Genomic DNA, 56,900 nt, shown 5'->3' with positions numbered 1-56,900 from the left:
CCAACTGCAGGCGCTGATTCCGCTCCACCAGCCCCTTAAGATCCCAATCCGGCTCCTCATGGTTTCGCTTGGCGAAGTATTGCTGCAACAGGTAATGGGACACGCTGCGCGTGATGAACTCGTCGGTATTGGCGAACGGGAGGTGATGCATCGCCATAGGCTTCAGTTCCGCAAGTACAGGGCAACCGCTGGTGGCCATCTTGAGCCCCAACAACGATCTGAGCGCCTCCTCAAGAGCGGTCTGCTTCACGTAGGCACGACGCTCATCGGTCACGGTTACATCGACTTTCTGATAGGCGTCATCGGCCTGGAACGCCTCCACAACGGGCAATATTTCCGTTGCGGCCGGGCAATACTCGGTATCGCTGGATCGCAGCGGGCAGTTGGAGCACTGGCAATGCTCCAACTTGACCCAGGACGGCTGCTTCGGCGCCGGCACTGCCGGCTGATCGGTTACCTTGAATTCAACCGTACGCCCGTCCTGAAACCTGAAACTGTAATTTACATTCATTGATTCGCCTGTTCCTCCAGCTCCATCCACCGCTCAATCACCTGTTCAAGACGGGTTTCCTTGTCCGTCAACTCATCAAGCGTGGCTGAGACATCGTTCGGTGGACCAGAGTAAAAGTCTGAGTCTGCAACTGTAGTCTGCAGCCGAGCAATATCCTGCTCTAAGGCCTCGATTTTCCCCGGTAATTCCTCAAGTTCAAGTTTAAGCTTGTAACTCAGCTTAGCGGGTTTCGATTGTGTGGACTGGCCCACAGGTTTGGACGGTGACGGAGCCACTTTCTCGTCAGCCCCGCTCTTGGAGCGCTTATCCTGCTTGTCTGGCCGATTGCCGCCAGCCTCAGATGGAAAGCATCCGCCCTGCCGACGCCAGTCACTGTAGCCACCAACATACTCGCGCACCCGCCCGGAGCCATCCAGGAACACGGTTTCAGTTACGACGTTATCAAGGAATTCCCGGTCGTGACTGATGACGATGACGGTGCCTTTGAACTCTGCCAGTTGCTCTTCCAGCAACTCCAGCGTTTCGACGTCCAGATCGTTGGTAGGTTCGTCCAGCACCAGAATGTTGGCTGGCTTGCTGAACAGTTTTGCCAGCAGAAGGCGAGCCCGTTCACCACCGGAGAAAACCCGTACCGGAGACCGGGCACGCTCAGGCGTGAACAGGAATTCCTGCAGGTAGCCCAACACATGCTTGCTCTGACCATTGATATCGATGAACTCACGCCCTTCCGACAGGTTGTCCAGTGCGTTCTTGCTCAGATCCAGTTCGCCACGCAGCTGATCGAAGTAAGCAACCTGAAGATTGGTACCCAGGCGGATCGATCCCTCAGTGGCTTCCAGGTCTCCGAGCAACAGCCGCACCAGCGTGGTTTTGCCAGTGCCGTTTTCACCAACCAGGCCGATTTTGTCGCCGCGCAGGACGGTCAGGTTCATATCCCGGATAATGTCGGCGCTGGCCTGATACCCGAATCCGGCATCCCGGGTTTCCACCACCAGCTTGCCAGAACGCGCCGCGTCTTCGACCGCAAAGGTTGCCGTGCCGCCACGAGTCCGGCGTTGCCGATGCTCCTCACGCATCGCCTTCAGGGCGCGCACCCGCCCCATATTACGGGTGCGGCGGGCCTTGATACCCTGGCGAATCCAGGCTTCTTCCTGCTTCAAGCGTTTGTCGAAGAGCGCATTCTGGCGCTCCTCTTCCTCGAGTGCCTTTTCTTTCAACTCTAGGTATTTGTCATAAGTCGCTGAAAAGCTGACGAGTTTGCCGCGATCCAATTCCACAATCCGGGTCGCCATGCGGCGAATGAATGCCCGGTCGTGACTGACAAACAGCATCGCGCCACGGAACTGGCCCAGCGCCTCTTCCAGCCAGGCAATGGCCGGCACATCCAGATGGTTGGTGGGCTCATCCAGCAGCAGAATATCCGGCTCGGCAACCAAGGCCCGTGCCAGCAACACGCGTCGCTGCCAGCCTCCCGACAGGGTGTCCAGCTGCCGGTCAGGGTCGATGCCGTATTGTCCCAGAATGGTGGTCACCTTCTGATCCAGGAGCCAACCGTCCAGAGCCTCAAGGCGCTCCTGCACCTTCATCATTTGGTCGAGACTGCTCTCGTCGGCCTGCTGGGAAAGCCGGTGGAATTCGGTCAGCAGTTCACCGGTCTCTGGAAAGGCACCGGCGACAACGTCGTAGGCGGTGCGGGTGTCGTGTGTGGGCAGATTCTGAGGCAGAACCGCCAGCACGGCACCATCGTCCAATCGAACCAGGCCGCCGTCGGGAACCACTTGCCCACTGACAATTTTCAACAGCGTTGATTTACCTTCGCCGTTGCGGCCTAGCAGACACACCCGCTCACCGGCCTCCACGATCAGTGACGCCTGGTCAAGCAGTGGGTGCATTCCATAAGCCAGAGACAGGGCATCCAGTGTTAACAATGGCACGTTGCGTATTACTCCGTTTTGATCGTGGTGATTGGATCGCCAACTTGAATCCGACCCGCCGAGTCGTGAATGGCGTTCATTCCAAAGATGACCCCGTCTGCAGTTCGCCGGTAGCCAGACAGGGTTTTGAGCGGTTGTGTTGCCGGGTCTTTTACCCCGAGATCAGGATCGACCGTGGTCATGACACAACGAGAGCACGGCTTGACCAGGCTGAGCCTGCTGGCGCCAACATCCAGCTCACGCCAGTGGTCCTCAGCCCAGGGAGCCACGCCCTGGACAACAACATTGGGCCGGAACCGGCGCATTTCCACGGGCACGTGCAATCGGCTGTTCAGCTCTTCCAGGGACGCAAGATTGGTGACCAAAAGCGGAAAGCCATCGGCAAAACTGACTCGGCGCCGATCCGACACCCGCTCCGGATCCACGCGCCGAAAAGAATCGTCGGGCATGTAGACAAATCGGACCGACTTGGAGCAGAAGCGGCTCAGTGCTTCACTGGCATCGGTCTGCCCCAGCAGCGCTGAGGCCCAGTCCCGCCAGACCAGAGTTTTTATGCGCTCATCAGTTGGCTGCAGTGTAAAACTACCCTGCCCGGGAATGCCCAACTGTACCTGCCCATCTGCCAGCGAAACCCGAATATTGGCAAGCTCTGGATGGGAACGCTGGGTTACGAAGTGACCTTCTTCATCAACAATCATCCACCGACGATCGCCGGCGGGACCAAAATCGTCCAGCTCAAGCTCATCAACACAGATACCGGCCAGGGATTTCACCGGATACACCCAGAGAGAATGGACTTTCATGCGCTGGCGCTCCCATCCTGTTTATTAACCGCCTTTAAGGCTGGCGATTATAACTGACCAGGGAGGGTAACGCCGAACTTGCTGCGGCCTGAAACGAAAAAACCCGGTTTCTTCCGAAACCGGGTTTTTTGAAATCTGGAGCGGGAAACGAGATTCGAACTCGCGACCCCAACCTTGGCAAGGTTGTGCTCTACCAACTGAGCTATTCCCGCAATGCTGTTCGGTTCATGCCGACAACGGAGGCGTATTCTACGGATCGGAGCTTGTCCGTCAACCTCTTTTTCACAAGTTTTTCGATGTTTTTCCTCTTCTGCGCAAACTCAGTTTAAAGAGCGAACAATCTGACCAAATGCTGATCGATCAGCCCTGCTCGCCATGACCACCAGCGTTACCGGCCACTGCACCACCTCCACAATTCAGGTATTCCGAACTATGGAGCCATTCCTGATCCGGGTAGAACTTGAAGACCAGTTGGCCGCCCTTGAGATTATCCACCACCCGCTCGATCACCTGGTTATCAACCGCGGGGCAACCATGACTGCGACCGATCCTGCCATACTTGTTCACCCACGACTCATTCACGTAGTCCGCACCATGAATAACAATGGCGCGACGCCGGGCCTGATCGTTGTAGCCCGGCTCCAATCCGTCCAGGCGCAGGGAATATCCATGTTTGCCATAATAGGATTCACTGCCCCGGAATAGGCCAATGCTGGACTGATAACTCCCCTCGACATTGGAAAAGGCTGTGGATTCGAAATTCCCGGAATTCTTGCCATGGGCGACAAGGTCCCGAAGCACCAGCCCCCCCTGTTCCAGGCTGAAGATCCACAAACGTTCGCGACTGGACGGCAGTGAAAAATCGATCACCGCCAGGCGTTGCGGCATCTCAACACCGGAGAACACCGCACACCGGGTTGCATTGAACGCGGTTTCGAGTACGACGGGATCGAGCTCCGGCGCCGCCTTCGACATCCGACGTAGCAAATCGTCATTCAAAGAAGCGCCCTGTGAGAGCGGCGAAATCACGATTGAAACAGCCAAAAGAAGCCCGGAACGCAAAAAACGCCCTGCATTAAACATCCGAATTTTCCCCAAATCATTCCGGGCACACGATGCGCGCACCCACATCAAAACAGTCGCGCATTCTATCAAGCTATTCCGGCGAAGGGGGAATCATGTACATTTTTTATACAAACTGGAAAGAAATCGGACATCACTGACCAAATGTCCTGCCACCGGCCAAGTATTCTTTTTCGGCGTCGCTTGAGGTACGCCCCAGCGCTTTATTACGATGAGGGAATCGCGAGAACCGCTCAATAATTGCCATATGATCCCGGGAAGACTGTGCAAAACTCTGCAGGAAGTCTCCCAACAGGCCAGGCGTTGAGGCCGCCAGTTGCTCGTAACAATCCACGGAGGTTCGCTGGTCCTCAATGCGCTCCGAATGTTGCAGGGGCATGTAGAGAAATGCCCGCTGAAGCGGCGGCAGCGCCATGTCCTGACCTTTCGCCATCGCCTGCCGGCAGAGCTTGCGTGCCTGGGCGTCCTGATCAAAAGCCATGCCAGCGCCACGGAAGATATTTCGTGAGAACTGATCGAGCAGAAGGATCTCGGCCAGCAGCCCTCCCGGCTCACTCCGCCAATGCTCCAGCCCCTGCTCCGAGGCGAACAGCACCATCGACATAAAGCGCCGACGGATTTCCTGATCGAACTTGCGGTCGGCCCGGAACCAACGGTTTCTGTGTGCCCGATCGGACAGGCCATCGGCATCCAGTTCGCCAAACCAGAAATCCAGAATCTCTTTCCAATCGAACATAGACTGACACCCTGCTATTTTTAAAGTTTATGAACCTGCCATTTAAACGGTTGTGCAGGTTGACGACAGACACCCGATAACTGATGACTCAGGAGCACTGATGAGCAATCGCATTATTCTGTTAGCACACGGCAGTAGTGACAAGCGCTGGTGCGAGACTTTCGAAAACCTCGCGACCCCTACCCTTACCGCCGTCGCCGACTCGCGCATTGCCTACATGGAGCTAGCCGAGCCCTCACTGGATGACATCGTTGCAGAGGGCGTTCAGGACGGAGTGCATAGGTTTACGATTGTCCCACTATTCCTGGCAGCGGGCCGACATTTGCGTAAAGACGTGCCGGCCATGATCAAAGAGCTCGAGGAGACACACAGCGTTACCATTGAGCTAGCCCCGCCCATCGGCGAAAACCCGCAACTCGGCGAAGCCATTAAAGAAGTGGTTGTGCATCAACTGGGCGGCATTAACAGCTGAGCTTCAGAGCACCGACCACCCCTATTCAGCGGGCGCTCCTGATTACCGGACGCCCCTCGAAGGATGATGAGCGAGGAGGACAAAGGCCATGACCAAAAACATTCTTGTTACCGGCGGCACCGGCTTTATTGGCAAGGTCCTGTGCCCCGAGTTACTGGGTAGGGGATATGAATTGACGGTACTCAGCCGACAGAGCCCTGATGATGTGAGAGCGGTTTGCGGACGGGTAGAAACCATACAAGACCTTAATCAGCTCCGCTCCCACCCAGGCTACGATGCAGTCATTAACCTCGCGGGAGAAGGGATTGCTGACAAACGCTGGTCGGAAAAGCGAAAACAAGAGCTTAGAGACAGCCGGATTGGAGTTACGGAAACTCTGGTCGATGTGATTCGAAGCTGGGGAGAGCCTCCTCGGGTGATGGTTTCGGGATCGGCGGTCGGCTTCTATGGCAACCAAGGGGACGCGGAGGTAACTGAGCAGACTGAACCCCGCGATGAGTTTACCCATCAGCTCTGCCGGGACTGGGAAAATGCCGCCCTGGCCCTGGAACAGGACAAAGTCCGGGTTTGTCTGTCCAGAACCGGGGTCGTCGCGGGGCCTGGCGGAGGATTTCTGGCGCGGATGGTGACACCCTTCAAGCTGGGACTGGGTGGCAGGCTTGGAGACGGCCGCCAGTACATGCCCTGGGTGCACCGGGAAGACGTTGTCGGTGCACTTATCTGGATGCTCGAAAGCGATGACGCCTACGGGCCCTATAACGTGGTCAGCCCCAACCCGGTCACTAATGCCGAATTCACTCGATGTCTGGGAAAAGTGGTCCGTCGACCAACACTATTCCCGGCACCGGCTCCGGTGCTCAAGATTGCCCTGGGTGAGATGGCGGGGCTATTACTGACGGGGCAAAAAGCCAAACCCGCGCGGCTAACTGACCAAGGCTACAGTTTCCGCTTTCCAGAGCTTCGGGCAGCCCTTGAGGATTCTGTGCGTTAGTGAGATCGGCCGAAGGGAACGGCTAATTTAATTCAATTTTTTTAGAAAAATCGTTGACACACCCCTGAGCCTTACTTAATATACGCGCCACCTCGACGAGGCAAGCTTTTGAAAACGTTGCGTCCCCTTCGTCTAGTGGCCTAGGACTCCGCCCTTTCACGGCGGCAACAGGGGTTCGAACCCCCTAGGGGACGCCATTTCTATTCAGCATGCTCTGCCTACATGGGCGGTTTGTCTGAGGAATTATTTTCAGCACTGTTATGGCCATGTAATTTCTGGTCCCTCACCACAAACAGTGCGACCCCGACGAAAAACCCCAATATCAGCAATACCGTTACCAATCCTGCGATTACAACTGCATCCAAGTACATTTGAATTCTCCGCATACCGTTAGTGAATCTGACTCCAGAATAAGTTACCAAGTGGATGGGGACATTGACTCAGGTCAACCGAGCCTTTTGAACGATGTTCATAGCTCCTGAACCGTCACACATTTCCCTCTATTTTTCCTATGTTTGCGGGACAGTTGAAACAAACTACTGCTATAGTCGGTCAGGTAGCGGCTTTGACGTACCTATAAACCAGACCGGATGGCAGAAGTTCACGGCATGCCAAAATTGTCGACGCGTCTCCAACGTTTCCGAAAGGGCTCTCCCCTGTCCTTCAGGCTGCTGGCCTGGATACTTCTATTCAGCTCAGTATTCACCTTGATTGCCTCCGGTATTCAGATTTACTCGGACTACAGAAAGGACCTTTCGCAGATCGACAACCGAATGGAGGTTGTCGAAGCCGGCTATTCCTCCAGCCTTGCCAGAAGCCTCTGGGCACTGGACCAGAAACTGCTTCAGACTCAGATGGAAGGCATCTTGAGCCTGCCCGACATCGTTCATCTCAGATTACGCATTGAGCCGGATTCCGAGTTGGTCATGGGCGATATCCCGCGCGATACTCAAACCCGATCCCACAGCTTTAGCCTCGTTCATATGGGGGACGAGATGTTTGAGCTGGGAGAACTTACCGTCACGGCCGATCTCAAGCGCGTCTACGAGGAAATGGAACGTAAGGTTGGCATCATTCTGGCCACCCAGTTCCTGAAAACTTTTTTTGTCTCAATCCTGATCATCTGGATCTTTCAACACTTCGTTACCCGCCATCTTTCAACCATGGCCGACTACGCCCGGGATTTCTCCCTGTCGAATCTTTCCCGACCACTCGAGCTGGACCGGCCCATAACTCCGTCTAATGAGAGTGATGAGCTGGGGCGCGTAACCGACGCCATCAACCAGATGCGGGAGCGCCTAAATGATGACGTGATCCGCCAGGAGCGGGATGCCGCCGAGATCCGCAAATTCTCCAAGGCCATTGAGCAAAGCCCCTCCTCTGTCCTTATCTGTGATCGAAAGTGGCGGGTCGAATTTGCCAACCAGAAGTTCACCCAACTGACTGGCTATAACGCCTCGTCAATCCTTGGAAAGCACCCGGGCGCACTCAGTGAAAATGATCTGGAAAACCGGGAGAGCCGACACCTTTGGCAATCCATCCGGCTTCAGGTTCAGCGGGTCGGAGTTTGGCAGGGTGAAGTCAACAGCATTCGTAAGAATGGAGAGCGTTTCTGGGAGCAACTGATCGTCACTCCCATCAAAGATAGCTGCGGCGCCACCACCGGCTACCTGATTCTTGGCGAAGACATCAGCATACGAAAACGTTACGAGCAGCAACTGCTGCGTCAGGCCAACTACGACATCCTGACGGGGCTACCCAATCGCATGCTGGCGCTAGACCGCCTAAAGCTGGCGCTTGCCCAGGCCCGTCGTGAAAACACTCAGGTCGGAGTGATGTTTCTGGATCTCGATAATTTCAAACACATCAATGACACTCTGGGCCATGATGCCGGCGACAACTTGCTGATTGAGGCCGCCCGTCGAATTTCCAGCTGCCTGCGCGGCACCAGCACCGTAGCCAGGCTCGGCGGTGACGAGTTCCTGGTAATCCTGCCCGGACTGACTGGCCCCGAAGCTTCCTCACAGGTTGCCGATCGCATTCTGAAGACCTTTTCGCCACCGTATATCCTGAACGGCCAGGAAGTGTTCATCACCACCAGTATCGGTATCGCCGTGTTCCCGGTTGACTCCGACAACAGCGGCACCCTGCTCCAGCACGCCGACGCCGCCATGTACCAGGCCAAACACAAGGGCAAGAGTGCCTACGCCCATTTCACCCCGGAAATGACCGAGGTTTCCCATGAGCGCCTGCAAATGGAGTCGCGCCTGCGCCGGGCAATTGAGCTCAAGGAGCTTGAACTCTACTACCAGCCCATTGTTCATACCGATTCCGGCAATCTGGTTGCGGTCGAGGCGCTGCTGCGCTGGAACAATCCCGCCATGGGCATGGTCATGCCGGACCGCTTTATTCCCCTGGCTGAAGAAACCGGCCTGATTATCCCCATCGGTGAATGGGTGCTGGAGGAGGCCTGCAAAACCGCCGTCGAATGGAAAGACATCACCGGACGCAACATCGGCGTTTCGGTGAACGTGTCGCCTCGCCAATTCCGGGACCCGCACTTTACCGATGCGGTAATGCAGGCGCTTGGAAACAGTGGCCTGGCTGCTGAACAGCTGGAACTGGAAATCACCGAGCGGCTGATCCTGGACAACTCCATCGAAACCGCCGAAATCCTTCGTCTGCTGGACCGGGAAGGGATTCGACTGTCAGTTGACGACTTTGGCACCGGGTATTCAGCGCTTAGCTACCTGAAGAGCTACCCCTTCGACACCCTGAAAATCGATAAATCCTTTGTGCAGGACGTCATGAAAGAGCCGGAGGACGCGTCACTGGTTCGGGCCATTATCAACATGGCGCATAGCCTGGGACTGCGCGTGATTGCCGAAGGCGTTGAAGATGAGTCCCAGACCCACTTCCTGAAAGCCGAAGGGTGTGATTTCTCCCAAGGCTATTTCTACAGCCGTCCGCTTCCGGCCACCGAATTTGAAGAATGGCTTAAGACCAACCAGCGCGTACAGATCTGATCGATCAGGACCCATCGAACCATGGATGCCAACCTACTCGTTATCAATTGCGGCAGCTCTTCGCTGAAGCTGGCTGTTTTTGACAGTCGACACCGCAAGCAGGCTTCCGCCCTTGCCGAACGACTGAACAGTAACGATGCTTTTGCTCGAATCAGCGCGAGCGAACAGCCGGTGCAACTGCCCTCCGGCGCTTCCCATGAAACTGCCCTCAGCACCTTGATTAACGCCCTAAAGGATCAAGCCATCATGGCAAACGATCCAATCGCTATTGGCCACCGGGTCGTCCACGGCGGGGAAACGTTTCGTGAGGCAGCCTTACTCAATGACGAGAGCATCGCCGCCATTGAGGACTGCGCCAGCCTGGCGCCCTTGCACAACCCGGTGAACCTCGCCGGAATCGCAGCAACCCGAAGCCTGTACCCGAGCGTGCCACAGGTTGCGGTCTTTGATACCGCGTTTCACCAAACACTGCCGGCCAGAGCGTTTCTTTATGCCCTGCCCGAGGCTTACTATCGAGACTGGGCCGTCAGGCGTTACGGATTTCACGGCACCAGTCATTTTTTCATGGCCCAGGAGGCAGCCCGGAGACTGGGACGAACGCCCGCAACCACATCCATTATCTCAGCCCATCTTGGCAATGGCTGCAGCATTACAGCGATCCGGGATGGCATCAGTGTCGATACCAGTATGGGATTAACCCCGCTGGAAGGCCTGGTAATGGGCACTCGCAGCGGTGACGTGGATCCCGGCCTGTTCGACTTTCTGGCTGACAAGGGTATTTCCGCGGAAGAAATCACCGAGGTTCTGAACACGAAGAGCGGATTGCTGGGGCTGTCTGGCCAGACCAACGACATGCGCTCCCTCTGCGATCTCGCCGACCATGGCCACGAGCCCTCGGCCCTGGCCATCGACATCTTTTGCTTCCGCCTGGCCAAGTATGTTGGCGCAATGATGGCCTCACTGACCTCGCTCGACGCCCTGGTCTTCACCGGCGGGATTGGAGAAAACAGTGCCCGAGTCCGACAACAGGCTCTCAGCCATCTCCGATTAATGGGTTTCCAAATCGACAGTGAACTGAATGAAGCCCACGGGGCGTACAGCCAGGGTCGGGTTGAGAGCAGCGATTCCCGTTTCCCCGTCCTGGTCATTCCCACCGATGAAGAGTTGGTGATCGCGAGGGAGGCGTCCCGGCTTGCCACCAGCAGCCCGGTGTAATCCTTTCAATTCCAGGAATCTCTATATGGCAAAAAGTCTGTTTATCGCCCCGACGTCCTTGGACTCCGGTCTGACCTCCGTCTGTTTGGGTCTGTTACGAGCGTTGGAGCGGGTTGGCGTCAGTGTCGGCTTCTACAAGCCGTTCCTGCAGTCTGCTCATCGGAGCGAGACGCTGCACAACAACGGCAAAGACACTTCCGTCGAGTTTATTCGCGCCCGCAGCCACCTCCAGCCACCTGACCCCGTAACACTTAAAGAGGCCCAGCACCTTCTGAATCGCGGCAAGTCCGATCTGTTGATGGAAACCATCGTTGGCGAATATCAGAAAGTTGCACAGGATGTGGACGTGGTCATCATTGAGGGTCTGGTTCCAGATCTGACCGAAGCCTACATCGCCCGATTGAATGTCGAAGTCGCTCGAAATCTGGGCTCTGACGTCATCCTCGTCAGCTCACCGAAGAGCAGTGACCCGGCGGCTCTAGATGAAGAACTCGACTTCTCTGCGCGGCTGTTTGCCGATCCCTCAGACCCGGACGTAATCGGCGTGATCCTGAACAAGGTTGGCGAACCGGAACGGGACGGGCTCTCAGGGCTCTCACTCCAACGACGCACTGACGAAGAGACATCCCCCGCCCATTACCGCAGCGAATGCAAGGTATTCAGCGACAACCGATTCCAGTTGCTCGCGGAAATCCCCTGGCAGCCGGAGTTGCTGGCGCCCCGTGTCTCAGACCTTGCGCGAGAGCTGGACATACAAATTCTGAACGAGGGCCAGATGCACAGTCGCCGGGTGCAATCGGTTTCCGTCGTCGCCAGGTCGATCAGGAACATGGCCGACACCCTCAAGCCCGGTACACTACTGGTCACTCCCGGGGATCGAGAGGATATTGTGGTCACCACGGCTGTGGCGGCTCAGAACGGAGTGCCCCTGGCCGGCTTGTTGCTGACCGGCGGGCTGTTGCCCGATTCTCGTATTATTGATTTGTGTCGCCGCGCCCTGGACACCGGGCTGCCGGTGCTGGCCTCAGACACCAACACCTATGAAACCGCGCACATGCTGGCAAATCTATCCTCTGCGATTCCGGTGGACGATCCCGATCGCATCGAGAGAGCCATGGAATCCGTCGCCACGCAGATCGATACCGACTGGCTTCAGAATCACCTGAAAGTCCAGCGCCAGCGCCGGCTCTCGCCGCCCGCCTTCCGCTACCAGTTGTCGGAACGTTCCAGACGCGCCAACAAACGGATCGTGCTGCCGGAAGGTAACGAACCCCGGACCGTGCAGGCAGCCATTATCTGCCACCAGCGCGGCCTGGCTCGTTGTGTGCTCCTTGGCAACCCGGGCGAAATCAGAAACGTGGCCAGCTCACAGGGATTAACATTGCCCGACGACATCGAAGTAATCGACCCGGCCAGCGTGCGGGCCGATTACATCGCACCCATGGTGGAATTGCGCAAACACAAGGGCTTGGCACCGGATATGGCCGAAGCCATGTTGGAAGATCATGTGGTCCTGGGCACCATGATGGTAGCCCAGGACCAAGCGGATGGCCTCGTTTCAGGGGCGGTTCATACCACGGCCAACACGGTCAGGCCAGCCCTGCAACTGATCAAGACCCACGACCACGCCCGAGTGGTGTCGTCGGTGTTCTTCATGTTGTTGCCCGAGCAGGTCGTGGTGTACGGCGATTGCGCCATTAATCCAGACCCAAATGCTGAGGAATTGGCAGACATTGCTATTCAGAGCGCGGAGTCAGCCGAGGCCTTTGGCATCGAGCCGGTGGTCGCGATGATCAGCTACAGTACCGGGGAATCCGGAACCGGACAGGACGTGGAGAAAGTACGTGAGGCTACGAGGATAGCTCGGCAGAGACGACCAGATCTGCTCATCGACGGCCCCCTGCAATACGACGCAGCGGCGATTGAGAGCGTGGCAAAAAACAAGGCACCAGACAGCAAGGTGGCAGGCAAGGCAACGGTGTTTGTATTCCCTGACCTTAACACCGGCAACACCACCTATAAGGCGGTTCAGCGCAGTGCCAATGTTGTCAGTATCGGGCCAATGCTCCAGGGCCTGAGGAAGCCCGTCAATGACCTTTCCCGGGGTGCGCTGGTGGAAGACATTGTCTTCACCATTGCCCTGACCGCGGTCCAGGCCAAACAGGTTGAGGACGCTAAGGGGGGCTGATCCCAGCCCCCAGCCACTCAGCGTTTGAGACTTTTCTGGCGGGTTTTCTTGATCCGCCGACCCTTCTTCAGATCGTTGTCCTGCTTTACCTTTTGGCGCGGCGTGAGGCGATCTACCTTACCGGCAAACGGGTTTTCGCCCGACTTGAATTCGAAGCGAATGGGCGAGCCCGTCACCTTCAGGACTTTGCGGAAGGTATTTTCAAGATAGCGCTTGTAGGAGCCCGGCAACGCATCCACCTGGTTGCCATGGACTACGATAACAGGCGGGTTGGACCCACCCTGGTGGGCGAAACGAAGCTTGATCCGCCGCCCATGAACCATCGGTGGCTGGTGCTGCGCAATAGCGTCCTGAAGGATCGCGGTCAGACGGTTGGTGGGCCACTTGGCCATGGCGGATTCATAGCAGTCCTGAACCGAATCGTACATAACCCCGACACCGGAGCCGTGCAGCGCCGAAATGTAATGCTTGTCGGCGTAGTCCAGGAAGTCGAGTCGGCGCCGAACCTGTTCCTTAACCTTGGCCCGGTCGTCAGGGTCCATGCCGTCCCACTTGTTTACGGCAACCACCAGCGATCGGCCAGCATCGAGAACAAAGCCAATCAGGTGCAAATCCTGATCAACCAGCCCTTCCCTCGCGTCAATCACCAGAATAACCACGTGGGCGTCATCAATGGCCTGCAGGGTCTTGATGATGGAGAACTTCTCGACGGTTTCCCGAACGTTCTTCCGGCGACGAACGCCGGCGGTATCGATCAGGGTGTATTCATGCCCCTGACGCTCGTAAGGGATGTAGACACTGTCGCGGGTAGTCCCCGGCATGTCGTAGACCACGACCCGGTCCTCACCCAGCATGCGGTTGACCAGCGTCGATTTGCCCACGTTCGGGCGCCCGACCACGCCAATCCGGATACCCGGGTACTTGTCCGCGCGATCGGCAGCTTCACGCTCTTCCTCTGATGGCAGCAATAATTCCAGCATCGACCGGATACCCCGGTTATGGGAGGCCGCAATCAGGAAAGTGGATTCGTAACCCAGGCTGTAGAAATCCACAGCGGCAATATCAGGGTCTTGGCCATCGGTTTTGTTGACGACCAGGTGCGCCTGCTTACCGGAGCGGCGCAGGTGGTTGGCAATGGTCTCATCACCGCCGGTCAAACCGGCACGGCCATCTACCAGGAACAGAACGATGTCGGCTTCTTCCACAGCCTGCATCGACTGTCGGGCCATTTCCGCATCGAGTCCTTCTTCGTCACCAGTCAGGCCGCCGGTATCGATGACGATAAAACGCTGACCCTCATAGTTACCCTCACCATACTTGCGATCGCGGGTAAGGCCGGGAAAATCCGCGACCAGTGCATCCCGGGATCGGGTCATCTGGTTGAAAAGCGTCGACTTGCCTACGTTTGGGCGGCCGACAAGGGCAATTACTGGGGTCATAATAGATCGCTACAAAAAAAGGAAAACAGCCCGGCGTCGTCGCCAGGCTGGAGAATTTCACTCAACGGCACGGAGTTCAAACACCGCCATATCACCGCTGTTGCCAAAGACCAGCAGATTACCATTGCGCAAGCGTTGTGCAGGTACGCGTATACCCTCATCATCGAATTCAAGCTGGCCCTGCAGACTGCCGTCCTTGCTGTCCAGAATGTGCAGATAACCCTCGAAATCACCGGTCACCAGGTACTCATCCACCACCATGGGCTGTGTCAGCTGACGCCAGGCCAGACGATCCTGCAGCCAAAGCTCACGGCGATCAGATCCACGAAGGGCTACGATTTCGCCATTGGCGGAGGCCAGATAGATATTGCCGTCGCCAATCATCGGCGAATACAGACTGGAGGCTTTACGACTCCAGATTTCCTGGCCTGTGCGGATGTCCACCAGGGCCAGTTTGCCCTGATAACCCACCACCAGAATGGCTGAATCAATCACCAGCGGCTGGCCTGCGATGTCTACCAGGCGCTCCAGTTCGGTACGGCCCTGGGGTTCACCCACTTCGTATTGCCATAACGGCTGTCCGGCCTCAGCACTGAGTGCCACCAGCTTGCCGTTGGCAAACGAGGCAATCACTACATCGCCTCCGACCAGCGGAGCCGCAGCGGCCCGCATGGAAAGCACAGGCACAACGCCGTCGTATTGCCAGACCTTCTCACCGTTAGTCGCATCAAAGGCCAGTACCCGACCGTCGGTGGTTTGAGCGACCACCAGACGTCCATTGGACTGCGGGGTGGCCAGCACTTCTGTCGGCAATGAAGCCCGCCAAAGCTCGGATCCGTCTTCACGGGACAGCGCCAGCAGATCGGCTTCTCGAGTGGTCAGGTACAGACGGTCGTTGTCGCCGCCAACACCGGCGAAGATCCGATCCTCCAACTCTGATTGCCAAAGCACCTTACCGTTCTCGGCCTGCACCGCGTACACTTCACCGTCAGCCGAGGCTGCATACAGAGTCTCGCCCGTATTCAGGGGCGTGAGGTAAAGAAATTCACCGTCATGACCGTCACCAACGGACATGCTCCAAACCTGATCGAACTCAACGGAGCTTTCAATTTCCGGGACCGGCGCCGGCTGCTCGAAGGTATCCGTGGTGCTACACCCGGCCAACCCGATGACGGTCAGCATCCCAGTGGCGAGAAGCCCGCGAACACACCCGGTGCGAGACATCCGCATCAGGCATCCTCCCCTACACCAAGATCAGACAGTTTCAGCTCAAGGATGCCACTGCGGCCCTGCTGACTCTGCTCTCGTGCGGCCAGATAGGCGTCACGGGCACCGTCCCGATCACCCTGTGCCAGCAGGATATCACCCCGAAGTTCCGAGAAAATGGCATTGAAGCTGTCTGCCTCGGCCGCCTCATCGATGGTAACCAGTGCTTCGTCGTACTGACCGGCATCAAACTGGGCGCGGGCCAGGCGGCTGCGCACAACCAGGGTCAGTGCCTGCTGCTCGCCACTCTTCTCAAGCGCCCATTTTAGCGCTTCAATAGCGGCTTCAGACTCCCCAGCCATCAGCTGCTGACGGGCCAGGATCAGGTTGCCGTAGACCGCGTAGGCGCTATCGGTGTAGTCCTCACGAAGGGTCTGGGCAACGAAGGCTACGGTTTCACCGCTGGTTTCGTCAGACTGGTCGCTGAAAGCATTCAAGAGGTTGGCGAACTGGTTCGCGGCTTCGGTGCGCTGTTGGGCTTCGTGGTTCTGCCAGGCCTGCCAGCCGAACACGATCGCCAGTGCGGCGCCGATACCGATCAGCAGTGAACTACCATTCTTTTTCCACCAGTCTTTGATCGCCTGGACCTGTTCCTCTTCGGTGCGCAGTTCAGCCATGATGACTCCTGTAGTCGAATTCGTTGCTATTTTTAGTAAACGTCAGTGTTTGAGAGCGGCAGTCAGTGACGAGGCCAGCTCATCCCGCGCCAGATCCTGCTGGAGTTCATCCGAACGCAGGGGTTTCAACCCCACGCGGCCGTTGGCCACTTCGTTCTCGCCGAGGATGATGGCATAGCGAGCGCCGCTTTTGTCAGCCTTTTTCATTTGGCTCTTGAAGCTGCCGCCGCCGCAGTGGGAAATAATCACCGCATTCGGCAGTTCAGCCCGCAGCTCCTCAGCCAATGCCAGCGCCGACGCCAGGGCGCCGTCTCCCATAGCCGTGACGTAGACGTCGGCGTTGTTGTTCACATGCTCGGGAATCAGGTCGAGCGTCTCGAGCAGCAGAATAAGGCGCTCAAGTCCCATGGCAAAGCCAACGGCACGGGTAGGTTTTCCACCGAGCTGCTCCACCAGACCGTCGTAACGGCCACCGGCACAGACCGTGCCCTGGGCACCAAGGCTGTCGGTGATCCACTCAAAGACAGTCTTGCCGTAATAGTCCAGACCGCGAACCAGTGCAGGATTAATGGTGTATTCGATCCCAGCTGCGTCCAGCAGCTCGCGCAAACGGTCAAAGTGGGCGCGGGAATCGTCATCCAGGTACTGGTCAAGATTCGGGGCGTTTTCCAGAATGCTGCGTGTTGCCGGGTCCTTGCTGTCGAGGATCCGCAACGGATTTGTCTCCAGGCGACGCTGACTGTCTGCATCCAGGTCGGTTTTGTACTGGCTAAGGTACTCCACCAGGGCCTGTCGGTAGACCTTGCGGGCCTCTGACGTGCCAATGGAGTTGATTTCCAGGCGGGTATGCTCCGCCAATCCCAGCTCACGCCACAGGCGGGCTGTCAGTATCAGCAGCTCGGCGTCGATATCCGGTCCGGCCATGCCGAAACACTCGACACCAATCTGGTGAAATTGACGATAGCGCCCCTTCTGCGGACGTTCGTGCCGGAACATGGGGCCGGTGTACCAGAGTCGGCGCGTCTGGTTGAACAGAAGCCCGTGTTCTTCGGCTGCTCGCACACAGCCGGCCGTGCCCTCAGGGCGCAGGGTCAGGCTGTCCCCGTTGCGATCGTCGAAGGTGTACATTTCCTTTTCGACGATGTCGGTTACTTCTCCGATGGAGCGTTTGAACAGATCGGTCTGCTCGACAATGGGCATACGAATTTCCTGGTACCCATACTGGGCAAGAACCTTTCGTACTTTGCCCTCAACAAACTGCCAAACGGGCGTCTGCTCCGGCAGGATATCGTTCATCCCGCGAATTGCCTGAATCTTAGCCAAGTTAAACCCTTAAACGTGTGTCTGGATGATGGTGCCGGAAAACCGTGTGCTATCAGTTTCCTGAGCGGGCAATGATAGCGTCTTCCTCTTCCTTGCGCCGCGCCACTTCCTCTCGGATCAGGCGCTCAAGGTCGTCGGTAAGGTTCGCATTGTCGAGCTTCTGATTCGGTTTACCCGCCATGTAAAACAGGTTTTTCGGGCTGCCGCCGGTCAGGCCGATGTCAGCTACCTTGGCCTCGCCCGGACCATTCACGATGCAGCCAATGATGGCAACATCCATGGCCGTATTCACGTCTTCCAGACGCGCCTCCAGATCGTTCATGGTCTGGATAACATCAAAGTTCTGACGGGAGCAGCTCGGGCAAGCGATGAAGTTGATGCCGCGGCTACGGAGACGAAGGCTCTTGAGAATGTCATATCCGACTTTCACTTCCTGAACCGGATCAGCAGCCAGGGAAACCCGGATGGTGTCGCCGATGCCATCCATCAACAACATGCCCAGCCCAATCGAGGATTTCACCGTTCCTGAGCGGAAGCCACCGGCCTCGGTGATCCCCAGGTGCAGCGGCTGTTCAATCTGCGCCGCGAGATTACGGTAGGCCGCCACGGTCATGAATACCTCGGAAGCCTTGAGGCTCACCTTGAAGTCCTGAAAATCGTGACGGTCGAGAATGTCGATATGTCTCATGGCCGACTCAACCAGAGCATCTGCGGTTGGCTCGCCATACTTACGCTGCAGTTCCTTTTCCAGGGACCCGGCGTTAACACCAATACGAATGGGAATGTTGCGGTCGCGGGCAGCGCTGATCACGGCACTGACACGGTCTTCCCGACCAATGTTGCCGGGATTAATGCGAAGGCAGTCGACACCCAGTTCTGCCACCCGAAGTGCAATCTTGTGGTCAAAATGGATGTCCGCAACCAACGGAACTGACACCTGCTCGCGAATCTTGCCGAAGGCTTCAGCAGCATCCATTGACGGTACCGACACACGCACGATATCAGCACCGGCCTCTTCCAGCGCCCGGACCTGGCCAACGGTGGCGTTCACATCGAGGGTGTTGGTGTTGGTCATGCTCTGAACCGCAATCGGCGCATCACCACCAACAGGTACATTGCCCACCATGATCTGGCGGGATTTGCGTCTAACGATCGGGGATTCGTGCTTCATGGAGTGCTGACCGATATCAATAAGTTCATCAAGTTTCAATTCGCCAGGGTGAATTCTGAGCGATTGTTGACCACGCGAAAATCGCCCATATCCACAGGCTCGTTCTGAAAACGGATAGAATCGACCGCGCTTACCGCACCGATCACTACCCTGAACGGAGTATCACCGGACACATCGATCCGGTCACCGTCCCTTTGCAGAGAGTTTACCAGTCGTTCGCCGTCGGCATCACTAACCTGAACCCAGCAATCAGCGCGAAAACTGATCTGCAGCCGACCGGTTTCTGTCACCGCCACCGGCTCCGAAGGCTCCTGGATTACCGATTCCGTGGCCGGTGCGGCTACCGAACCAGTCTCGATCGGCGCAACCGGCACGCTATCGTCCGCGGCGCTGTCCATCACCGGATCAGTTGCCGGTTCTTCGACGATCTCCGCCTCAGGCTGGGGAGTTTCCGGTTCTTCAACCACTGGCATTGCAGGCACTTGCGACGCCAGAGTGGAAGGTTCTTCACTTGCAACCGCCTGTTCGGAGTCGACCTCCGGCGATTCTTCCGTTACCGGCGCCTCTGTTGATTCCGCCGGTGCTGTCATGTCTGACTCCGGCAGGACGAATGCAAACACCAGGTAACCGGCCAGCGCTGCCACACTCAGCAGCAACACCACCCTGGCAAGGCGGCGCTTTCTCCGGCGCCGACGTTCAATGTCGACCAGAGGATTGGCTTCAACTTCCTGCTCCCGTTTCTGTCGCAGTGGCTCCAGCTCGCGGTCCAGATCGGCAATAATCTTGTTATCGTCCAGCCCCACCTGGCGGGCATAAGCTCTGACATACCCTTTCAGAAACAGTTCGCTGTCAACCTGGCCGTATTCTCCGGCCTCAATCGCCTGAATCACGGCGGGCCGCAAGTGCTGGGCCTGGGCGACCTCGCTGTCACTCAATCCTTTCTGCTCACGTGCCCGCTTCAACTGCAGGCCCACTGGATCGCTTGTCATTACATCTAGGTTTTCTTCAATCGCCATTGGACATCAGTGCCTTATATTGCTGATACTCGACTGACTCCGGGAAATTATTCTTCAGCTGCAGGGCCAGGCTGGCTTCCTGATTTCGGTTATTCAAATGATGGGCGATGCGAATACCGGTCAGCAGGCTTTCCGGAGAATGCCGCAGGCGGTCGTTTTTCTGCATCATCATGGAGAGGCGGGCGTAATAACGGGAGGCAGCATTGAACTCCCCCTGCTCTGCCAGCACCCGTGAGAGCGCAAGCAGCGATCGGGCGTCGCCCCGGGTCAGTTCAACGGCTCTGCGGTAGGAAGATGTGGCGGCGTCCAGTTCCTGCAGACGCTCTTGAGTCATGCCCAGATTGAAGAACACCGAGCCGCGATCTTTATATTCAGTATCTCGTGAGGCCAAACGGAACTGACTAACGGCCTCATCCATGCGGCCCTGGCCATAGAGGAATGCACCGTAATAGACCCGTGCGCGGGTGTAGTCTGAGTCCGATGAGATCGCCCGCTTAAAGCTCTTCTCGGCCAGCGCAGCTTCGCCTTCAGCGTTGTAGATCAGTCCCATTGCAGCCAGGGCCCCGGCGCTGTCGGAATCGAGATCCAGAGCGCGCTCAAGGTGATGACGGGCTCGCTCAAGGTTGCCCTGCCCGATGTAGGCCGTGGCCAGCTGGACGTAATCAGCTATGGCTTCCTGCCGGTCCGCCTCGCGGGAGAACCGGCTATCGGTAGTGGTGACACAACCTGTAACCAATGAGGCGACCAACGTCAGGGCCGCTATCACAGACAAACGCCAGCTCGTTGATCTATAGGTCACAGTTTTGCATTCCTCGTTACTGTTTATTTTTTGTCAGTTCCGTTTCAGGGATTTACCTGACGCACTTCGATGTATCGCTGACTCCGTCGAGTTCTGTCTTCAACCTTACCCACCAACTGACCGCACGCGGCGTCAATGTCATCGCCACGAGTCGTTCTGATGGTTGCAATGTGCCCGGCCTCGTTCAGCACCTTCTGGAACCGGCGAGTGGCGTTCATGCTCGGCCGACGGAAATCGCTTTCCGGGAACGGGTTAAACGGAATCAGGTTGATCTTGCATGGCAGATCTTTCAGCAGCACCGCCAGTTCATGGGCGTGCTCCGGCTGGTCGTTCATGCCTTCAATAACCGTGTATTCAATAGTCGCCTTACGCTTGTCGGGCAGCCTGGCAAAGTAGCGCTTGGTCGCGGCCAACAGCTCAGCTATCGGGTACTTCTTGTTGAGCGGGACCAGCTTGTTACGCAACTCATCATTGGGCGCGTGCAGTGAAATCGCCAATGAAACATCAGTAACCTCAGCCAGGCGATCAAGTGCAGGGACAACGCCAGAGGTACTCAGCGTCACGCGACGTTTGGAGATGCCGTACGCCAGATCTTCCATCATGAGGTTCATGGCATCGACAACGTTGTCAAAATTCAGCAGCGGCTCGCCCATGCCCATCATCACCACGTTGGTAATCGGGCGGTCCGGACCGGGCTCGAACGGCATAAACGCCTTTCTTGCCACCCACACCTGACCGATCACTTCTGCTGCGGTCAGGTTTCGGTTGAAGCCGCGTTTACCGGTGGAGCAGAAAGTGCAGTCAAGGCTGCAGCCAATCTGTGACGACACGCACAGCGTTCCACGCTCGCCATCCGGAATCAGGACGGTCTCAACATTGTTGCCGTTGTCCATGCGCATCACCCACTTACGGGTGCCGTCTTTGGACGTCTCATCGTAGACAACTTCGGGTCCACGAATCTCTGCCACTTCCTTCAGTTTCTCGCGCAGGGATTTGCTCATATTGGTCATTTGATCGAAGTCATCGGCACCACGCTGATGAATCCATTGCAAAACTTGGGTGGCACGAAAACGTTTCTCGCCCAGGGACTCAAAGAAAGCCTCAAGTTTTGCTTTCGGCATCCCCAGAAGATTCGTTTTTTCAGCGGCCGCTGTCATCTTATAACCTCGATCAAATAACCAATTCGGGGGTGGCACCGCCACCCCCGATCAACAAAATCAGCCGCGCGGGCAGATCTCGTTGTCATTGAAAAAATACGCGATTTCACGCTCTGCAGACGCTGCAGAGTCGGAGCCGTGAACGGCATTGGCATCGATGGACGATGCGAAATCGGCGCGGATAGTACCGGCTTCGGCTTCCTTCGGGTTAGTTGCACCCATCAGGTCACGGTTCTTGAGGATGGCACCTTCGCCTTCCAGAGCCTGAACAACAACCGGTCCAGAGGTCATGAACGCAACCAGATCGTTAAAGAACGGACGCTCTTTGTGCTCAGCGTAGAAGCCCTCGGCTTGCTCCTGGGTCAGGTGCATCATCTTGGCGGCAACAATGTTCAGGCCGGCCTTTTCAAAGCGGCTGTAGATTTCGCCGATTACGTTCTTTGCAACCGCGTCGGGCTTGATAATAGAGAGCGTGCGCTCATTTGCCATGATCTTTCTCCAGTAAGGTTCGGGTTAAAATTCAGGCCTGCGATTATACGCAGTCCGGGGCCAACTGCCTACCGCACTGCACGCAGGCGGCTAACAACATCAACAATTTGGGACGCTGCAAAGGTGGCTTCTTCGGCGGTACTGAATCGGCCGAAGGAGAAACGCAGTGCCCGATGGGCCAACTCATCACTCAAGCCGATACCACGCAGGACAAAGGAAGGCTCAATAGTCGCCGATGCGCAGGCTGATCCTGACGATACCGCGAGATCACGCAGCCCCACCATCAGGGATTCCGCCTCAACCCCTTCGAACGACAGATTGACGATACCGGGCACCCGATACTCCTTACTGCCGTTCAGAGTGACACCATCAAGGTCCGCAAGTCCTTGCAGAAACGAAGCCCGAAGCTGCTCCAGGTGCGCCGTTTCCGATTCCAGGCCGTCTTTGGCGATGGCAAACGCCTTGCCCATGCCGACAATCTGATGAGTCGGCAAGGTTCCCGAGCGCATGCCCCGTTCGTGCCCACCGCCATGAATCTGGGCTTCAATACGTACATCTGGCGAGCGCCTGACATAAAGCGCACCGACGCCCTTGGGGCCATACACCTTGTGGCCGGACAGTGACATCAAGTCCACGGACAGCGCACTGACATCCACTGGCATTTTCCCGGCTGCTTGCGCCGCATCCACATGAAACAGAACGCCGCGCTCGCGCAGGATGCGGCCAATACCGGCAACATCGGTAATGCAGCCAAGTTCGTTGTTTACCAACATCAGGCTGACCAGCACCGTGTTGCCCCGGAGCGCTTCGGTTACCTGCTCGGGCCGGATTCGGCCGTCCGGCCCCGGCGTCAGCCAGGTCACTTCAACCCCATGCTGTTCAAGCCACTTACAGGTATCCAGTACTGCCTTGTGCTCGATGATAGAGGTAACGATGTGCGGGTTATCACGACCGGCAACCGCCCCTTTGATGGCTAGGTTGTCTGACTCGGTGGCGCCCGACGTCCAGACAATTTCCCGGGGATCCGCGTTGATCAATTCGGCAACCTGCCGACGCGCGGACTCAACCGCAGCCTCTGCTTGCCAACCGTAAGCGTGAGAGCGGGAAGCCGGGTTACCAAACACCCCATCCAGGGTAAGATACTTCACCATTTCTTCAGCGACAGACGGCGCAACGGGCGTCGTCGCCGCATAATCCAGATATACGGGCTTATTCATGGGCGTAAGGAGTATAGTTTCAGGCCGGCGCCTGATCGGACAGGCGTTCGGTATTGATCGTTTCAGAGCCGTTGTCTGACTGACGCTGGTTCTGCCGGTCCGCAACCTTGCGGATTTCCTGTTTTGCCATCAGGTCACCGAGGCTGATTTCGCTCAGGAACTGATGGATCTGATCACTCAGATCGGACCACAGGTGGTGAGTCAGGCATTTCTCGCCCTTCTGACAGTCACCCTTGTTACCACATCGGGTGGTATCCAAGGATTCGCTCACCGCGTCCACAACTTCCGCAATGAACACCGCGCCAGCTTCCCGGCTAAGGCGATAACCGCCCCCAGGGCCACGAACGCTGATCACGAGATTCTGTCTACGTAGACGAGAAAAGAGCTGCTCAAGATAGGACAGCGAAATTTCTTGACGGGCTGAAATATCGGCCAGACTCACCGGCCCCTGGTCTCCATGCAGAGCCAAGTCCAACATTGCCGTTACGGCGTAGCGGCCTTTGGTGGTCAACTTCATAACATCAGCCCCATGATGGGATTGAATCGCGATTCACAGCAGCGAGTATGAATTGACCCACTAAAACAGTCAAGTATTCAGCCCCGGGTGCCATCACTGTCATCGCGCACGCAGTCAAAGTCCTCTTCCTGCAACGGCGGCAACGCGCCATTCTGATATTCGCTATTAACCTTGCGCAATGCCTTGCACATATTCTCGATCCGATCGTCCACCGCGTGCATGTGATCCAACAGCGACCGCACTGCACGGGCAACCGGATCCGGCATTTCCTCAGTCACGCCGTAGGCATCGAAGCCCATCCGCTCTTCCATCTCTTTGCGGCGCTGGTCGTCCTCCTCGCCCTTGGGCTTGACGATGATGCGACCGGGAATCCCAACCACGGTTGCACCTTCAGGAACCGCCTTGGTGACAACTGAATTTGAGCCAACTTTTGCCCCTGCCCCGACCTCAAAGGGCCCGAGGATCTTGGCGCCAGCACCGACCACCACACCATTACCAATGGTGGGATGCCGCTTACCCTTGTTCCAGCTGGTGCCGCCCAGGGTCACACCCTGATACAACGTGACATCGTCACCGATGATGGTGGTTTCGCCAATGACTACACCCATGCCGTGGTCAATAAAGAACCGGCGGCCAATGGTTGCGCCCGGATGGATCTCGATACCAGTCAACCAGCGAGCAATGGTGGAGATCGTGCGAGCAATCCACTTCAACCCCAGCCCCCATAGCCAGTGGGCAAACCGATGAAACAGCAGCGCGTGCAGTCCCGGATAGTTGGTCAGGACCTCAAACGTGTTCCTGGCGGCCGGATCCCGGTGGAACACACTGTTGATGTCTTCCCTTAAACGTTCAAACATGGCCATCTTCCTGTCCCGCAGCCTTCGCTTCGGCCTCGGTTGATTTACGGTTATCTTCGGCACCCACGGCCTTTTGCACCGACGTCAGTATGCCCCTGAGGATATTGATTTCCATCTGATCCATCCTTGCGCGCTGAAAAAGCCGGCGCAGACGCGTCATCAGCTGACGCGGGTTATCCCGACGATGAAACTCGACATCTACCAGAACTTGCTCAAGGTGCCCGAAAAAGCCTTCGACGTCGTTGACAGGTGCCGGCGGCACATCCCAGCCAGGATCGCCCGGCGCGGTCATCGGCTTTAAATAGGGGCTTCCTTCGCCACCTTCAAGACCACGCAGGTGGTGCATGCGCAATTCATAACACATGACCTGAACCGCCATGGCCAGATTCAGCGAACTGTAGTCCGGATTTGACGGGATATGGATGTGGTAATGACACCGCTGCAGCTCATCGTTGCTGAGCCCGTGATTCTCCCGACCAAAAACCAGGGCCACCGGCCCGTTTACCGCATTCTCTGCGGCTGCGACGGCGGCTTCCGGCGGCGCGATCACCGGCCAGGGCACTTTGCGTCCACGAGCACTAGTGCCCATCACCAGGGAACAGTCCCCAAGCGCCTGCTCCAATGATGACACCACTTGCGCGCGATCCAGAATGTCAGAGGCTCCGGCGGAGCGGGCATAGGACGTCTCGTCGGGGAATGAACTCGGGTTCACCAGCCACAGATTGCCAAGCCCCATGTTTTTCATGGCGCGGGCCACCGCGCCAATATTGCCGGAGTGTGACGTCTCGACCAGAACAATTCTGATCTGATCTTCAAATGTATCGGTGCCTTCGATGGGAAGTGCCGGTTTGTGCATTGCGAACAGGCCCAAGCTGAGTGGATAGTAGTAGAAATGATACCAGAAACAGGACACCTATCGCCCCTCCCAAGATGCCCTAATCCATTGCTATCCGTGGTATTGCTAAGCCAAAAAACATACAAGAGGGGTGATCTTTTGCTATGATACCCGCCCTTCACACACCCGGATAACGAACACTCAGATGCAACCAGCTATAAAAATGGCCCTGCGCGTAGCGCGTCAGGGGTCCGATTATTTGAAAGCCCATTTTGAGCGCCAGGAACCCACCGGCAAGGACGACGCTGAGCGTCGGCAACAGCTGGAACGGGTCGAGCAGTCGATTTACGACAATTTTGCGGAGCAACTCGAAAAGGCCTACAAGGACCACAGCATCGCGCCTCTGAATGAAGCGAATGCGGGTGACAGCGAAAAAAGCTGGCACGTCTTTACGGTTCTGGGTCGCGAAAACTTCCTTCGAGGCATCCCGGAATTCGCCCTGGCCCTGGCGCAAAAGCGCAACAACCGTACCGAAAACCTCTTGGTGATCAACCCCGTTACCGGCGAGGAATACTCGGCCAGCCGTGGACACGGTGCAGCGCTGAACAGCCGTCGGGTTCGCGCCTCTGAAATCAAACACAGCAAGCAAGCGGCTATTGCCACCAACTTGCTGGATCAGGCCCGGAAGAATGAAGACGCCCAATTGTGGGGTGAAATGGCTTCCGTAGTGGCCAGCGAGTCAGCCATGTTCCGGACGTCAGGCTGTGTGGTTCTGGACATTGCACGCGTGTCTGCCGGCAGCCTCGATGCCGCGATCATCTTCCGCCCCGAAACCGTGGACCTTGACCTGGGCGTGACCCTGGCCATGGAATCCGGCGCGTTGACCGGCGACTTCTCAGGCAACCCCTCTACCGGTGGTGCCCGTCAGCTCGTCGTAGCTAACCCCAAGCTGTTCCGGGAAGTACTGAAAGTCCTGCACCCGTTCCGGGGGCGCCTGCCGCGCTAAGCGCGTTTCAGGCAGCCACAAAAAAACCGCCACCCCTGAGGGATGGCGGTTTTTTTACGCCTGTAAAACAGGTTACATGCGATTCAACCACTCCGGCGGCTCTTCCTCTTGCTCATCGGTAGCGGCGCCTTCTTTCGAAGGCAGCGCGAGATCTTCCCGCGACACACCGAACGCCAGCAGCAGGTTTGCCGACACGTAGATGGAGGAATAGGTACCCACCACAACACCGATGATCAGCGCCAGGGCAAAGTTATTGATTGCCTCACCACCAAGCAGGTATAACGAAAACAACACCACGAGAGTGGTTCCGGATGTGTTGATGGTCCGGCTGATGGTCTGATGAATCGAGGTATTGATGATGTGCCAGGAATCACCCACCCGCATCTTGCGGAAGTTCTCGCGGATGCGATCAGCCACCACGATGGTGTCGTTCAGCGAGTAACCGATGACCGCCAGCAGTGCCGCCAGAACGGTCAAATCAAAGGTCCACTGGAACAGCGAGAATACACCCAACACGATGATGACATCGTGAGCCAACGGCAGTACCGAGGCGATACCGAACTTGAACTGGAAGCGCATGCCAACGTAGATCAATACCACCGCCAGGGCGAGCAGCAGACCAAGACCACTGTCTTCCCGCAATTCCTCACCTACCTGGGAGCCGATAAACTCCGAGCTTACCAACTCAAGACTTGCACCGTCAGCCTTCAGGGCTTTTGTGACCTCAACCGCCAGCTCATCGTTGCCTGCCTCGGCCAACCGTACCAACACAGTGGTGTCGGCACCGAAGTTCTGCACCACAAACTGATCGTATCCTGCAGCGCCCAGAGTGTTCCGGATGTCTTCCAGGGCCGGAGCCTCAGCATATTCAATCTCCACCGACGTACCGCCGGTAAAGTCCATGCCGAGATCGAGCCCCCGAACCGCCAGAAGAACCACGGAGGCAACCAGCAACGCGATGGAGAGCACGGAAGCGATCTTCCGGAACCCCATGAAATCAAATGGTTTTTTCTCGTGCTCAGACATTTGCGAGCTTCCCTCCGATCGACAACTTCTCGATCTTGCGACCGCCGTATACAAAATTCACGATGCTGCGACTAACCATGAGGCCGGAGAACATCGACGTCAGAATGCCCAGGCACAGGGTCACGGCAAAGCCTTTCACCGGGCCAGAGCCCATGGCAAAAAGAATGACGGCGACCAGCAAGGTGGTGATGTTGGCATCGAAAATGGAAACGAATGCCCGTGAATAACCTGAATTAATGGCCGACTGCGGTGGTAGCCCTGCCTTCAATTCTTCCCGTATCCGCTCAAATATCAGGACGTTGGCGTCAACCGCCATACCGACCGTGAGCACGATACCGGCAATGCCTGGCAGTGTCAGCGTTGCCGACAGGATCGACATGCAGGCGATCAACAGCATCAGGTTAAGTGACAATGCCACGTTGGCGATGAGGCCAAACCCGCGGTAGTAGACCAGCATGTACAGCAGAACCAGACCAAAACCAAGCGCCACCGACATAACACCGGCATCGATGTTTTTCTGCCCAAGGCTTGGCCCGATGGTGCGCTCCTGCACGAAGTACATGGGCGCAGCCAGCGCACCGGCACGCAGCAGCAGCGCCAGCTCGGCCGCTTCTGGAATGGAGTCCAGACCGGTAATACGGAAACTGCTGCCCAGCGCCGACTGAACCGTGGCCAGGCTGATGATGCCCTTTTCTACGACGCGCTTGTCGACGGAAGTCAGCTCGCCATCAACCATGCGGTTTTCGGTTTCTGTGCGGAACTCGATAAAGAGTACCGCCATCCGGCGACCGATGGCGTTGCGGGTGGCGCGATTCATCTGGTCGCCGCCCACGGAATCCATAGTGATATTGACCTGAGGCTGACCGTTCTCATCGAACGCCTGCTGGGCATTAGCGACGTTGTTGCCAGTCGTGATTATGTCACGCTCAAGGCGGGCCGAACGCTGGGGATTGTCACGAAAGCTGAATTCTTCGACTTCACCCGCCGAGGCATCCTGACGGGCCTCCATGCGGAATTCCAGGTTCGCGGTTGCACCAAGTACCCGCTTGGCCTGAGCCGTATCCTGAACGCCGGGCAATTCAACGATGATCCGGTCGGCACCCTGACGCTGAACCAGTGGCTCGGCAACACCCAACTCATTAACCCGGTTACGGATGGTGGTCAGATTTTGCTCCAGGGCATATTCCTGAATGGAACGTACCTCTGCTTCAGACAGCGACAGCACGATCTGACGCTCGCCATCAACAGTGCGCTCGTCCATCAGGAACTGGTTGTACTGGGCACGAATCAGGTCAAAGGCTTCACTACGCCCGGCCGCGTCCCGGAAACTGAGTACGATCTGTCGATCACCTTCGACATCGCCGCCGCGGTAGCGAATGCGTTCTTCACGCAGCTCACCCTTGATCTGGCTGGACAAGGCCTCCAGGCGCTGATTAACCGCCGTGACCATGTCGACCTCAAGCAGGAAGTGAACACCACCGCGCAAATCAAGACCAAGCTTCATCGGGCCAGCACCAAGACTCTTCAGCCAATCAGGCGTGGACGCCGCCATATTCAAGGCCACCAGATAGTCATTGCTTAGGGCGGCCTGGACGATTGGACGGGCCTGAAGCTGGTCATCGCCATTGGTGAGGCGAATCAGGGCATCCCGATCCTGAAGCGTACTGCTTTTTACCTCGATCCCCTCGGACTCAAGCGCTTTAACAGCACGATCCAGAACGGTTGAGTTAACTTCGGTACTGCTGCGGGCGCCAGTAATCTGAATGGCGTGATCGTCGGGGAAAAGGTTGGGCAAGGCGTAAATAAACCCGATCACAAGGGCGACCAGGATAACCAGGTTTTTCCAAAGCGGATACTTATTCAGCATGGGATCCCTTTTAGCCGGCCCCTGGGGCCGGCCTTGGTGTTTCAGCCAGAAAGAATCAGTCCGTCCGGTGCCGGACTCCGGCTCAGATGTCCTTCAGTGTGCCCTTCGGCAGTGCCGCCGCAACAGCCACTTTCTGCACCTTGACCTCAACATTGTCGGCAATTTCAACAACGATGAAATCGTCGGTGACTTTGGTGATCTTGCCAGCAACGCCGCCAGAGGTCACAACCTCATCACCTTTATTCAGGCCAGACATCAGGGCCTTGTGCTCTTTAGCGCGCTTGGACTGCGGACGCCAGATCAGGAAGTAGAAAATAAGGATAAAGCCGGCAAAAAAGATAACCTGACCCATCACACCCATACCTTGGGCAGCGGGATCCTGTGCCAGAGCCAGTGCGGGCATCATTGCCAAAAGGCCGGCTACGAGCAACTTGATAGATTTCATTGAATATCTCCGTTGGTTTTACAAAAAAGTGTTTGGCGAACAATCAGGAACCGCCCAGCGGCGGCACTGTCTCCCCGCGCAGAGCATAGAAGTCGGTTACAAAGTCGGACAATGTACCTGCTTCAATGGCGCCACGCAATCCAGCCATCAGGTTCTGGTAGAACCGCAGGTTGTGGATTGTGTTGAGCTGGGAGCCTAGCATTTCTCCACATTTATCGAGATGATACAGGTAACTCCTCGAAAAGTTCTGACACGTGTAACAGTCACAACGCTCATCCAGCGGAGCGGTATCGTGACGGTGTCGTGCATTCCGGATTTTCACAATACCGGTTGAGGTAAAAAGGTACCCATTACGAGCATTCCGGGTTGGCATGACACAGTCGAACATATCCACACCCCGGCGAACCGCTTCAACGATGTCTTCCGGACGCCCTACCCCCATCAGGTAACGCGGCTTGTCTTCCGGCATCTTGGGCGGCAAGTGGTCGAGAATCCGGATCATATCCTCTTTGGGCTCACCCACGGACAACCCGCCAATGGCGTAACCATCGAAGCCGATGTCGGTCAGACCCTCGAGTGAGACGTCCCGCAGACCTTCGTACATGCCGCCCTGAACGATCCCGAACAGAGCGGCCGGATTGCCTTCGTGCGCCTTTTTGCTGCGCTCTGCCCAGCGCAGCGAAAGTTCCATGGAATCTTTGGCTTCGCGCTCGGTGGCAGGGTACGGCGTGCATTCGTCGAAAATCATGACAATGTCGGAACCGAGATCGCGCTGTACCTGAATGGCGATTTCCGGATTCAGCTTTACCGGCGAGCCATCGACCGGAGAGCGGAATGTTACGCCCTCTTCGGTGATCTTTCGCATCTCGCCCAGGCTGAAGACCTGAAAGCCACCGGAGTCGGTAAGAATCGGACCTTCCCACTGAGTGAAATCATGCAGATCGCCGTGGGCTTTGATCACTTCGGTGCCTGGACGCAGCATCAGGTGGAAGGTATTGCCGAGAATGATTTCGGCCCCGATGCCGTGAATGTCTCGGGGCAGCATCGCTTTGACAGTGCCGTAGGTACCGACTGGCATGAACGCCGGGGTTTCGACATTGCCCCGGGGAAAGCTCAGCCGCCCGCGACGGGCGCGGCCGTCTTCCCCGAGTTTTTCAAATGACATAAAACAGGACTGGCTCAAAGTGATTCCCCGCTGGTATCAGAGCTTGAATCGGTTGTGGTACTGGTTGGACCGAGCAACATCCCGCGACTCGGCTCCTGGCAAGTGATGAACATGGCATCGCCGTAACTGAAGAAGCGGTATCGTTCCGCCACCGCCTCTTCGTAGGCATCCATAACATTCTTGTAGCCAGCGAACGCACTGACCAACATGATTAACGTGGATTCCGGCAAATGAAAATTGGTGATCAAGGCATCGACCGTCTCAAATCGGTAACCCGGACTGATAAAGATGTCGGTCTCACCCCGGAAGGCTTTCAGTCGGCCTCCCCTGCTCGCGGATTCCAGTGAGCGAACGGACGTGGTGCCGACAGCAATGACACGACCGCCGCGCGCACGGGCACGCTCGACAGCGTCAACCGCCGCCTGCGGAACCTGCACTACTTCGCTGTGCATCACATGGTCTTCGATACGATCAACGCGCACCGGCTGGAACGTGCCAGCGCCCACATGCAGGGTAACAAAGGTCGTCTCAACCCCAAGGTCCTGAATCGTTTGCAGCAGGGCCTCATCGAAATGCAGGCCAGCGGTGGGCGCGGCAACGGCGCCCGCCTCTCGGGCGTAAACTGTCTGGTATCGCTCCCGATCCGTGCTCTCGTCCGGGCGATCCACGTACGGCGGCAGTGGCATATGGCCAATGCGCTCCAGCACCTCAAGCACAGGCTCGGCAGACTCACAAACCAAGGTGAACAGCGCCTCATTCCGGCCGGACATACACAGGTTGGTACCGTCCTCAAGAACAACCCTCTGGCCTTCTTTTAACGCTTTGGAGGCACGCACGTGCGCAATGATTTCATGCTCACCGGTCACCCGCTCTACCAGGATTTCCACCTGGCCACCGGTTTCCTTCTTACCAAACAGGCGCGCCGGGATTACCCGGGTATCGTTGAACACCAGCAGGTCACCGGGCTGTAGCAGGTCAGGAAGATCCGCAAAGTGCCGATGAACGGTTTTGCCTGACATCCCATCCAGACACAAAAGGCGGGAGGCCGTGCGCTCAGCAAGCGGATATCGGGCGATCAGCTCGTCCGGCAATTCAAAGTCAAAATCAGAGACGTTCATAGGAAAGGACTGTCAAGAGGCAACTGCGGTTGTGAAAAAGAGAACGGAATTTACCACGGAATGGAACTCGCCTGAACAGCAGGAGCAATTATTATGATTTTGCGAGAGTGTCAGAGCGGACCAGAACACCTGAAAAGGTGGTAGCGGCGGGCGGACTCGAACCGCCACGGGTTTTACCCCAACGGATTTTGAATCCGTCGTGTCTACCAATTTCACCACGCCGCCAGCGAAGAGAGAGGGCGATTATACTGAGCTTGCCCATGAAATCAATAACTCATGCGGACAGATCACGCCCGACCGGGCCAATATTTAAAGCCGGTCGAACAACGACAGCTGCGACACCTGTGCAAAGGACTGCTGTGCCGCCTGCAGAACGAAGCTTTGGAAACTCAAATTGCTGATGGCCTCGGCGTAATCCAGGTCCTGCAATTCCGAACGGATTTCGTTGGTGTACACCGAGGAATCTTCCAAAAACTTCTTGGTGGATTCTACGGAATTCATCCGGCCACCCAATTCGGTCTGCTTACCCAACAAGCTGTCCTGGGCATTGTCCAGGTTGCTGAGCGAATCGGCAATCAGGGTATCGAACTGGGCACTGCTCTTGGCGCTATCCTTGCCCAGCGAATCCAGCCCGGCTATCAGGTTTTCGATGGTGTTGAACACCGACTGCCGGTCATTGATGGCCAGGGTAAATTCATCCCCCGCAGCGGCGTCACTCACTGTTGCACGAATACCGGCAACCTCGAACTCTTCACCCACCAGCGCGGGTGACGGATTGGTCGCCAGCGCTGTCGCCGGAGTTGTGTTGGGGTTTTCGGCCACCACCTCCCCGGCCCCATTAACGGTTAGCCGAATATCGTTGGGAACCGCGCCACCGAAGGCGCTCTGCAGAGCGTCGGTATCAGTCAGCTCTACCCCGGAGATGTAGGAGCCGGCACTGTTCGTTACCGCCTCAACGCCGGTGATCGCTTTAGGGATACTGACAAAAATGCCCTTGCCATGATCACTGATCGGCACCGTTACCCCGTCATCAATCTCCAACACGCGCTGACCTTCATCGCCCTGGTACTGCCAGCTTCCGGCCGCATCCTGGACAAAGGCCTGCCGAGATCCCTGGAAACCGCTGAAGATATACTCTCCGGAGGCATCACGGGTGTTGGCAACATCGGCCAACTGCCCCAAGCGCTCAGTCAGTTCCGAAGATATGGAGCGGCGATCGTTTGCCGACAGCGCACCATTACCGGCCTGTACCGTCAGCTCCCGGACCCTCTGGAGAATGTCGATCGAATTTTCCAGCGCGCTTTCTTCCTGGCTCAGACGGTTGTCCGCCAGATTCACATTCCGCTGATAAGTCTCAACCCGAGACAACTCCTGATCGAGTTTCAGGATACGGGCCGCAGCCACCGGATCGTCCGATGGCGTGTTGACGCGTTTACCGGAAGAGATCTGTTGCTGGGTGTTGTTCAGGTTGCTGTTCAGCTCCTGTAGGCGATTAATACCGCCCGAAAAAACCTGTTGTGATGAAATTCGAATCATCGCAGATTACCTCACGCTGCCATTCCAACCGTTACCCGTTCCATTACCGGAAACTCTGTAACAGCGTATTGAACAAATCCTGGGCAACTGACATCACCTGTGCCGAGGCGTTATAGGCCGCCTGGTACTGGATCAGTTTGCCGGCCTCTTCATCGAGATTTACCCCTGACACGGACTCGCGCTGGGCGGTCGATTGCTCGAGAAGAGTCTGACCGGCATCCAGATCAAGCTGGCTTTGACGGGTTTTCACGCCGATATCCTCGACCAGCCCGGCATACCCTTCGGCGAAGCTCTGACTGCCGTTATTCAGACTGTTAGCCGTACCGAGTGCAGCCAGGCGCTCGACGTTGCGGTTATCGGAGACACCATTGCTGTTGTACTCGATGACAAAACTGTCGCCCGGCGCGGGATTACCCTTCACCTGGAACTGAAAACCGCGATAGTTCGGATCAGAGGGTTCTTCTGGAAACAGCTTGTTCGACACCCCCGGCGTAAAGGTATTGACCGGTGGCACAGCACTGGCATCGCCTGACTGCACCAGGGCACCGCTGGACGCATCGTAGAGGTCATAAACCAGTGTCCCGGCATCGTCACGGAACCGTACTTCCAGTGGCGGTGACAACTGCCCCTGCTGGGAAAATTCCGGCAACAGGGAATTGGTGAACGGGTTTCTGACATTGAGCATCACGCCCTGGTCAATTTCACCTGTGCCGATATTCTGGTCACCCGCCGATGCCCGAATCGGACTGGCAAAAGCCAGATCCTCTTCGCGGTTTACCACAAGACCAATACTTTCAGCGGCGTTTCTGCTGGGCTGGATCAAGTACTTGTCACCAGCATTGAAGGCGCCACCTTCAATGCGAATATTGAAGCCCGGCATGGAAATCTCGGACTGAACCGGATCAGGCAACCGGCCTTGATTAACCGTTTCGCCGGTAGCCTTGTCGATCAGCTCGAAACTGCGCCCGTCACCACTGAACTGAAGCGAATAACTGCCAGCTGCCAGAGCCGAACTGTCAGTGATTTCAACCGCCAGCTGGCCAGTCTGTGGCTGCTGGTTTGACCCATTGGCAACGACGCGACTGCGTTGAGCCTCTTGCGAGTTGATATCTGTAAAGAACAGCCCGCCGAGATCACCTTCCAGGTCCATACCGATTTCATGCTGGTGGTTCATGGTGTCCGAGAGTGCGATGGCAATCCGGCCCAATTCATCAAAAGCCGGCTTCAGAGCTTCATTGTCGAAACGACGAAGACCGCCGAGTGTGCCGCCATTGATTTGCTGATCAACGTTAACCGTCCGCCCGCCATTGGACAGGGTGAACGACAAGCGCGTGGGATCCTCTTCACTCTCCTGAGTGCCGAACTGAGCGGCATTGCTGCCCACGACAAGGGACAAACCGTTGCTCAAGGAGACATTGACCTGACTGCCTTCGCTTTCGGACACCTTAATACCAACGAGTTCCGATAGCTGCCGAAGCTTTTCGTCACGCTTATCCATCAGTTCATTTGGTATTTGCCCCTGGGCGAGGCCCGGTGACTCTGAAATTGCCAGATTTAGTTGGGCGATACTCTTGAGCAGCGTGTTGGCGTCCTTCACGCCCTGTTGCATCTGTGTCTTAACCGACTCCCGCTGCTGCACGAATTCCTGGTTAATCGCTTGGAATCGATTCACAACCTGCTGCGCTTCACTCAATACCAGCTGACGCTGTGGCAAAGAGGTTGGATCTTCGGCGGCATTCTGTAAGGAAGCGAAGAAATTGTTCAGCGCGTTACTCAAACCCGTGGATTCGCCACCCAGAAGATTGTCCAGCCGGGTCAATTCGGAATTGAGTGCCTCCTGCTCACCGGAAAGCGTGCTGTCCTCGCGAACCTGCTGAACCAGGTACTCGTCGGCCAGCCGGCGAATATTGGAAATGCTGACGCCGCTACCAATCGACCCGGCGCCGGTGCGCTGGCCGGTCTGGGTCTCGAACTGCACTTCCTGACGGCTGTAGCCCGGCGTGTTCGCATTGGTGATGTTGTTGCCCGTGGTATTCAGAGCCGACTGATGACTCAGAATCCCGGTAAGGCCAATACCCAGCAGTCCTGCCATAACCGTTACTCCTTAGTCTCACTGTCCATGGACAGTGTCATCAGTGAATCACGGCCCATGATCCTGCGGATCTTTTCACCGTAATTGGGGTCGGTCGCGTAGCCCGCTTCCTGGAGCTTGTCGGCAAAGATCTCCGGCTGATCGGCCACGGACAGCACCTCGCGATAACGTGGATTCGACTCCAGGAACGACACGTAATCGCGGAAGCTGGATTCGTAATCAGGATAGGCCCGGAACTTCGCCTGCTCTTTCAGAGGCAAACCTTCCCGGTATTCCGTGGTGGTGATGGTTACCGCTTCGCCCTGCCACCGACTGTCGGCCTTGATACCGAACAGATTGAAACTTGGCTGATTACCATCCCCCTTGATCATGTGCCGACCCCAGCCGGTTTCCAGGGCCGCCTGGGCCACCATCAGTTTCGGATCGATTCCGGAATCACCCGCAATCCGTTCCGCCACCGGTAACAGTTCTTGAACAAAGTGCTCCGGCGAATCGAACTGTTCAGGCAGTGCTTTGGATGCCTGGGATGTCATCGAAGGTGTCATCGAAGGTGCCATCGATTCTGCCCGCTGTGCCACTTCAGTGACCTGGTCCAACTGTTCCGGCAATTTCGTCGACAAAGCCGGCAGGCTGCGCTCGTAATCCGCCAGGTCGGCCTTGTGGGCCGCCAGCTTGCCGCCATCGCTAGCCAGCCCGGGAGTCTGCTCACCAAGCTGACGAACCAGGGCTTCTGCAAGCCCCGAGCCCTGCCCTTTGGCCATGGTCAGGCTTAACTGGCTGTCGAACATGTCGCGGTAGAATTCAGACTGACTACTGTTCAGGTAGTTGCCTTCAGCGAACACATCGCCGGCCTTGCGCATGGATTTCAGCATTTCCGACAGGAACAGGCTCTCAAACTGACGCGCCACCTCTTCCAGGGCCGCCTGCTTGTCAGTACGAGCCTGGGATTTCAGCGCGTTCAGCCCGTTGAAATCGGTGTAAACCTGAGCCTGTTGAACCTGATAGTCCTGCATCACGACACCTAGATCACAATCAGCTCGGCGCGCAGAGCACCGGCCTGTTTGAGGGCTTCAAGCACCGCCATGACATCCCCGGGCGCCGCACCCACCTGGTTCACAGCCTGAACAATGTCGTTCAGGGTGACCGCCGGCCCAAACTTGAACATCCGGGCGGGCTCTTCGGTAATGGCAATTTGGGAATCCTGCTCCAGAGCCGTTTCGCCCTGTGCCAGCGGGTTGGGCTGAACCACGTTCGGATTCTCCTGAATGGTGACGGTCAGATTGCCGTGGGTCACCGCCGCAGGGCTGACCTGAACATTCTGTCCAACCACAATGGTGCCGGTGCGGCTGTTGATCACCACCTTGGCGGCATCCTGGGCCGGATCGACATTAATGTTTTCAAGGATCGACAGAAAACTGACCCGTTGGGAGGGATCCCTGGGCGCCCGCACCGAAATGGAAGTGGCATCGTGGGCATAGGCCATGTCTGGGCCAAGATGACCATTCACGGCCTCTACCACACGGCGAGCCGTAGTGAAGTCAGGACGCAGAAGATGGAATGTAATAGTATCGCCCTTGGTAAATGGCGATACCACTTCACGCTCGATGGTCGCGCCATTAGGAATCCGGCCCACACTGGGAACGTTGACAGTGATGCGGGAGCCGTCCTGGCCCTGGGCACCAAATCCGCCGACCACCAGGCTGCCCTGGGCCATGGCGTAGATGTTGTTATCGGCGCCCTTCAGCGGTGTCATCAGCAGCGTGCCGCCACGAAGACTGTCGGCATTGCCGATGGATGACACCGTAATGTCCAGTTCCTGACCGGTCTTGGCAAAGGGCGGCAAAGTCGCACTGACGGTCACCGCTGCCACGTTTGCCAGGTTCGGGTTCACGCCCTCCGGAAGAGTGACACCGAATTGGTTCATCATGTTTCGGAAGGTCTGGTTGGTGAACGGAGCCTTGTCACCGGTACCATCAAGACCAACGACCAGACCATAACCCACCAACTGGTTGTTCCGTACACCCTTGATTCGCGCCAGATCCTTCAGGCGATCAGCCAGCACCGGCGCGGCGCAAACCGTCAGCATCAACGCCACGGACAGAAGTCTTTTCAGGCTCATAACGGCCACCACTCACTGTTGAAGAAGCGCGCAACCCACCCCATCTGGTTGGCCTGGTCAAAATCACCGGTGCCACCATAGGCAATACGGGCGTCGGCAATCCGGTTGGAAGCAACCGTATTGTCAGGCTGAATGTCCTGGGGCCGAACCAGCCCCGTGAGGCGGATATACTCGTCTCCGTTGGTCAGTGACAACCACTTCTCGCCTCGGATACGGAGCACGCCGTTGGGTAGCACTTCGGTCACCGTGACAGTGATGTTGCCGGCCAGACTATTGCTCTGGTCCGCCTCGGCCGAACCTTCAAAATCCCGCTCATGGTTAAGCGCGGTATTCAGGCCGATGTTGTTCTTACCGAGAACGGTCGGCTCAGGCAGGCTGATTTCGTTGTCTTTGGTAATGCTGGTTTCCGCGTTCTTACTCGCCCGCGTGGACTCTTCCAGCGTGATGGTCAGCACGTCACCCACGTTCAGCGCAGTAGTGTCGCCATAGAAGTTGTAGTTGCGGGAACTCTGAAAGATCGCCCCGGAGTTCGGGTCTTTCTGCATCATAGCCTGCGCACGCACCGGGGCGTACTGGGGGTCGTCCGGAACCGCCCTGGGACGGCTCATCGCGGTGCACCCCTGGAGCACGATCAAAGCACCGACCAGCGCCAAAGTAGGCACTCGTTCAAGCAGGTTGGTTCGGAGGACGTGTGTCATAACTTAACCAATATTGTTGGTGATGAACTGAAGCATCTGGTCGGTTGTGGAGACGACCTTGGAGTTCATTTCATAGGCACGCTGAGTTGTGATCATATTGACCAATTCCTCAACTACCTCAACGTTGGATGCTTCCACAGTGCCCTGCTCAATGGTGCCCAGTCCGGCCAAACCGGCTTCCCCCTGAGCTGGATCACCGCTGGCGTTGGTGGCCTTGAACAGGTTGTTGCCAATCGCCTGTAGCCCCTGTGGGTTGATGAAATCCACCAACGTGATCTGGCCCAGGTTCACCGGGGCAGCCTGATCATCGGTTACCGCCGTCACGGTCCCATCCTTGCCAATGGTCACAGTCGTCGCGTTTTCCGGAATGGTAATAGCAGGCTCCAGGGCGTAGCCGTCCGGGTTCACCACATCGCCGTTGGCATTGAGCTGAAACTGGCCATCCCGGGTGTAAGCGACCTGACCGTCCGGCAGCTGCACCTGAAAGAACCCGCGGCCATTGACGGCCATGTCCAGAGGCTGCTCGGTAATCTGCAGGTTACCCTGGGAAAACTGCTTGGCCGTACCCACGACCCGGACACCGGTGCCCAGCTGAAGGCCTGATGGCAGCTCCGAATTCTGGGTACTCAATCCGCCGGGCTGTCGGTTGATCTGATACAGCAGGTCCTGAAACACCGCCCGATCACGCTTGAAACCGGTGGTGTTCACGTTCGCCAGGTTGTTGGAAATGGTGGACATGTTGGTGTCCTGTGCGCTCAACCCGGTTTTACTGACCCAAAGTGCTGGATGCATGGTTTTTCTCCTTGCCTGGGGCAATATTGGCGGCGATGTTTTGCCGCTTTCGGCCCGTCAGGCCATGGTCTTCAATGGTTATCAGAGGTTCTGCAACAGCCGTGCCGCCGCTTCGGAATTTTCATTGGCCGTGGTCATCACCTTCACCTGCATCTCGTACTGACGTGACAGCTGAAGGTTGGAAATCATTTCCTCAACGGCATTAACGTTGGAGCTTTCCAGGAACCCGGTGGCCACTCGCAGGTTGGCATCCGGCGGCTCAACGCCGTCGATAGCCTGGTCCGGCTGGCGCCGCATAAAACCATCCGGCCCTTTCTCCAGTACGTCCAGCGGCGGATTCACCAGTTTGAGCCGATCCACTTCAACCAGCTCATCCGGAGCGCCGCCAACCGGCACAATCGAAACCGTGCCATCAGCACCAATCTGAACGTTTTCAAAGGGAGGAAGCGCGACCGGGCCGCCGTTGCCGAGCACCAGCTCGCCATCGGCCAACCGCATCAGGCCGTTTACATCAACCTGCAGGCTACCCGTTCGGGTGAAGACTTCTTCGCCGACGTTGTTCTGGATCGCCAGCCAGCCTTCGCCTTCCAGGGCAACGTCGAGTTTCCGACCAGTTTCCATGAGCGCGCCGGCCGACATGTCGGTGCCTGGCCGTTCGGTCATGGCGTAGGCACGGGTCGGGTAGGCTTCGCCGTACACTGGCATACTGCGGGCTTGCGCGAAGTCCTTCTTGAAGCCGGTGGTACTGACGTTGGCCAGATTATTGGCATGGGCACGCTGGCCCAGCATATTTTGCTTGGCGCCAGACATGCCGAGATAGAGGGCTTTGTCCATGGGCAAACTCCTGCCGGAATTTTGACTGTTGTCAGTATTCCTGCAGGAGTCGTGCCAATCTACTCAAGGGGTATTTAGCGGAGGTTGATGATGGTCTGGGTGACCGCATCGGAGGTCTCGATGGTCTTGGCGTTGGCCTGGTAGTTGCGCTGGGCAATGATCAGGTTTACCAGCTCAGCGGAAAGATCAACGTTGGATTCTTCGACGGAACTAGCCTGAATGGAACCTAGGGTGCCGGTGTCGGGTGCGCCAAAAATCGGCTGCCCGGAATCGAAGGTCTCAACCCAGGATGTATCCCCTACCGGCGATAGGCCGTTGGTGTTGTTGAAAGACGCCAGAGCCACCTGCCCCAACGACTGTGACTGGCCATTGGTGTACCGGGCAAAGATAACACCAGTACCCGAAACATCCAGCCCAGACAATCGACCTGTGGTATAGCCATTCTGCTGCTGGTCATTGACCCCAAACGCAGCGCCGTATTGGGTGGTACCCGAAAGATTAACCACAAACGCGGACGACGCTGGGGGCTCGGGAATGGGTGTCACAACCGCAGTGCCAGCGGCGGGAGGGCCATCGGCGCCATTAGGCTGACCGTTGCTGTCTTTCGGAACCCAGTCGTCCACCACAAACTCGCCGGCGGGATCACCGTTGATGGATTGCAGGTTACCATTCTGGTCGAACCGCGCAGTGAACGGCGTGGTATCGGTTCCAGCAACCAATTCACCGTCGATTTCAACGTAAACCGACCACTCACTGGTACCGATGCCGGCGCCCGGTGACGGCTCTTTTACATAGAACTGGGTCAATTCGTGGGAGTTGCCCAAGCTGTCATAGATGGTGGTCGAAGTTGCATGGTTGTACGTGCGCTGATCCTGGGGATTGAACTCGTTGGTAATCCGGATCGGCGAGGTATTAAAGGCAGTCTCGAAATCACCATCAGCGGGATCAACAATGCCGGCTACCACCCGATCAGCAGTCGCGTTGATGTCGCCCTGAACGGTGACATCGGCATCGGAACTGGTACTCAGTTCGCCGTCGTCGTCATATCGGTAGGTCAGCGTGTCACCTTGGTTATGAATGATCCGCAGTACGTTGGTGCCCGAACCGTCATCTACCGCCGAGGCAGAAATAGAGGTTTCACTGGAGTTGTTGATGGAATCCACCAGATCCTGCAGCGATGTTATGTTGCTGGTATCCAGCGCCAGCGGAGCGCCGTTGACACTGAGACTGAAGGCAAAGTTGCTGGCACCGGCCGAGGTGATGTAGCCGTCATCCAAAGCCGTTGTTGCCGTGGTGGTAGCCGACGCGCTCAAACCCGGAGCATTATTCAGAGTAGCAGCGGCTTCTCGCGCGGTGGTTGCCGCCGTCAGATCAACTGAATAGTCAGGCGTACCGTCGGTGTACTGAACATTGAAGGTTTCACCCGAGACGTCGGTAAACGCCAGGGGCCCTATATCCCGCACCCGGGTTTCAAGTACCGGTTCACGGGAGTCCAGGTTCAAGTCTGATGACAGGCTGGTGGTGCGGCGTGGCGCGAGGTTGTCCGTTGAAACCTGCAAATCCCCACGGATGCCGGACAGGTTGCCATCGCCATCGGCGGTGAAGCCCTGAACGCGCATATTCTGGTTGTTGGTGACAAAGCCTTCCTTATCGATACCGAACTGCCCTGCCCGTGAATAGCGAGTCTCGCCACTGTTATTCAGGATGAAGAAGCCCTCGCCGCTGATCGCCATGTCCAGACCACTATCAGTGAAGCTGACATTGCCCTGACTGAAAGACTGCTTAACATCCTGGACCCGTACGCCATCGCCCACGGTGCCGTTGCCAGCGCCCAGAAAGCCGCCGGCATAAAGGTCGCCAAACTGCGCCTTGCTGCCCTTGAAACCGACGGTACTCGCGTTGGCAATATTGTTACCGGTGACATCCAGATCCACCGATGCTGCCCGGAGGCCACTGAGCCCTGTATTAAACGCCATGATTCACCCCTTGGTCTGACACCGGTATTAGTTGATTTGTTTGACGTCGGACAGGGCGATCGAACCCATACCGGCAAGATTCAATGTCACTGAGCCGCCCTGGCCCAGAGAGACGCTATCGACGTTAGCGCTAACCATGGTCGCCAGTTGCTGTTGGCCTTCCGGGTAGGATGCTTCAGCAACAATCCGGTAGGGCCCCGGCGGCAATTGATTGCCGTTGCCGTCCTGGCCGTCCCAACTGAAGGACTGCACGCCCGCAGGACTACTGCCCAGGTCAATCTGACGCACCAGTTCGCCCTGCTGGTTCTGAACCGAAAGCCGCAGGCCACCGGTGGATGCCGGAACCTCAATGGTTCCATCGACCACGCCCTCGGCGCCCAGCACCCCAATCTGAGACGGTGCCAGCACGCTCTTGCCAACCATGGCCGAGGCCTGTAGTGCCTGGGTTGAGCGGAACTGACCAACCACGTCATCGACATTGCTGGACAGCTTCTGCATTTCTTCCAATGAACTGAACTGAGCCAACTGGGAGATAAACTCGCCGTTGTCCTGGGGCTCCAGCGGGTTCTGGTTTTTCAACTGGGCCAGCATCAGTTCCATGAACTCGTTTCTGCCGAGCTCACTGTTACCTTCGGCGCCGCTCTGTTGCTTGAGCTGGTATTGGCTCAGAACATCTGAAGCGTCTGTTGCGTTAATCGCGCTCATTGCGTGCTCCTCACCAGATTACTGCTGACCCAGCGTCAGAATGCGCTGCATCATGGATTTGGCGGTGTTCATGATATCCACGTTCATTTGGTAGCTGCGTGACGAGGACATCATGTCGGCCATCTCTTCCACCACGTTGACGTTCGGGTAGAACACATAGCCCTCCTCATTGGCTGCAGGGTGCTGCGGCTCATAGCGCATCTGCAGATCGGCCTGGCTCTCAACCACACCCTCAACACGAACACCGGCACCGGGGCCCTGCTGCCCATGCATCCCAAGGCTGTGCTGATCCGGATTGAGCATGGACTGTTGGATGGCGGCAAAAACCGGCTTGCGTGCCCGGTAGGTGGTATCGGTGCTGGAACTGGCCGTTTCAGCGTTGGCAATGTTGGAAGCGGTGGTATTCAGCCGCAGTGACTGCGCGGTCATGCCGGACCCGGCGATGTCAAAAATGCTGCCTAATGACATGATGTCTCTCCTTCGCTAATCGCGTCGCTGCGGCTTATTCGCCCTTGATGGCTTTGGTCAGCCCGGAAAATTTGCTGCTCAGAAACTGGAAACTGGCCTGGTAGTCCATGGCGTTGCGCATGAACCGGGTCTGCTCCTGCTGGGCGTCGACGGTGTTGCCGTCCAGTGATGGCTGGTGCGGGGTGCGGTAAAGCAAATCGCCGCCGGCAGAATCTGCGGACGTGTCCATGTGGCCATCGTCCGTCCTGGCCATTTCAAATCCGGAAACGCTCTGCTGTGCCTTCTGCATCATCGCCTGGAAATCGACGTCCCGCGCCTTGAAACCAGGGGTGTCGGCATTGGCAAGGTTGTTCGCCAACACTTCAGCCCGCTTTACCCGGGCTTCCAGCGCCTGAGCGTGAACTCCCAGTGCGTTATCAAATGAAATTGCCATACTGCCTCCCAAAATCTGCACTCGTCTGCCGGCCGGAATTGCCGGTTGTGCTCTTTGACAGGGTTAAAGCAAAGCAGATGCCAGAATTGTGAAAGCTAGCCAGGGAGCGGTGAAACAGGGGGCTGAGGCAGGGAGCACGTTAAAAATATAGGCTGAGGCGGGAGGCAACACCCGGAAAGCGGCAAACTGTTTCCCCCGACCGGCGGGCCGAGGGATTGGGCAGGTATCAGCTGCCCAATTCAGCCGTTCCAGTGCTGAACGAAATCGTGAGTTTCCGGCCTCGGCACCGGGGGTTTTGCCGATGACACGGTCCCCGTGTACAGAAAGCCTACGATCGACTCCTTCTCACTTAGCCCCAGGCCCTGGTGTACCTGGGTGTGATAGGCCGGACTCCCGGTGCGCCACATCACACCGAAGCCTGCTTCCTGCAGGGCCAGCTCCAGAAAACTCATGCCGGCTGCTGCGGACATGATCTGTTCAATTTCCGGCACCTTGGGATGGGGTTTCGGGGAAGCAATTCCCACGATGACCATCGGTGCTCTTAGCGGTGCCTTACGCAGCTTTTCAATTGCCTGTTCGTCACTGTTATTGGCGCAGGTCGAGGCAAAAAGGTCGCCCAGGGCCTTTAAACCTTCACCTTCAATGACCAGGTAGCGCCACGGACGCAGGAGTGCATGGTCAGGCGCTCGGGCGGCACAGGCGAAGGCGCGCTCCAGAGTTGCAGAATCGGGTGCCGGCGCCTCCAGCCTGGGCTCAGACGCCCGGTTGAGCAGAAATTCGCTAACTGCGGTCATATCGTCTCACTGTCGGATAATGGAAACCGAAATCTTGGCCAGAGTTCGACGCTCAGGTGAATTGTGGGTTACACCTAATACTGTTAACCTTTAGTCGTAGTCTGGCCTACCTAAAAATTAAAAAACAACTTAGTAGCAGCACCATGAGTGAGCAACAATCGTTTAGCAACTTTTCCGAATTCTATCCTTACTATCTCGAAGAGCACAGCGACATCATGTGTCGGCGACTGCACTTCGTGGGCAGCCTGCTGGTTCTGATCGTCACAGCCTGGGCACTGCTGTCAGGGAAGCTGGCATGGCTGCTTCTGGTGCCGGTCATTGGCTACGGCTTTGCCTGGGTTGGCCATTTCAAATTTGAAAAAAACCGGCCCGCCACGTTCAAGCATCCGCTATACAGCCTGATGGGCGATTGGGTCATGTTCAGGGATATGCTCATTGGCCGGATTCGCTTCTAGCATGGTCAACGCACCGCCGGAGCTGCGCAGCGCCAGCAACAGCGCATTGGCCTTGGATCACCACAATCACCCGGTGGTGATTCCCCCTATGCCGGACTACAACGGCCGGATTCTTGCCTATACCGCGACCGCTATCATTATAGTCACCGGAGTGCTCCAGGGCGCCTTCGAGCAATGGTTGCTGTGGCTGGTGGCTGGCGCCCTGACCTGGCCGCACGCGGCTCATGCACTGACCCGCCGCACCTTCCTCCAGCACTCCCCCCGTATACGGCATAAAATGCTGATCTTTGATTGCATGGTTGGCGGTGCCTTTATCGGTTGTATCGGACTGGTGGCCATTCCATCAGTGTCGGTAGTGCTGATGCTGATGTTCAGTTGCCTGATTGTAGGCGGCATCCGGCAATGGTTTCTCGGCAGCATCTTCATGGCCGCCACCATCGCGGCATCTGTCGCCATCGTTGGGCCTTCTGAGTCGCTAGAGTCACCGCTACTGACCAGCATCCTGGCGATCTGCGCCACTGGCCTTTATATCTGCCTCACTGCCTACTATTCGCACCAGCAGGCACAGGCGCTGATGCTGGCCAAGACTCAAATCCAGAATCAGCGCGAACAATCCATCACACTCTCCCACAAACTGTCCAAGTATCTGTCCCCCCAGGTCTGGCAGTCGATTTTCACGGGTGAGCGCGACGTTCGACTTGAGACCCAGCGCAAGAAACTGGCCGTGTTCTTTTCCGACATCAAGGGCTTTACGGAGTTGTCGGAGGAAATGGAACCGGAGGCGCTGACTGAACTCCTGAACCACTACTTCAACGAAATGTCAGAAGTGGCACTGAAGTACGGCGGCACCATCGACAAGTTCGTTGGCGATTCCATCATGGTTTTCTTTGGCGACCCCACCAGCCGCGGACAGCGAGAAGATGCCTTTGCCTGCGTTTCCATGGCGGTCGAGATGCGCAAGCACATGAAGATCATGCGTCAAAAATGGCGCAGCCAGGGTATCAAGACGCCGTTGCAAATCCGGATGGGAATCAGCACCGGTTATACCACCGTGGGTAACTTTGGAGCTGAAAACCGGATGGACTACACCATCATTGGTAAGGAAGTGAATCTCGCCAGCCGGCTGGAGTCCCTGGCCGACCCCGGTGAAATCCTGATTTCCTACGAGACCTTCTCGCTCATCAAAGACAGGATCATGTGCCGGGATAAAGGAGAAATTACGGTAAAGGGCTTTGGCAAACCCGTGCCCATCTACGAAGTTGTCGATTTCCGGCGGGACATGGGCCCCCACCGCAGCTTTCTCGAACACGAGCACAGTGGCTTTGCCATGTACCTCGATTCCGACAAGGTGACCGAGAGAGAACGGGAGGCCATCCTGGCGGCTCTCGAGGATGCCGCCGAACGCCTGCGTCAGGAAGAAGACGCGCCCTGAAACCTTCCCAATCGCACCCTCTTCCGCTCTCTTCTTTCTCTTTAGCCCGCAGCTACTGACGAACCAGCCTGCCGCCGCTGTCCTGGGCAGGCTCGGTGGCGCGCCAGGGGTTGATATCCAACCCGCCTCTTCGGGTGTAGCGGGCACACACCATGAGCTTTTCCGGCTTGCACCGCGCCATCAGATCCGTAAATATTGTTTCCACGCAGTGTTCGTGAAAGTCCTGCTTCTGCCGGAAACTGACGACGTATTTCAGCAATCCCGCCCGATCAAGTTGTGGCCCGGTATAGCTGACCATGAGCGTGGCCCAGTCGGGCTGCCCCGTCACCGGACAATTACTTTTCAGCAGATGCGAACACAGTTTCTCGTTGACCACCTCACCGCTGGCGCTCAGCGACTCTGGGGAATACTCGTAAACCACGTCGCTGACCGGCTCGTCGTCAATGAGTTCGTAGCCTTGAGGCCGACCAAAGGCATCACCCGGCTCATCCACGCTCTTCATCTCAACCTGCACGGCGGCACCGCAGGCGCTGGACAGGTCGTCTGTAATTGTTTTTGCGACCTGCTCAGGCGATGAGAAGGCGCTCTGGTTGAACGAATTCAGGTACAGCTTGAGGGACTTGGATTCAATGATGGACGGCGATGCGGCAGGAAACCGGATTTCCGCCCAAGCCACTGCCGGCACGCCACTCAAACGAAGCCAGGACACCTCCCAAGCCTGCCAGAGATCTTCCCCAAACCACGGCCAGCGGCCATCGTTCAGCCCAATCCGGCGGCGGTTCTCGTCCCGGGCAACCGGGAACAGCAGAGACGGATCGTACCGGTCCGGGTATTCGCTGGTTTTTCCCAGCGGTGCGTTGTGAAGCGCCATAAAATTTCCTGAAATCAGTGACGGATGCCTTTCCCTCGGGCCAGCATTTTCAGGGCAATGAACGCCAGCAGGGAAATAAAGACCAGAATCATACCAAGAGATACGAACGGATTAACGTCCGAGACCCCCAGAATGCCAAACCGGAAGCCATTGACCATGTACAGAATCGGATTGGCCATGGACACGCCCTGCCAGAACTCCGGCAGCATATCGATACTGTAGAAAACGCCGCCCAGATAGGTCAGCGGTGTCAGCACAAAGGTCGGTACGATGGAGATGTCGTCAAATTTGGTGGCCAGCATAGCGTTGATAAAACCGCCGAGGGAAAACAGCGCCGACGTCAGAAACACCGTTACCACCATCATCGGCAGGCTGTGGATAGTCAGACTGGTGAATGCCAGGGACAGCAGGGTGACGATCAGGCCGATACCAAGTCCGCGGGCCATTCCGCCGCATACATAACCGGCCAGGATGACCCAGTTCGGCACCGGTGACACCAGCAGCTCTTCGATGCTGCGCTGGAACTTCATTGAGAAAAACGACGACACCACATTGGCGTAGGAGTTGGTGATCACCGCCATCATGATCAGCCCGGGCACAATGAATGCCATGTAGTCAAACCCGCCCATCTGACCGATGCGCGAGCCAATGAGATTGCCGAAAATGATGAAATACAGGGTCATGGTGACCGCGGGCGGCAGCAGAGTCTGGGCCCAGATTCGGGTAAAGCGCCGGATTTCCCGGGTCACAATGGTGTTGAATGCGGTAGCTAACGCCTGGGTCCTCATGCGACACCCTCCAGGCTATTTTTCGATTCCTCGGCATTCTCCTCCACCATGCGAACGAACAATTCCTCGAGGCGGTTGGCCTTGGTTCTCATACTGACTACCTTGATATCCAACTTGTCCAGCTGAACGAATACCTGATTCAGACCCTGGCCCTTCAGCACGTCCACTTCCAGCGCCCCTTCACCGTCGATGCGAGTGGCAAATCCCGCCAGCTCCGGTGCTGATGCCAGCGGCGAGGCGGTATCCAGCACGAAGGTCTCAACACTCAGCTCCTGCAACAGGTCTTTCTTGCTGGTGTTCTTCAGAATCCGACCATGATCGATAATGGCGATGTTGCGGCACAGCGCTTCCGCCTCCTCCAGATAGTGAGTGGTCAGGATTATGGTGGTGCCCTGGCGGTTCATTTCCTCAAGGAAGACCCACATAGAGCGACGAAGTTCGATATCCACCCCTGCGGTGGGCTCATCCAGAATCAGCAGCTTGGGTTCATGGACCAGGGCCCGGGCGATCATCAGCCGACGCTTCATACCGCCGGACAACATGCGTGCGGGTGTATCCCGCTTCTCCCAAAGCCCAAGCTTCTTAAGGTATTTCTCGGCCGACACCGACGCCTGTTTGAGCGGAATGCCGTAATAGCCGGCCTGGGTGGTGACAATGTCGAAGACTTTCTCAAACTGATTGAAATTAAATTCCTGGGGCACCACGCCAAGGTTCAGCTTGGCATCGGACAAGTGGGTATCTATGTCCTTACCAAACACCCTTACCTTGCCTGCGGACTTATTGACCAATGAGCAGACAATACCCAGCGTGGTGGATTTGCCGGCACCGTTGGGACCGAGCAATGCAAAGAAATCACCTTCGGCGACGTGCAGGTCGATGCCCTTCAGGGCTTCGAAACCATCACCGTAGGTCTTGATGAGACCTTCAATCTCAAGAGCGTGAGTCATAAACCATCCTGAATTCCGCGGCACTCACCCCCAGCAAGAACATCCACCGGGGCCAACATTTAGAGTGCTATTGATTGTGGCAGCTCTGGCTATTTCAAGGTACATAACCGGCCATCGGGATCACGGGCAAAAACGGAAACTGCGACGAGTATCCCGATATCCGCGGCATCCCATCCCTATAATTCGGTTACAACAACTTACAAACGACGAGCTCACTCTTCAATTGGAGCGTGACGCCCACCCACCGGGAACCGACGCCAACCATGAGATCTGCCCATCTGATCAGACTGTCCGCGACCCTGGTAACCACCTTTGCCCTCACAGGATGTCTGGATGACGGCGGTTCCGACAGCAACGACACCAGTGTCGGCCAGCTAAACTACAATGGCTTCAGCGGACTGACCTATCAGACCCAGAGCCAGCGTGGCAGCACCAATGCCAAAGGCGAATTCCGCTATTACCCTGGCGAGACCCTCAGTCTATGGATCGGTGACCTGGCCCTCGTGCAAGGTGTTCCCGCCCAGACGTACGTTACGCCCCTTGAGTTTGTGCCCGATGTTCGAGCCGCCCTGACCAATCCCGTGATAGACGATGAAGGTTTGAGCACTCACACAATCAGAGAGCAGTTGCTGCTGGATAACCCGGAACTAAGAAATATCACCCGATTGCTGATGAGCCTCAACTGGACGGGAGACGTGCCCAAGGACCAGGGCATCGACATCCGGCAAAGAGTCATCAGCCAGCTGAATGCCGCCCTGCCCAACCTGTCTGAACCGATCGACTTCAGCGTCAGCGAAGCGGTGTTTACAGCATCCGATGAAGAAGTCTCACCCGCCAACCAGCTACTCGCAGAAATCTGTTTCTACCCGGAAGGTCATCCTTTATGTGAAGAACCGCCAACACTGGAGGAAATAGAACTGGCGCCCCCCCAGCCGGAAAACGAAGACGTTCGAGACCCGCAGGTTACCTACAGAGAAGACCTGCAAAGCACCCGTGATCGCATCCTCGACTCCATCCGGACCTTAGACAACGCAACGCCGAACGACTTGGAGTTCTACCTTTCCCGAGAACTCACAGCCATAACAACAGCCGTGTCGAACCGCTATTACCTGGATGAAGATGTCGCCAGCCACCCGGCCAGCGATACCGGAGTACAGTCGGTGCGCATTCGGCAAATTGCCGGAGCCCCGGAAATAGGCAATATCGAAGCCATCAGCACGCGAAGGGATCAGGTGGCCATTCATGCCACCAACTGGCAGGAAGCCGAAATCGACTACTTTGTTGCAGGAGACGCGGGCGGAGAATCTGAGCTGGTCGTCAGTTTCCGCCCGGAAGATACTTACCGATGGATTCGCAAACAGTTGCGGGTGATCATCCGCTGATCAAACGATTCAAACTCCATCGGGAGTCCGCGCCGGTCACGTCATAACTTGACGGATCCAGATCCTCTGTGCCGTGGGGTAGGCACTCCCGAATGGTAACTGCTTCGCCAGCAGTCCTGGCCTCATTGTACCGGGCAAGGTCGATGATCTTTGCCGACTTCAAAGGATTGCAGTCGCTATCCGTCATCAACATGATGCGCGGCCATAGGCGGCGCTCAGGAGAGTGCGACATCACCATGCCACGCTGGCCGTCCGAAAGCTCCACCAGGCTGCCAGTTGGATAGATGCCAATTGACTGAATGAAGTTCTCCACCAGGTCGTCCTGGAACTCAATGTTCCTCATTTCATACAAAAGGGCGACAGCCTTGTCCGGCGTTACCGGTACAGCGGCTTCTCTGGGGCCAATCAGTGATTCGAAAAATTCGGCAATACCCGCGACCTTGGCCAACAGAGGAATACGATCGCCACGGATGCCTTCCGGGAAACCGGAGCCGTTATGCCGTTCACGATGCCCTTGGACAACACTCAGGACCGCCCTGGACAGCCCGCTGTCCGACAGCATCTCCACACCCTTGTTCACGTATTCACGATACTGGGTGTACTCGCTGGCATCCAACTTGCCCTCCCTGCTCAGAAGCTCTTTGGGCAGCGCACTCTTACCTACCTGCGACAGCAGGCAGCCCAGTCCCAGGTGGTTCAACAGTCCCTCGTTCAGACCAAGATGTCGGCCGCAAACCAGTGCCCATATCGATGTGTTCAGGGCATGCCGGTAAACGTAATCATCGTGCTGGCGTGTTCGGCTCAACAACAGTAAGGCATCAGGCTGACGCACCACACTGCTCACTATCTTGCTGGTGACCTCAGCAATGGGCTTGAGGTCTACCACTCCATCGACCCTCATCGTCTCAAACAATCGGTGAAGCGCAATATCCATGTCGTCCAGAAGGTGTTTTGAGGCCTTGATTTCCTTTTTCAGGGTTGTCGCTTCTTCGTAGCGAACCGGTTCACGGATAGAAAGAGGTGGCAACTGTAGGACATCGCGACCCTGGCCACGCCGGCCAGACTTACGGCCAAAACGGGGAGCGCTGCTTTCAGTCAACTCAGGGGCACCGCGCATTTCAGCAACGTCGACCATCACCCACTTGCAGTGTGAAGCCAATGCCCGAACGTCATCCTGAGATCGCACATGAAACCCCTGAACAGGAAAAGGAGTCTGATGCCAGGGCCTGTCCAGATCAGACACAAACATGCCCACTTCCAGATCATGTACCGCAATTTTCTTTTGCTGGACGCCCACAGGTCACCTCAATACGGAAACTTTTCGATGGTTACCATTCTGGCCAAGTGAAGGCCAGAATCCATAACAGTTTGGTAGCACGAAGTAACCAGAGAGCGACGAAAGGTAACGTTTAGGTTCAGAAGGAAACAAAATGTAGGAGTGTGATAGCCATCACACCGCAACGTCAGAATGTGTCACTGTGCGTCACATGCGGATTCATCAAATTCCGGCATTTTCGCGCGAAGTGAGCCACGCGGGGCTTTGCGAACGAACACGGTGTAAGGAACCGGTGAGGCTCGCAGGTAATCAACGTTACGTTCTTCGTCACCTGCTTGCACGGTAGTGGTCGCCGGCACACAGGAAACAAGAAGGTCCAAGCTGCCACTAACCGCCGCAACGCTGGCTTGAGGATTGTCGGGTTCAGCGATCATGCAGCGAACGCCAGCTGTTGCCAATTCGCCACTCGGCGCGTGCAGGTCCCGGCCAGCCTGACCGCAGGCGCGAATGCCGGCCCCACACTCTCCGGCTTGCGGATCGGCAATGTCTCGCAAACGCCAGATACGCTCACTACACTGGGTTTCAACCCGTATAGCAGTGGCCTTGTCACTGGCAAACCACCAGTCCGGATAATCAGCGCTTTGCCACGACAGCCGGATTTGGCGGGGCTCACCGGCAGAGTTTTGGGCAGGGAACATCGCATAATGGGAATAATAGGAAGCGCAACCAGAGGTAACAGAGGCAACAAGCATCAGGCACAGCCGTTTCATATCAGGCGCCCCTGAGTTCAAACTGCAGTCCCAGGCCATCGTTGGTTCTTCGCACCACTACCATCTCTAGAACGGGTGCCGGAACCGGAAGGCCCTGCACCTGGACGGTCACCGTATCGCCAATGTTCGGCTCGAATGGCTGAGCGTCAACGATAATAAACACGCCACCATCCGAAATGTCTCGGGTGGAAAACATGAATTCACCCAATTCCGGATGCACGACCTTCACCTTGGCGCTCATCGCGGTGCGAATGTACTCTCTTCTATCTATCCCTGCCATCTGCTCGCCCACTACTTTTTACATAGTTTTTATAGTCTTCCGAAGGATAGCACCATTTTCAGTTAATTAGACCACCGATGATATTGACTACGTGACTAATACAAATGAGAATGGTTGACGTTTTAATTCCATATGCATTTACACTTAGCACAGACCCACCATCTTGTAACAAGGATACGACCATGCACATGAAGCTCGCAGCTGCCGCAGCCATGACCTTGGCTGCACTTCCCCTCAGCGCTTCCGCCGAGGGCGACGTCAACATTTACTCATATCGGCAAGCCTATTTGCTGGAACCGCTCCTGAATGCCTTTGAGCAGGAAACGGGTATCGACTCCAATGTTGTCTTTGCAAAAAAAGGCCTGGCCGAGCGGCTTGAGCGTGAAGGCCGCAACAGTCCGGCAGACGTGGTGATGACGGTTGATATTTCTCGCATCAACGAGCTGGTGGAACGTGATCTGGTTCAAGGTGTCGACAACGATGTGCTCAACCAGAACATTCCAGAAAACCTTCGCCACCCCGAGGGTAAATGGTTTGCGCTAACCACTCGTGGTCGTCTGATCTTCACCTCAAAGGACCGTGTTGAGGAAGGCGAAATCACTACCTATGAACAGTTGGCCGATGACAAGTGGAACGACCGCATCTGTACGCGGAGTGGCAAGCACCCATACAACATCGCCCTGTTTTCCTCAATGCTGGCCCACCATGGCGAAGCGGATACCAAGGCCTGGCTCGAAGGCCTCAAGAATAATCTGGCCCGCAAGCCCCAGGGCGGCGACCGTGACCAAATCAAAGCGATTGCCGAGGGCGTCTGCGACGTTTCCATTGGCAACAGCTACTACTACGGCAACATGCTGCAAGATGAAAACCAGCGTGCCATTGCAGAACAGGTTCGCCTGGTGTTCCCGAACGCCGAGGGTCGTGGCACCCATGTGAACATCAGCGGTATTGCGCTAACCAAGAGCGCGCCGAATCGTGACAATGCCATCAAGCTGATGGAATTCCTGTCGTCGCCAGAAGCCCAACGCATTTACGCGGAAGCCAACACCGAATACCCCGCCAATCCTGAGGTTCAGCCGTCCGGTCTGGTCGCCGAGTGGGGCGAGATCAACCCGGACCAACTGTCCCTGCAGGAAATCGCAAATAACCGCAATGCAGCGGTGAAGCTGGTTGACCGCGTCGATTACGACGGCGAGTAACCGGAGCTGGGCCGGCAGTGGTCATGTTCGACGCCGGCCCTAGTGATCCCCTGTTAATCGTGGTGAGCGCCGCCTGTCGTTGCAGGCGGCACCTCAGCTGTCTACAATCGGCAGCCATTCTCACTTCGAACCAATCACAGGAAAGCTATGACCGAGGCCGTTAGCAGAGTTGACCCAGGGTTAACGGAACCCCTGCTGGCGAAACGTACCTCTCGGCACTGGCTCATTGCCGCCTTCCTTACGACAACGATCGTGGCGTTACCGGTACTCTCAGTTATCTTCCTCGCCTTTTTCCCGGAAGAGAACATCTGGCCTCACCTGCTAGACACGACTCTACCCCGCTACCTTTCCACGACCCTGCAACTGATGCTTGGAGTGGGCGCACTGACTCTGGTCATTGGATTGTCGTCTGCCTGGGCGGTCACCATGTGCGAATTTCCCGGTCGGCGCTTTTTCGAGTGGGCGATGCTGCTGCCCTTCGCCGTGCCGGCCTATGTCATCGCCTATGTCTACACCAGCTTGCTGGACTATGCGGGACCCGTCCAAAGAAACCTGCGTGACTGGTTCGGCTGGGAAAATGCCAGCGACTACTGGTTCCCGGAAATCCGCAGTCTTGAAGGCGCCATCCTGATGATCGGCCTGGTACTCTATCCCTACGTGTACCTGCTGGCTCGGGCAGCTTTTCTGGAACAGTCTCCGTCGCTGTTTGCGGTCAGCCGCAGCCTTGGGCATTCCGCTCTGAGCACGTTTTTCCGAGTGGTTCTGCCGATAGCCCGACCTGCCGTGGCGGTGGGTCTGTCGCTGGTACTGATGGAAACTCTGAACGACTTCGGGACCGTGGATTTCTTTGCCGTCCAAACCCTGACTGCCGGCCTGTTCGACACCTGGATGAACCTGGGCAATCTGGGCGGCGCCGCCCAGATCGCGACCACCATGCTCATTTTTGTGGTTATTCTGGTAACTCTGGAGCGCTATTCACGACGCCGACAGCAGCAGTTCGCCGCGCGTGACAACCGCGATCCCATCCAACGCTTTACCATGTCGACCCCGAGACAATTTGCATGTCTGGCGGTTTGTGCCGTTCCGGTGTTGTTCGGATTCCTCATTCCCGGCTTCACCCTTGGCCTGTACGCCTGGGAATACTTTGGCGAAAGCTGGAATACGGATTTCATCCAGAACACTCTTAACAGCCTGTTCCTCTCTGGCACGGCCGCACTCACTACATTGCTGATCGGCATCACCCTGGCGTACAGCCGCCGCCTGCATGACACCAAAGGCATGCAGGTGCTCATGCGCCTATCGAGTCTTGGCTATGCCATGCCCGGCGCTGTTCTTGCGGTGGGAGTCATTGTACCCTTGGCGGGCTTCGACAATTGGCTGGACAGCCTGGCCAGAGACGTATTCGGCGTCAGTACGGGACTACTCCTGAGTGGCTCCACCTTTGCCCTTGTGTTCGCCTACACTGTGCGTTTTCTCGCTGTGTCAGCGGGCAGCGTCGAGAGCGCTTTGCAGAAAATCACCCCCAGCATGGACATGGCCTCGCGCTCACTCGGCCATACTCCGGGCAAAACGCTGGTGCGCGTGCACCTACCGATGCTTCGCGGGACGCTCATGACGGCAGCGTTGGTGGTATTCGTGGATTGCATGAAGGAGTTGCCGGCCACGCTGATTCTGCGGCCTTTCAACTTCGAAACGCTGGCAACGTACGTTTACCAATTCGCATCCGACGAGCGGCTGTACCACAGCGCCCTACCGGCACTGATTATCGTGTTGGCGGGCATTATTCCCATCATCCTGATGAGCCGCTCCATCTCCAATACCAGAACGATGGGTTAAGCCTCACTGTCCCACGTCTCAGGAATGGACACGAGAGCGAACGTCCTTGACCACAAAACGTCCCTGAAATACCGCTACGGGCTCACGCTCGGGCTGCGTGGTTGGCTCACCGCAGAACACTTCCGCTGTCAGATCCAGGCGCCCCTTGCCATGACGGGCAAGACTTTTCCGGAACCGGGGCGGAATCTCGCCCGCCGGCAACCGGCAAATTACATAGAAGTCCTGATCAACGGGTTCCAGGTAATCAATATTGCCACTTTGCACGACTACCGCACCGGTAAGTCCCAGGTCCGCTAGCGCCAGCTCTGTCAGGCCCCAGGCGGCGGTAACCGCAGCGGAATAGACGCTACCGCCGAATCCGGTACCCTGGTGGTTACGGTTTGGCTGCAGGGGTGCCGCCAGTAACAGTGCGTGGCCATCCCAGGAAATCAACCGAATGCCCAATGCCTCTGACAACGGGATTTCGTTATTGATGCGTTTCTGGAAAAGACTCAGTCGACTCATATCATCCTCCTGATCCAAATCCAGTTTAGGCCCACGCCCTGCGTTTCCCTATGCGACTTACGTCGGTTTCAGACCGCAAAAAGCCCGGCTATGCCGGGCTTTTTGAAGCACTCCAGATGTTACCGTAGCATCACTGCCAGATCACCGCCTGACGCTGCGCGTACCAGTTATCAACCTTTTCCTGATAGGCGTCCTCGACCACATTCCGCTTGAGCTTCAGTGTCGGGGTCAGGAAGCTGTTTTCAATGGACCACTCATCACTAACCACGGTGATGAAGGCGAGCTGCTCATGAGGGTCCACAGTTTTGTTGACCTCCTGAATCAGGGTCTTGAAGCTGGCCTCCAGCTCTCTCCGGAAGTTTTCATCCGCGGTTTTCGGACGAACCTCTTCACCAAGCATCACCAGTGCATGGGGCTGGGTCTG

At 56.8% G+C, this 56,900-nt stretch carries 55 protein-coding genes and 3 tRNA genes (2 of these 58 only partly in view); 12 read left to right on the top strand and 46 right to left on the bottom strand.

Annotated features, from left to right (window positions below; genetic code table 11):
* The 6 genes from FCS96_RS14740 to FCS96_RS14715 all read right to left on the bottom strand — a co-directional run.
* A protein-coding gene (locus FCS96_RS14740) for a DUF6901 family protein (RefSeq protein ID WP_138441142.1) crosses the window boundary here: on the bottom strand, positions 1–511 show its 5' portion. 158 nt of this gene lie to the left of the window's left edge; the window shows 511 of its 669 coding nt (coding positions 1–511); its start codon is at positions 509–511; its stop codon lies off the left edge, out of view.
* The gene (locus tag FCS96_RS14735) at positions 508–2,445 is read right to left on the bottom strand and encodes an ATP-binding cassette domain-containing protein (RefSeq protein ID WP_138441141.1); all 1,938 of its coding nucleotides are present in this window, start codon (positions 2,443–2,445) and stop codon (positions 508–510) included. Before FCS96_RS14735 ends, FCS96_RS14740 begins: the two co-directional genes overlap by 4 nt.
* 8 nt (positions 2,446–2,453) lie before the next feature.
* Positions 2,454–3,248, bottom strand: a complete 795-nt coding sequence (locus FCS96_RS14730) for an MOSC domain-containing protein (RefSeq protein WP_138441140.1) — start codon at positions 3,246–3,248, stop codon at positions 2,454–2,456.
* Positions 3,249–3,384: 136 nt separating this feature from the next.
* Positions 3,385–3,460: transfer RNA gene (locus FCS96_RS14725), tRNA-Gly, on the bottom strand.
* Between the two features lie 148 nt (positions 3,461–3,608).
* Positions 3,609–4,331 carry a murein L,D-transpeptidase catalytic domain-containing protein gene (locus FCS96_RS14720; protein ID WP_138441139.1) on the bottom strand — a complete coding sequence of 241 codons (723 nt, stop codon included), beginning with the start codon at positions 4,329–4,331 and terminating at the stop codon, positions 3,609–3,611.
* A 133-nt stretch (positions 4,332–4,464) separates the two neighbouring features.
* Positions 4,465–5,067 carry a DUF924 family protein gene (locus tag FCS96_RS14715; protein WP_138441138.1) on the bottom strand — a complete coding sequence of 201 codons (603 nt, stop codon included), beginning with the start codon at positions 5,065–5,067 and terminating at the stop codon, positions 4,465–4,467.
* A 100-nt stretch (positions 5,068–5,167) separates the two neighbouring features.
* Between FCS96_RS14715 and FCS96_RS14710 the strand changes: the two genes are divergently transcribed.
* From FCS96_RS14710 to FCS96_RS14700, 3 genes are all read left to right on the top strand, one after another.
* A complete protein-coding gene (locus FCS96_RS14710; protein WP_171040800.1) occupies positions 5,168–5,539 on the top strand; it encodes a sirohydrochlorin chelatase in 372 nt (123 codons plus the stop codon).
* Positions 5,540–5,627: 88 nt separating this feature from the next.
* Entirely contained in the window at positions 5,628–6,530 is a 903-nt protein-coding gene (locus FCS96_RS14705; RefSeq protein WP_138441137.1) for a TIGR01777 family oxidoreductase, read from the top strand.
* 121 nt (positions 6,531–6,651) lie between these two features.
* Positions 6,652–6,727, top strand: a tRNA-Glu gene (locus FCS96_RS14700).
* Positions 6,728–6,748: 21 nt separating this feature from the next.
* On the opposite strand, the gene ccoM is transcribed toward FCS96_RS14700, so the two are convergent.
* Positions 6,749–6,901 (bottom strand): cytochrome c oxidase subunit CcoM, encoded by a 153-nt coding sequence (ccoM, locus tag FCS96_RS20315; protein WP_282103938.1) that lies wholly within the window; start codon positions 6,899–6,901, stop codon positions 6,749–6,751.
* A 237-nt stretch (positions 6,902–7,138) separates the two neighbouring features.
* Here ccoM and FCS96_RS14695 point away from each other — a divergent pair, with 237 nt between their 5' ends.
* From FCS96_RS14695 to pta, 3 genes are read left to right on the top strand one after another with little or no spacing between them, the layout of a single operon-like run.
* Positions 7,139–9,556: a bifunctional diguanylate cyclase/phosphodiesterase gene (locus tag FCS96_RS14695; protein ID WP_138441136.1), complete on the top strand. Its 2,418-nt coding sequence runs from the start codon at positions 7,139–7,141 to the stop codon at positions 9,554–9,556.
* A 21-nt stretch (positions 9,557–9,577) separates the two neighbouring features.
* Positions 9,578–10,771 carry an acetate kinase gene (locus FCS96_RS14690; protein WP_138441135.1) on the top strand — a complete coding sequence of 398 codons (1,194 nt, stop codon included), beginning with the start codon at positions 9,578–9,580 and terminating at the stop codon, positions 10,769–10,771.
* Between the two features lie 25 nt (positions 10,772–10,796).
* On the top strand, positions 10,797–12,959 hold the full coding sequence (pta, locus tag FCS96_RS14685) for a phosphate acetyltransferase (protein WP_138441134.1): 2,163 nt from the start codon (positions 10,797–10,799) through the stop codon (positions 12,957–12,959).
* A gap of 17 nt (positions 12,960–12,976) precedes the next feature.
* Here pta and der read toward each other — a convergent pair whose 3' ends face one another.
* The 13 genes from der to trmJ all read right to left on the bottom strand — a co-directional run bounded on the left by der (position 12,977) and on the right by trmJ (position 25,683).
* Positions 12,977–14,398 (bottom strand): ribosome biogenesis GTPase Der, encoded by a 1,422-nt coding sequence (gene der, locus FCS96_RS14680; RefSeq protein ID WP_138441133.1) that lies wholly within the window; start codon positions 14,396–14,398, stop codon positions 12,977–12,979.
* A 57-nt stretch (positions 14,399–14,455) separates the two neighbouring features.
* Complete coding sequence (gene bamB / locus FCS96_RS14675) at positions 14,456–15,622, bottom strand: outer membrane protein assembly factor BamB (protein ID WP_138441427.1); 1,167 nt, start codon at positions 15,620–15,622, stop codon at positions 14,456–14,458.
* Positions 15,623–15,627: 5 nt separating this feature from the next.
* A complete protein-coding gene (locus tag FCS96_RS14670; protein WP_138441132.1) occupies positions 15,628–16,281 on the bottom strand; it encodes a YfgM family protein in 654 nt (217 codons plus the stop codon).
* A 42-nt stretch (positions 16,282–16,323) separates the two neighbouring features.
* Positions 16,324–17,604, bottom strand: coding sequence for a histidine--tRNA ligase (hisS, locus tag FCS96_RS14665; protein WP_138441131.1), 1,281 nt, complete (start codon positions 17,602–17,604; stop codon positions 16,324–16,326).
* Positions 17,605–17,656: 52 nt separating this feature from the next.
* Positions 17,657–18,775, bottom strand: a complete 1,119-nt coding sequence (gene ispG, locus FCS96_RS14660; RefSeq protein WP_138441130.1) for a flavodoxin-dependent (E)-4-hydroxy-3-methylbut-2-enyl-diphosphate synthase — start codon at positions 18,773–18,775, stop codon at positions 17,657–17,659.
* Between the two features lie 35 nt (positions 18,776–18,810).
* A complete protein-coding gene (locus tag FCS96_RS14655; protein WP_228264120.1) occupies positions 18,811–19,764 on the bottom strand; it encodes a RodZ domain-containing protein in 954 nt (317 codons plus the stop codon).
* Positions 19,765–19,780: 16 nt separating this feature from the next.
* Complete coding sequence (pilW, locus tag FCS96_RS14650; protein WP_228264119.1) at positions 19,781–20,563, bottom strand: type IV pilus biogenesis/stability protein PilW; 783 nt, start codon at positions 20,561–20,563, stop codon at positions 19,781–19,783.
* A gap of 71 nt (positions 20,564–20,634) precedes the next feature.
* A complete protein-coding gene (gene rlmN / locus FCS96_RS14645; RefSeq protein WP_138441128.1) occupies positions 20,635–21,747 on the bottom strand; it encodes a 23S rRNA (adenine(2503)-C(2))-methyltransferase RlmN in 1,113 nt (370 codons plus the stop codon).
* Positions 21,748–21,807: 60 nt separating this feature from the next.
* On the bottom strand, positions 21,808–22,236 hold the full coding sequence (gene ndk, locus FCS96_RS14640) for a nucleoside-diphosphate kinase (RefSeq protein ID WP_041338786.1): 429 nt from the start codon (positions 22,234–22,236) through the stop codon (positions 21,808–21,810).
* 68 nt (positions 22,237–22,304) lie between these two features.
* On the bottom strand, positions 22,305–23,453 hold the full coding sequence (locus FCS96_RS14635) for an IscS subfamily cysteine desulfurase (protein WP_138441127.1): 1,149 nt from the start codon (positions 23,451–23,453) through the stop codon (positions 22,305–22,307).
* Positions 23,454–23,472: 19 nt separating this feature from the next.
* Positions 23,473–23,970, bottom strand: a complete 498-nt coding sequence (iscR, locus tag FCS96_RS14630) for a Fe-S cluster assembly transcriptional regulator IscR (RefSeq protein ID WP_138441126.1) — start codon at positions 23,968–23,970, stop codon at positions 23,473–23,475.
* A 77-nt stretch (positions 23,971–24,047) separates the two neighbouring features.
* Positions 24,048–24,827: a serine O-acetyltransferase gene (cysE, locus tag FCS96_RS14625; RefSeq protein ID WP_138441125.1), complete on the bottom strand. Its 780-nt coding sequence runs from the start codon at positions 24,825–24,827 to the stop codon at positions 24,048–24,050.
* Complete coding sequence (gene trmJ, locus FCS96_RS14620) at positions 24,820–25,683, bottom strand: tRNA (cytosine(32)/uridine(32)-2'-O)-methyltransferase TrmJ (RefSeq protein ID WP_138441425.1); 864 nt, start codon at positions 25,681–25,683, stop codon at positions 24,820–24,822. The genes cysE and trmJ overlap by 8 nt, the downstream gene beginning before the upstream one ends.
* A 184-nt stretch (positions 25,684–25,867) precedes the next feature.
* Here trmJ and FCS96_RS14615 point away from each other — a divergent pair, with 184 nt between their 5' ends.
* Positions 25,868–26,668: an inositol monophosphatase family protein gene (locus tag FCS96_RS14615; protein WP_138441124.1), complete on the top strand. Its 801-nt coding sequence runs from the start codon at positions 25,868–25,870 to the stop codon at positions 26,666–26,668.
* 72 nt (positions 26,669–26,740) lie between these two features.
* Here FCS96_RS14615 and secF read toward each other — a convergent pair whose 3' ends face one another.
* From secF to FCS96_RS14525, 18 genes are all read right to left on the bottom strand, one after another.
* The gene (gene secF / locus FCS96_RS14610; RefSeq protein ID WP_138441123.1) at positions 26,741–27,694 is read right to left on the bottom strand and encodes a protein translocase subunit SecF; all 954 of its coding nucleotides are present in this window, start codon (positions 27,692–27,694) and stop codon (positions 26,741–26,743) included.
* Positions 27,687–29,561: a protein translocase subunit SecD gene (gene secD / locus FCS96_RS14605; protein WP_138441122.1), complete on the bottom strand. Its 1,875-nt coding sequence runs from the start codon at positions 29,559–29,561 to the stop codon at positions 27,687–27,689. Before secD ends, secF begins: the two co-directional genes overlap by 8 nt.
* Before the next feature lie 82 nt (positions 29,562–29,643).
* On the bottom strand, positions 29,644–30,006 hold the full coding sequence (gene yajC / locus FCS96_RS14600; protein WP_138441121.1) for a preprotein translocase subunit YajC: 363 nt from the start codon (positions 30,004–30,006) through the stop codon (positions 29,644–29,646).
* A 43-nt stretch (positions 30,007–30,049) separates the two neighbouring features.
* Positions 30,050–31,171 (bottom strand): tRNA guanosine(34) transglycosylase Tgt, encoded by a 1,122-nt coding sequence (tgt, locus tag FCS96_RS14595; protein ID WP_138441120.1) that lies wholly within the window; start codon positions 31,169–31,171, stop codon positions 30,050–30,052.
* Positions 31,172–31,185: 14 nt separating this feature from the next.
* A complete protein-coding gene (queA, locus tag FCS96_RS14590; protein ID WP_138441119.1) occupies positions 31,186–32,289 on the bottom strand; it encodes a tRNA preQ1(34) S-adenosylmethionine ribosyltransferase-isomerase QueA in 1,104 nt (367 codons plus the stop codon).
* A 138-nt stretch (positions 32,290–32,427) separates the two neighbouring features.
* Positions 32,428–32,514 (bottom strand) — tRNA-Leu (locus tag FCS96_RS14585).
* An 84-nt stretch (positions 32,515–32,598) separates the two neighbouring features.
* Positions 32,599–33,825 (bottom strand): flagellar hook-associated protein FlgL, encoded by a 1,227-nt coding sequence (gene flgL / locus FCS96_RS14580; RefSeq protein WP_138441118.1) that lies wholly within the window; start codon positions 33,823–33,825, stop codon positions 32,599–32,601.
* A gap of 43 nt (positions 33,826–33,868) precedes the next feature.
* Positions 33,869–35,917, bottom strand: a complete 2,049-nt coding sequence (gene flgK / locus FCS96_RS14575) for a flagellar hook-associated protein FlgK (RefSeq protein WP_138441117.1) — start codon at positions 35,915–35,917, stop codon at positions 33,869–33,871.
* Positions 35,918–35,922: 5 nt separating this feature from the next.
* On the bottom strand, positions 35,923–36,930 hold the full coding sequence (gene flgJ / locus FCS96_RS14570; protein ID WP_138441116.1) for a flagellar assembly peptidoglycan hydrolase FlgJ: 1,008 nt from the start codon (positions 36,928–36,930) through the stop codon (positions 35,923–35,925).
* Between the two features lie 8 nt (positions 36,931–36,938).
* Positions 36,939–38,036 carry a flagellar basal body P-ring protein FlgI gene (locus FCS96_RS14565; RefSeq protein ID WP_138441115.1) on the bottom strand — a complete coding sequence of 366 codons (1,098 nt, stop codon included), beginning with the start codon at positions 38,034–38,036 and terminating at the stop codon, positions 36,939–36,941.
* Positions 38,033–38,734 carry a flagellar basal body L-ring protein FlgH gene (gene flgH, locus FCS96_RS14560; RefSeq protein ID WP_138441114.1) on the bottom strand — a complete coding sequence of 234 codons (702 nt, stop codon included), beginning with the start codon at positions 38,732–38,734 and terminating at the stop codon, positions 38,033–38,035. Before flgH ends, FCS96_RS14565 begins: the two co-directional genes overlap by 4 nt.
* A 3-nt stretch (positions 38,735–38,737) precedes the next feature.
* Positions 38,738–39,526, bottom strand: coding sequence for a flagellar basal-body rod protein FlgG (flgG, locus tag FCS96_RS14555; protein ID WP_138441113.1), 789 nt, complete (start codon positions 39,524–39,526; stop codon positions 38,738–38,740).
* Between the two features lie 81 nt (positions 39,527–39,607).
* On the bottom strand, positions 39,608–40,360 hold the full coding sequence (locus FCS96_RS14550; RefSeq protein ID WP_138441112.1) for a flagellar basal body rod protein FlgF: 753 nt from the start codon (positions 40,358–40,360) through the stop codon (positions 39,608–39,610).
* A gap of 74 nt (positions 40,361–40,434) precedes the next feature.
* The gene (locus tag FCS96_RS14545) at positions 40,435–42,336 is read right to left on the bottom strand and encodes a flagellar hook protein FlgE (RefSeq protein ID WP_138441111.1); all 1,902 of its coding nucleotides are present in this window, start codon (positions 42,334–42,336) and stop codon (positions 40,435–40,437) included.
* A 27-nt stretch (positions 42,337–42,363) separates the two neighbouring features.
* Positions 42,364–43,041 carry a flagellar hook assembly protein FlgD gene (locus tag FCS96_RS14540; RefSeq protein ID WP_138441110.1) on the bottom strand — a complete coding sequence of 226 codons (678 nt, stop codon included), beginning with the start codon at positions 43,039–43,041 and terminating at the stop codon, positions 42,364–42,366.
* A gap of 18 nt (positions 43,042–43,059) precedes the next feature.
* On the bottom strand, positions 43,060–43,509 hold the full coding sequence (gene flgC, locus FCS96_RS14535; RefSeq protein WP_138441109.1) for a flagellar basal body rod protein FlgC: 450 nt from the start codon (positions 43,507–43,509) through the stop codon (positions 43,060–43,062).
* A 34-nt stretch (positions 43,510–43,543) separates the two neighbouring features.
* Complete coding sequence (gene flgB, locus FCS96_RS14530; protein ID WP_138441108.1) at positions 43,544–43,942, bottom strand: flagellar basal body rod protein FlgB; 399 nt, start codon at positions 43,940–43,942, stop codon at positions 43,544–43,546.
* 239 nt (positions 43,943–44,181) lie between these two features.
* A complete protein-coding gene (locus FCS96_RS14525) occupies positions 44,182–44,736 on the bottom strand; it encodes a nitroreductase family protein (RefSeq protein ID WP_138441107.1) in 555 nt (184 codons plus the stop codon).
* Positions 44,737–44,879: 143 nt separating this feature from the next.
* On the opposite strand from FCS96_RS14525, the gene FCS96_RS14520 reads away from it, so the two are divergent.
* Together FCS96_RS14520 and FCS96_RS14515 are read left to right on the top strand one after the other, a co-directional pair.
* Positions 44,880–45,191, top strand: coding sequence for a DUF962 domain-containing protein (locus FCS96_RS14520; RefSeq protein WP_138441106.1), 312 nt, complete (start codon positions 44,880–44,882; stop codon positions 45,189–45,191).
* Between the two features lies 1 nt (position 45,192).
* Positions 45,193–46,623, top strand: a complete 1,431-nt coding sequence (locus tag FCS96_RS14515) for an adenylate/guanylate cyclase domain-containing protein (RefSeq protein WP_138441105.1) — start codon at positions 45,193–45,195, stop codon at positions 46,621–46,623.
* Between the two features lie 52 nt (positions 46,624–46,675).
* On the opposite strand, the gene queF is transcribed toward FCS96_RS14515, so the two are convergent.
* The 3 genes from queF to FCS96_RS14500 are packed head-to-tail and all read right to left on the bottom strand — an operon-like array spanning position 46,676 to position 49,229.
* The gene (gene queF, locus FCS96_RS14510; RefSeq protein WP_138441104.1) at positions 46,676–47,494 is read right to left on the bottom strand and encodes an NADPH-dependent 7-cyano-7-deazaguanine reductase QueF; all 819 of its coding nucleotides are present in this window, start codon (positions 47,492–47,494) and stop codon (positions 46,676–46,678) included.
* Between the two features lie 14 nt (positions 47,495–47,508).
* Positions 47,509–48,282, bottom strand: coding sequence for an ABC transporter permease (locus FCS96_RS14505; protein WP_138441103.1), 774 nt, complete (start codon positions 48,280–48,282; stop codon positions 47,509–47,511).
* Positions 48,279–49,229, bottom strand: coding sequence for an ABC transporter ATP-binding protein (locus FCS96_RS14500; protein WP_138441102.1), 951 nt, complete (start codon positions 49,227–49,229; stop codon positions 48,279–48,281). Before FCS96_RS14500 ends, FCS96_RS14505 begins: the two co-directional genes overlap by 4 nt.
* A 263-nt stretch (positions 49,230–49,492) precedes the next feature.
* Between FCS96_RS14500 and FCS96_RS14495 the strand changes: the two genes are divergently transcribed.
* On the top strand, positions 49,493–50,611 hold the full coding sequence (locus FCS96_RS14495) for an organic solvent ABC transporter permease (RefSeq protein ID WP_138441101.1): 1,119 nt from the start codon (positions 49,493–49,495) through the stop codon (positions 50,609–50,611).
* Here the strand turns inward: FCS96_RS14495 and FCS96_RS14490 are convergent.
* The 3 genes from FCS96_RS14490 to FCS96_RS14480 all read right to left on the bottom strand — a co-directional run bounded on the left by FCS96_RS14490 (position 50,601) and on the right by FCS96_RS14480 (position 52,937).
* On the bottom strand, positions 50,601–51,908 hold the full coding sequence (locus FCS96_RS14490) for an HD-GYP domain-containing protein (protein ID WP_138441100.1): 1,308 nt from the start codon (positions 51,906–51,908) through the stop codon (positions 50,601–50,603). The genes FCS96_RS14495 and FCS96_RS14490 overlap by 11 nt on opposite strands.
* Positions 51,909–52,084: 176 nt before the next feature.
* Positions 52,085–52,657, bottom strand: coding sequence for a hypothetical protein (locus FCS96_RS14485; RefSeq protein ID WP_138441099.1), 573 nt, complete (start codon positions 52,655–52,657; stop codon positions 52,085–52,087).
* Between the two features lies 1 nt (position 52,658).
* Positions 52,659–52,937, bottom strand: a complete 279-nt coding sequence (locus FCS96_RS14480) for a PilZ domain-containing protein (RefSeq protein ID WP_138441098.1) — start codon at positions 52,935–52,937, stop codon at positions 52,659–52,661.
* Between the two features lie 182 nt (positions 52,938–53,119).
* On the opposite strand from FCS96_RS14480, the gene FCS96_RS14475 reads away from it, so the two are divergent.
* Both FCS96_RS14475 and FCS96_RS14470 read left to right on the top strand, forming a co-directional pair.
* Complete coding sequence (locus tag FCS96_RS14475) at positions 53,120–54,136, top strand: Fe(3+) ABC transporter substrate-binding protein (RefSeq protein WP_138441097.1); 1,017 nt, start codon at positions 53,120–53,122, stop codon at positions 54,134–54,136.
* A 147-nt stretch (positions 54,137–54,283) separates the two neighbouring features.
* Entirely contained in the window at positions 54,284–55,972 is a 1,689-nt protein-coding gene (locus FCS96_RS14470; protein ID WP_138441096.1) for an ABC transporter permease, read from the top strand.
* A gap of 18 nt (positions 55,973–55,990) precedes the next feature.
* Here FCS96_RS14470 and FCS96_RS14465 read toward each other — a convergent pair whose 3' ends face one another.
* Together FCS96_RS14465 and FCS96_RS14460 are read right to left on the bottom strand one after the other, a co-directional pair.
* Positions 55,991–56,476: a thioesterase domain-containing protein gene (locus FCS96_RS14465; RefSeq protein WP_138441095.1), complete on the bottom strand. Its 486-nt coding sequence runs from the start codon at positions 56,474–56,476 to the stop codon at positions 55,991–55,993.
* Between the two features lie 130 nt (positions 56,477–56,606).
* On the bottom strand, positions 56,607–56,900 hold the 3' portion of the coding sequence (locus FCS96_RS14460; protein WP_138441094.1) for an AMP-binding protein. 1,374 nt of this gene lie beyond the right edge of the window; only the last 294 of its 1,668 coding nucleotides appear in the window; its start codon lies off the right edge, out of view — the gene reads right to left on this strand; the stop codon is at positions 56,607–56,609.

It is taken from the genome of Marinobacter alexandrii (assembly GCF_005871205.1).
Lineage (GTDB): Bacteria > Pseudomonadota > Gammaproteobacteria > Pseudomonadales > Oleiphilaceae > Marinobacter > Marinobacter alexandrii.
The sequence above is the reverse complement of the archived record's forward strand: the minus strand, read 5'-3'. Positions and strand labels throughout refer to the sequence as shown.

Excerpts from the sequence above, each read along its gene's own strand:
- FCS96_RS14730 (WP_138441140.1), bottom strand. The coding sequence starts at position 3,248 with ATGAAAGTCCATTCTCTCTGGGTGTATCCGGTGAAATCCCTGGCCGGT.
- FCS96_RS14720 (WP_138441139.1), bottom strand. The coding sequence starts at position 4,331 with ATGTTTAATGCAGGGCGTTTTTTGCGTTCCGGGCTTCTTTTGGCTGTT.
- FCS96_RS14715 (WP_138441138.1), bottom strand. The coding sequence starts at position 5,067 with ATGTTCGATTGGAAAGAGATTCTGGATTTCTGGTTTGGCGAACTGGAT.
- FCS96_RS14710 (WP_171040800.1), top strand. The coding sequence starts at position 5,168 with ATGAGCAATCGCATTATTCTGTTAGCACACGGCAGTAGTGACAAGCGC.
- FCS96_RS14705 (WP_138441137.1), top strand. The coding sequence starts at position 5,628 with ATGACCAAAAACATTCTTGTTACCGGCGGCACCGGCTTTATTGGCAAG.
- ccoM (WP_282103938.1), bottom strand. The coding sequence starts at position 6,901 with ATGTACTTGGATGCAGTTGTAATCGCAGGATTGGTAACGGTATTGCTG.
- FCS96_RS14695 (WP_138441136.1), top strand. The coding sequence starts at position 7,139 with ATGCCAAAATTGTCGACGCGTCTCCAACGTTTCCGAAAGGGCTCTCCC.
- FCS96_RS14690 (WP_138441135.1), top strand. The coding sequence starts at position 9,578 with ATGGATGCCAACCTACTCGTTATCAATTGCGGCAGCTCTTCGCTGAAG.
- pta (WP_138441134.1), top strand. The coding sequence starts at position 10,797 with ATGGCAAAAAGTCTGTTTATCGCCCCGACGTCCTTGGACTCCGGTCTG.
- der (WP_138441133.1), bottom strand. The coding sequence starts at position 14,398 with ATGACCCCAGTAATTGCCCTTGTCGGCCGCCCAAACGTAGGCAAGTCG.
- bamB (WP_138441427.1), bottom strand. The coding sequence starts at position 15,622 with ATGTCTCGCACCGGGTGTGTTCGCGGGCTTCTCGCCACTGGGATGCTG.
- FCS96_RS14670 (WP_138441132.1), bottom strand. The coding sequence starts at position 16,281 with ATGGCTGAACTGCGCACCGAAGAGGAACAGGTCCAGGCGATCAAAGAC.
- ispG (WP_138441130.1), bottom strand. The coding sequence starts at position 18,775 with ATGAAGCACGAATCCCCGATCGTTAGACGCAAATCCCGCCAGATCATG.
- FCS96_RS14655 (WP_228264120.1), bottom strand. The coding sequence starts at position 19,764 with ATGACAAGCGATCCAGTGGGCCTGCAGTTGAAGCGGGCACGTGAGCAG.
- rlmN (WP_138441128.1), bottom strand. The coding sequence starts at position 21,747 with ATGACAGCGGCCGCTGAAAAAACGAATCTTCTGGGGATGCCGAAAGCA.
- ndk (WP_041338786.1), bottom strand. The coding sequence starts at position 22,236 with ATGGCAAATGAGCGCACGCTCTCTATTATCAAGCCCGACGCGGTTGCA.
- FCS96_RS14635 (WP_138441127.1), bottom strand. The coding sequence starts at position 23,453 with ATGAATAAGCCCGTATATCTGGATTATGCGGCGACGACGCCCGTTGCG.
- iscR (WP_138441126.1), bottom strand. The coding sequence starts at position 23,970 with ATGAAGTTGACCACCAAAGGCCGCTACGCCGTAACGGCAATGTTGGAC.
- cysE (WP_138441125.1), bottom strand. The coding sequence starts at position 24,827 with ATGTTTGAACGTTTAAGGGAAGACATCAACAGTGTGTTCCACCGGGAT.
- trmJ (WP_138441425.1), bottom strand. The coding sequence starts at position 25,683 with ATGCACAAACCGGCACTTCCCATCGAAGGCACCGATACATTTGAAGAT.
- FCS96_RS14615 (WP_138441124.1), top strand. The coding sequence starts at position 25,868 with ATGCAACCAGCTATAAAAATGGCCCTGCGCGTAGCGCGTCAGGGGTCC.
- secF (WP_138441123.1), bottom strand. The coding sequence starts at position 27,694 with ATGTCTGAGCACGAGAAAAAACCATTTGATTTCATGGGGTTCCGGAAG.
- secD (WP_138441122.1), bottom strand. The coding sequence starts at position 29,561 with ATGCTGAATAAGTATCCGCTTTGGAAAAACCTGGTTATCCTGGTCGCC.
- yajC (WP_138441121.1), bottom strand. The coding sequence starts at position 30,006 with ATGAAATCTATCAAGTTGCTCGTAGCCGGCCTTTTGGCAATGATGCCC.
- tgt (WP_138441120.1), bottom strand. The coding sequence starts at position 31,171 with ATGTCATTTGAAAAACTCGGGGAAGACGGCCGCGCCCGTCGCGGGCGG.
- queA (WP_138441119.1), bottom strand. The coding sequence starts at position 32,289 with ATGAACGTCTCTGATTTTGACTTTGAATTGCCGGACGAGCTGATCGCC.
- flgL (WP_138441118.1), bottom strand. The coding sequence starts at position 33,825 with ATGATTCGAATTTCATCACAACAGGTTTTTTCGGGCGGTATTAATCGC.
- flgK (WP_138441117.1), bottom strand. The coding sequence starts at position 35,917 with ATGGCAGGACTGCTGGGTATTGGCCTTACCGGGATTCTGAGTCATCAG.
- flgJ (WP_138441116.1), bottom strand. The coding sequence starts at position 36,930 with ATGCAGGACTATCAGGTTCAACAGGCTCAGGTTTACACCGATTTCAAC.
- FCS96_RS14565 (WP_138441115.1), bottom strand. The coding sequence starts at position 38,036 with ATGAGCCTGAAAAGACTTCTGTCCGTGGCGTTGATGCTGACGGTTTGC.
- flgH (WP_138441114.1), bottom strand. The coding sequence starts at position 38,734 with ATGACACACGTCCTCCGAACCAACCTGCTTGAACGAGTGCCTACTTTG.
- flgG (WP_138441113.1), bottom strand. The coding sequence starts at position 39,526 with ATGCATCCAGCACTTTGGGTCAGTAAAACCGGGTTGAGCGCACAGGAC.
- FCS96_RS14550 (WP_138441112.1), bottom strand. The coding sequence starts at position 40,360 with ATGGACAAAGCCCTCTATCTCGGCATGTCTGGCGCCAAGCAAAATATG.
- FCS96_RS14545 (WP_138441111.1), bottom strand. The coding sequence starts at position 42,336 with ATGGCGTTTAATACAGGGCTCAGTGGCCTCCGGGCAGCATCGGTGGAT.
- FCS96_RS14540 (WP_138441110.1), bottom strand. The coding sequence starts at position 43,041 with ATGAGCGCGATTAACGCAACAGACGCTTCAGATGTTCTGAGCCAATAC.
- flgC (WP_138441109.1), bottom strand. The coding sequence starts at position 43,509 with ATGTCATTAGGCAGCATTTTTGACATCGCCGGGTCCGGCATGACCGCG.
- flgB (WP_138441108.1), bottom strand. The coding sequence starts at position 43,942 with ATGGCAATTTCATTTGATAACGCACTGGGAGTTCACGCTCAGGCGCTG.
- FCS96_RS14525 (WP_138441107.1), bottom strand. The coding sequence starts at position 44,736 with ATGACCGCAGTTAGCGAATTTCTGCTCAACCGGGCGTCTGAGCCCAGG.
- FCS96_RS14520 (WP_138441106.1), top strand. The coding sequence starts at position 44,880 with ATGAGTGAGCAACAATCGTTTAGCAACTTTTCCGAATTCTATCCTTAC.
- FCS96_RS14515 (WP_138441105.1), top strand. The coding sequence starts at position 45,193 with ATGGTCAACGCACCGCCGGAGCTGCGCAGCGCCAGCAACAGCGCATTG.
- queF (WP_138441104.1), bottom strand. The coding sequence starts at position 47,494 with ATGGCGCTTCACAACGCACCGCTGGGAAAAACCAGCGAATACCCGGAC.
- FCS96_RS14505 (WP_138441103.1), bottom strand. The coding sequence starts at position 48,282 with ATGAGGACCCAGGCGTTAGCTACCGCATTCAACACCATTGTGACCCGG.
- FCS96_RS14500 (WP_138441102.1), bottom strand. The coding sequence starts at position 49,229 with ATGACTCACGCTCTTGAGATTGAAGGTCTCATCAAGACCTACGGTGAT.
- FCS96_RS14495 (WP_138441101.1), top strand. The coding sequence starts at position 49,493 with ATGAGATCTGCCCATCTGATCAGACTGTCCGCGACCCTGGTAACCACC.
- FCS96_RS14485 (WP_138441099.1), bottom strand. The coding sequence starts at position 52,657 with ATGAAACGGCTGTGCCTGATGCTTGTTGCCTCTGTTACCTCTGGTTGC.
- FCS96_RS14480 (WP_138441098.1), bottom strand. The coding sequence starts at position 52,937 with ATGGCAGGGATAGATAGAAGAGAGTACATTCGCACCGCGATGAGCGCC.
- FCS96_RS14475 (WP_138441097.1), top strand. The coding sequence starts at position 53,120 with ATGCACATGAAGCTCGCAGCTGCCGCAGCCATGACCTTGGCTGCACTT.
- FCS96_RS14470 (WP_138441096.1), top strand. The coding sequence starts at position 54,284 with ATGACCGAGGCCGTTAGCAGAGTTGACCCAGGGTTAACGGAACCCCTG.
- FCS96_RS14465 (WP_138441095.1), bottom strand. The coding sequence starts at position 56,476 with ATGAGTCGACTGAGTCTTTTCCAGAAACGCATCAATAACGAAATCCCG.